Annotated in this window: 41 protein-coding genes and 1 pseudogene; 21 read left to right on the plus strand and 21 right to left on the minus strand. The window is 46.9% G+C overall.

What is annotated here, in order from left to right:
- Nucleotides 1–120: 120 nt before the first annotated feature.
- Complete coding sequence (asnS, locus tag NE536_RS11525; protein WP_105252305.1) at nucleotides 121–1,521, plus strand: asparagine--tRNA ligase; 1,401 nt, start codon at nucleotides 121–123, stop codon at nucleotides 1,519–1,521.
- Nucleotides 1,522–1,646: 125 nt separating this feature from the next.
- Here asnS and NE536_RS11530 read toward each other — a convergent pair whose 3' ends face one another.
- From NE536_RS11530 to NE536_RS11575, 10 genes are all read right to left on the minus strand, one after another.
- Nucleotides 1,647–2,036 carry a DUF1801 domain-containing protein gene (locus NE536_RS11530; RefSeq protein ID WP_261272770.1) on the minus strand — a complete coding sequence of 130 codons (390 nt, stop codon included), beginning with the start codon at nucleotides 2,034–2,036 and terminating at the stop codon, nucleotides 1,647–1,649.
- 183 nt (nucleotides 2,037–2,219) lie between these two features.
- The gene (locus tag NE536_RS11535; RefSeq protein ID WP_028760143.1) at nucleotides 2,220–2,807 is read right to left on the minus strand and encodes a cytochrome c3 family protein; all 588 of its coding nucleotides are present in this window, start codon (nucleotides 2,805–2,807) and stop codon (nucleotides 2,220–2,222) included.
- A gap of 8 nt (nucleotides 2,808–2,815) precedes the next feature.
- Nucleotides 2,816–3,301, minus strand: a complete 486-nt coding sequence (locus NE536_RS11540) for a nitrate reductase cytochrome c-type subunit (RefSeq protein WP_261272771.1) — start codon at nucleotides 3,299–3,301, stop codon at nucleotides 2,816–2,818.
- A gap of 10 nt (nucleotides 3,302–3,311) precedes the next feature.
- Nucleotides 3,312–5,801: a nitrate reductase catalytic subunit NapA gene (gene napA / locus NE536_RS11545; RefSeq protein WP_261272790.1), complete on the minus strand. Its 2,490-nt coding sequence runs from the start codon at nucleotides 5,799–5,801 to the stop codon at nucleotides 3,312–3,314.
- Nucleotides 5,802–5,803: 2 nt separating this feature from the next.
- A complete protein-coding gene (locus NE536_RS11550; protein ID WP_028760146.1) occupies nucleotides 5,804–6,061 on the minus strand; it encodes a chaperone NapD in 258 nt (85 codons plus the stop codon).
- 43 nt (nucleotides 6,062–6,104) lie between these two features.
- A complete protein-coding gene (locus tag NE536_RS11555; RefSeq protein WP_028760147.1) occupies nucleotides 6,105–6,263 on the minus strand; it encodes a nitrate reductase in 159 nt (52 codons plus the stop codon).
- A gap of 605 nt (nucleotides 6,264–6,868) precedes the next feature.
- A complete protein-coding gene (hrpA, locus tag NE536_RS11560; protein WP_425347533.1) occupies nucleotides 6,869–10,744 on the minus strand; it encodes an ATP-dependent RNA helicase HrpA in 3,876 nt (1,291 codons plus the stop codon).
- A 122-nt stretch (nucleotides 10,745–10,866) separates the two neighbouring features.
- Nucleotides 10,867–11,283, minus strand: coding sequence for a CBS domain-containing protein (locus tag NE536_RS11565; protein WP_006081403.1), 417 nt, complete (start codon nucleotides 11,281–11,283; stop codon nucleotides 10,867–10,869).
- A gap of 171 nt (nucleotides 11,284–11,454) precedes the next feature.
- Entirely contained in the window at nucleotides 11,455–12,744 is a 1,290-nt protein-coding gene (locus NE536_RS11570; RefSeq protein WP_261272773.1) for a DUF2254 domain-containing protein, read from the minus strand.
- A 353-nt stretch (nucleotides 12,745–13,097) separates the two neighbouring features.
- Complete coding sequence (locus NE536_RS11575) at nucleotides 13,098–14,129, minus strand: isoaspartyl peptidase/L-asparaginase family protein (RefSeq protein ID WP_261272774.1); 1,032 nt, start codon at nucleotides 14,127–14,129, stop codon at nucleotides 13,098–13,100.
- 120 nt (nucleotides 14,130–14,249) lie between these two features.
- Here NE536_RS11575 and NE536_RS11580 point away from each other — a divergent pair, with 120 nt between their 5' ends.
- From NE536_RS11580 to NE536_RS11590, 3 genes and pseudogenes are all read left to right on the plus strand, one after another.
- On the plus strand, nucleotides 14,250–16,103 hold the full coding sequence (locus NE536_RS11580; protein ID WP_261272775.1) for an autotransporter assembly complex protein TamA: 1,854 nt from the start codon (nucleotides 14,250–14,252) through the stop codon (nucleotides 16,101–16,103).
- Entirely contained in the window at nucleotides 16,100–20,125 is a 4,026-nt protein-coding gene (gene tamB, locus NE536_RS11585; protein ID WP_261272776.1) for an autotransporter assembly complex protein TamB, read from the plus strand. Before NE536_RS11580 ends, tamB begins: the two co-directional genes overlap by 4 nt.
- A 58-nt stretch (nucleotides 20,126–20,183) precedes the next feature.
- A pseudogene (locus tag NE536_RS11590) lies at nucleotides 20,184–20,459 on the plus strand (IS4 family transposase); the annotation flags it as partial.
- 76 nt (nucleotides 20,460–20,535) lie between these two features.
- Here NE536_RS11590 and NE536_RS11595 read toward each other — a convergent pair.
- Nucleotides 20,536–21,288, minus strand: coding sequence for a Nif3-like dinuclear metal center hexameric protein (locus NE536_RS11595; RefSeq protein ID WP_261272777.1), 753 nt, complete (start codon nucleotides 21,286–21,288; stop codon nucleotides 20,536–20,538).
- A gap of 70 nt (nucleotides 21,289–21,358) precedes the next feature.
- On the minus strand, nucleotides 21,359–21,829 hold the full coding sequence (locus NE536_RS11600; RefSeq protein ID WP_261272778.1) for an outer membrane lipoprotein: 471 nt from the start codon (nucleotides 21,827–21,829) through the stop codon (nucleotides 21,359–21,361).
- Nucleotides 21,830–21,883: 54 nt separating this feature from the next.
- Here NE536_RS11600 and aat point away from each other — a divergent pair, with 54 nt between their 5' ends.
- The 3 genes from aat to infA all read left to right on the plus strand — a co-directional run bounded on the left by aat (nucleotide 21,884) and on the right by infA (nucleotide 23,595).
- Complete coding sequence (gene aat, locus NE536_RS11605) at nucleotides 21,884–22,597, plus strand: leucyl/phenylalanyl-tRNA--protein transferase (RefSeq protein WP_261272779.1); 714 nt, start codon at nucleotides 21,884–21,886, stop codon at nucleotides 22,595–22,597.
- Complete coding sequence (locus NE536_RS11610; RefSeq protein ID WP_006081933.1) at nucleotides 22,584–23,294, plus strand: arginyltransferase; 711 nt, start codon at nucleotides 22,584–22,586, stop codon at nucleotides 23,292–23,294. Before aat ends, NE536_RS11610 begins: the two co-directional genes overlap by 14 nt.
- Nucleotides 23,295–23,376: 82 nt before the next feature.
- On the plus strand, nucleotides 23,377–23,595 hold the full coding sequence (gene infA, locus NE536_RS11615; protein ID WP_006081934.1) for a translation initiation factor IF-1: 219 nt from the start codon (nucleotides 23,377–23,379) through the stop codon (nucleotides 23,593–23,595).
- Nucleotides 23,596–23,711: 116 nt separating this feature from the next.
- Here the strand turns inward: infA and clpA are convergent, their stop codons facing one another.
- Nucleotides 23,712–25,979: an ATP-dependent Clp protease ATP-binding subunit ClpA gene (clpA, locus tag NE536_RS11620; protein ID WP_261272780.1), complete on the minus strand. Its 2,268-nt coding sequence runs from the start codon at nucleotides 25,977–25,979 to the stop codon at nucleotides 23,712–23,714.
- 43 nt (nucleotides 25,980–26,022) lie between these two features.
- The gene (gene clpS, locus NE536_RS11625) at nucleotides 26,023–26,331 is read right to left on the minus strand and encodes an ATP-dependent Clp protease adapter ClpS (protein ID WP_006081936.1); all 309 of its coding nucleotides are present in this window, start codon (nucleotides 26,329–26,331) and stop codon (nucleotides 26,023–26,025) included.
- Between the two features lie 194 nt (nucleotides 26,332–26,525).
- Here clpS and cspD point away from each other — a divergent pair, with 194 nt between their 5' ends.
- Nucleotides 26,526–26,732, plus strand: coding sequence for a cold shock domain-containing protein CspD (gene cspD / locus NE536_RS11630; RefSeq protein ID WP_006081937.1), 207 nt, complete (start codon nucleotides 26,526–26,528; stop codon nucleotides 26,730–26,732).
- A 322-nt stretch (nucleotides 26,733–27,054) separates the two neighbouring features.
- On the opposite strand, the gene NE536_RS11635 is transcribed toward cspD, so the two are convergent.
- On the minus strand, nucleotides 27,055–29,280 hold the full coding sequence (locus tag NE536_RS11635; protein WP_261272781.1) for an NADP-dependent isocitrate dehydrogenase: 2,226 nt from the start codon (nucleotides 29,278–29,280) through the stop codon (nucleotides 27,055–27,057).
- Between the two features lie 343 nt (nucleotides 29,281–29,623).
- Between NE536_RS11635 and NE536_RS11640 the strand changes: the two genes are divergently transcribed.
- The 6 genes from NE536_RS11640 (at nucleotide 29,624) to NE536_RS11665 (ending at nucleotide 35,665) form a co-directional block, all read left to right on the plus strand.
- Nucleotides 29,624–30,409 (plus strand): rRNA large subunit pseudouridine synthase E, encoded by a 786-nt coding sequence (locus NE536_RS11640; protein WP_261272782.1) that lies wholly within the window; start codon nucleotides 29,624–29,626, stop codon nucleotides 30,407–30,409.
- Between the two features lie 67 nt (nucleotides 30,410–30,476).
- Nucleotides 30,477–30,971, plus strand: coding sequence for an NUDIX hydrolase (locus NE536_RS11645; protein ID WP_261272783.1), 495 nt, complete (start codon nucleotides 30,477–30,479; stop codon nucleotides 30,969–30,971).
- Nucleotides 30,972–31,251: 280 nt separating this feature from the next.
- Nucleotides 31,252–32,370, plus strand: coding sequence for a tRNA 2-thiouridine(34) synthase MnmA (gene mnmA, locus NE536_RS11650; RefSeq protein WP_259510505.1), 1,119 nt, complete (start codon nucleotides 31,252–31,254; stop codon nucleotides 32,368–32,370).
- A 3-nt stretch (nucleotides 32,371–32,373) separates the two neighbouring features.
- Nucleotides 32,374–32,991, plus strand: a complete 618-nt coding sequence (gene hflD, locus NE536_RS11655) for a high frequency lysogenization protein HflD (RefSeq protein WP_006081942.1) — start codon at nucleotides 32,374–32,376, stop codon at nucleotides 32,989–32,991.
- Nucleotides 32,992–33,020: 29 nt separating this feature from the next.
- On the plus strand, nucleotides 33,021–34,391 hold the full coding sequence (purB, locus tag NE536_RS11660; protein WP_012089398.1) for an adenylosuccinate lyase: 1,371 nt from the start codon (nucleotides 33,021–33,023) through the stop codon (nucleotides 34,389–34,391).
- Nucleotides 34,392–34,525: 134 nt separating this feature from the next.
- Nucleotides 34,526–35,665 (plus strand): ribosomal protein uL16 3-hydroxylase, encoded by a 1,140-nt coding sequence (locus tag NE536_RS11665; RefSeq protein WP_261272784.1) that lies wholly within the window; start codon nucleotides 34,526–34,528, stop codon nucleotides 35,663–35,665.
- Nucleotides 35,666–35,816: 151 nt separating this feature from the next.
- Here the strand turns inward: NE536_RS11665 and NE536_RS11670 are convergent, their stop codons facing one another.
- Nucleotides 35,817–36,266, minus strand: coding sequence for a DUF4826 family protein (locus NE536_RS11670; protein ID WP_115334463.1), 450 nt, complete (start codon nucleotides 36,264–36,266; stop codon nucleotides 35,817–35,819).
- Nucleotides 36,267–36,546: 280 nt separating this feature from the next.
- Here NE536_RS11670 and NE536_RS11675 point away from each other — a divergent pair, with 280 nt between their 5' ends.
- Both NE536_RS11675 and NE536_RS11680 read left to right on the plus strand, forming a co-directional pair.
- On the plus strand, nucleotides 36,547–37,581 hold the full coding sequence (locus tag NE536_RS11675) for a Glu/Leu/Phe/Val dehydrogenase dimerization domain-containing protein (protein WP_041408595.1): 1,035 nt from the start codon (nucleotides 36,547–36,549) through the stop codon (nucleotides 37,579–37,581).
- Between the two features lie 192 nt (nucleotides 37,582–37,773).
- Nucleotides 37,774–38,118: a hypothetical protein gene (locus NE536_RS11680; protein WP_006081947.1), complete on the plus strand. Its 345-nt coding sequence runs from the start codon at nucleotides 37,774–37,776 to the stop codon at nucleotides 38,116–38,118.
- Nucleotides 38,119–38,256: 138 nt separating this feature from the next.
- Here the strand turns inward: NE536_RS11680 and NE536_RS11685 are convergent, their stop codons facing one another.
- The 4 genes from NE536_RS11685 to ppsA form a co-directional block, all read right to left on the minus strand.
- Nucleotides 38,257–38,673 (minus strand): MarR family winged helix-turn-helix transcriptional regulator, encoded by a 417-nt coding sequence (locus NE536_RS11685; protein WP_006081948.1) that lies wholly within the window; start codon nucleotides 38,671–38,673, stop codon nucleotides 38,257–38,259.
- Between the two features lie 145 nt (nucleotides 38,674–38,818).
- On the minus strand, nucleotides 38,819–39,292 hold the full coding sequence (locus tag NE536_RS11690; RefSeq protein WP_261272785.1) for a DUF1285 domain-containing protein: 474 nt from the start codon (nucleotides 39,290–39,292) through the stop codon (nucleotides 38,819–38,821).
- Between the two features lie 118 nt (nucleotides 39,293–39,410).
- Nucleotides 39,411–42,452, minus strand: coding sequence for a D-2-hydroxyglutarate dehydrogenase YdiJ (gene ydiJ, locus NE536_RS11695; protein WP_261272786.1), 3,042 nt, complete (start codon nucleotides 42,450–42,452; stop codon nucleotides 39,411–39,413).
- A 98-nt stretch (nucleotides 42,453–42,550) separates the two neighbouring features.
- Nucleotides 42,551–44,920 (minus strand): phosphoenolpyruvate synthase, encoded by a 2,370-nt coding sequence (ppsA, locus tag NE536_RS11700; RefSeq protein ID WP_261272787.1) that lies wholly within the window; start codon nucleotides 44,918–44,920, stop codon nucleotides 42,551–42,553.
- A gap of 124 nt (nucleotides 44,921–45,044) precedes the next feature.
- Here ppsA and ppsR point away from each other — a divergent pair, with 124 nt between their 5' ends.
- The 4 genes from ppsR to NE536_RS11720 all read left to right on the plus strand — a co-directional run bounded on the left by ppsR (nucleotide 45,045) and on the right by NE536_RS11720 (nucleotide 48,651).
- Nucleotides 45,045–45,857: a posphoenolpyruvate synthetase regulatory kinase/phosphorylase PpsR gene (ppsR, locus tag NE536_RS11705; RefSeq protein ID WP_106650736.1), complete on the plus strand. Its 813-nt coding sequence runs from the start codon at nucleotides 45,045–45,047 to the stop codon at nucleotides 45,855–45,857.
- 182 nt (nucleotides 45,858–46,039) lie between these two features.
- Nucleotides 46,040–47,104, plus strand: a complete 1,065-nt coding sequence (locus NE536_RS11710) for a 3-deoxy-7-phosphoheptulonate synthase (RefSeq protein WP_006086250.1) — start codon at nucleotides 46,040–46,042, stop codon at nucleotides 47,102–47,104.
- A gap of 200 nt (nucleotides 47,105–47,304) precedes the next feature.
- On the plus strand, nucleotides 47,305–47,769 hold the full coding sequence (locus tag NE536_RS11715; protein ID WP_220777958.1) for an acyl-CoA thioesterase: 465 nt from the start codon (nucleotides 47,305–47,307) through the stop codon (nucleotides 47,767–47,769).
- Between the two features lie 219 nt (nucleotides 47,770–47,988).
- The gene (locus NE536_RS11720; protein WP_106650737.1) at nucleotides 47,989–48,651 is read left to right on the plus strand and encodes a response regulator transcription factor; all 663 of its coding nucleotides are present in this window, start codon (nucleotides 47,989–47,991) and stop codon (nucleotides 48,649–48,651) included.
- A 64-nt stretch (nucleotides 48,652–48,715) separates the two neighbouring features.
- Here the strand turns inward: NE536_RS11720 and cysB are convergent, their stop codons facing one another.
- A complete protein-coding gene (gene cysB, locus NE536_RS11725) occupies nucleotides 48,716–49,699 on the minus strand; it encodes an HTH-type transcriptional regulator CysB (protein WP_261272788.1) in 984 nt (327 codons plus the stop codon).
- A gap of 228 nt (nucleotides 49,700–49,927) precedes the next feature.
- Here cysB and zomB point away from each other — a divergent pair, with 228 nt between their 5' ends.
- Complete coding sequence (zomB, locus tag NE536_RS11730) at nucleotides 49,928–50,707, plus strand: flagellar motor control protein ZomB (RefSeq protein WP_261272789.1); 780 nt, start codon at nucleotides 49,928–49,930, stop codon at nucleotides 50,705–50,707.
- Nucleotides 50,708–50,972 lie beyond the last annotated feature (265 nt).

Below are 50,972 nucleotides of genomic sequence, written 5' to 3' on the forward strand. Positions count from 1 at the left end.
GCCCAATATCGATATTATTAACCTCAGGATACCTTTTTCAGCTTGAGAAAAGCCACCAGCAAGGTAATATAAACCTCCAAAATTTTCATATAAAACGTTTCGTTGGAGAATTAAGCAACAATGAGCATCGCATCTGTCGCATCTGTATTTAAAGGTGAGCACGCCGTCGGTTCTAAAGTCACAGTGCGTGGCTGGGTCAGAACCCGTCGTGACTCTAAAGCCGGCATCTCTTTTTTAGCTGTTTACGACGGCTCTTGCTTTAATCCTATCCAAGGCGTCGTGCCCAATAGCTTAGATAATTACGACAACGAAGTGTTAAAGCTGACTGCGGGTTGTTCTGTTGTGATGACAGGCGACGTGGTGGAATCTCCAGGCGCAGGCCAAGCATTTGAACTGCAAGTGACTGAACTTGAAGTCGCTGGCTGGGTTGATGATCCAGACACTTACCCAATGGCCGCTAAGCGTCACTCAATTGAACATTTACGCGAATTAGCGCACTTACGCCCACGCACTAACATTATTGGTGCCGTTGCTCGCGTACGTAACTGTCTATCTCAAGCGATTCACCGCTTCTACCATGAAGAAGGCTTTATTTGGGTATCGACCCCACTTATCACAGCATCAGATTGCGAAGGCGCCGGTGAGATGTTCCGCGTATCGACCTTAGATATGGAAAACCTGCCGCGTACTGAAGCAGGTAAAGTCGATTACGATAAAGATTTCTTCGGTAAAGAAGCTTTCCTGACCGTATCAGGCCAGTTGAATGCTGAAACCTACGCCTGTGCACTGTCAAAGGTGTATACCTTTGGCCCGACTTTCCGTGCTGAAAACTCAAACACTAGCCGCCACTTAGCGGAATTCTGGATGGTTGAGCCTGAAGTCGCATTCGCTAACTTAAACGACATCGCAGGCCTTGCCGAAGCTATGTTGAAATACGCGTTCAATGCCGTATTGACTGAGCGTATGGACGATTTAACCTTCTTCGCCCAGCACGTTGATAAGACTGTGATCGACCGTCTGCAATCTTTCGTTTCAAGCGATTTTGCTCAAGTGGATTACACGGATGCGGTTGAAATTCTGCAAAACTGTGGCAGAACCTTCGAGTTCCCAGTGTCTTGGGGTATCGATTTATCTTCTGAGCATGAGCGTTACTTAGCCGAAGAACACTTCAAAGCCCCTGTGGTAGTGAAGAACTATCCAAAAGATATCAAGGCCTTCTACATGCGCTTAAACGATGACGGTAAAACCGTTGCCGCAATGGACGTGTTAGCCCCTGGTATCGGTGAGATCATCGGTGGCTCTCAACGTGAAGAGCGTTTAGACGTGCTAGATATGCGTCTAGCCGAAATGGATCTGAACCAGGAAGATTACTGGTGGTACCGTGATATGCGCCGTTATGGCACAGTGCCACATGCAGGTTTTGGTCTAGGGTTTGAGCGTTTAGTGTCTTACGTGACGGGCGTAAACAACATTCGTGATGTTATCCCTTTCCCACGTGCACCGCGCACTGCGAACTTCTAATCTCCTTTAACTTGGGACTGCATAGCTAAGACATCTCTATTAAGCCTTAGCAAAACGAAAGGAGCTGAATATTCAGCTCCTTTTTTGTTTGTCCGTTTTAGTCACATCATGCGGCTAAACAACCATTAATCCGCCAGACTCAACGCCTGCGCAATATATTCCGCGACTCGCTTGGCAGCAATATCATCGATTGACACCAACTTAATATGACGACGAAATTTGCCACTGCCTTCAAGTACCTTATGTGGATCGCTAAGATTCGCGCCTAAGCTAAACTCCAATGAAACATGCTGTTTATAGGCAAACACACCACCAAAACTGGCTTTGGTGCTAAAGAGTATACCGCCGTACTTAACGGCTTCAGTAATGGCCCGCGACGATGTGGTAGCGGCGGTTTTGACCTCCTGCCTCACCCCCTGCACTATTTCAAACAGACTCGGGCTGGTACATAAAATATCTTCTAACAGTTTTTCAAGTTGCGGCGGATCTTCCATCATGATCTCTTTACCTCTCATACAAGCAAGACTATCCCAGCCCGATTGTAGCGCGCTAATCGGACTGAATAACACCCTATTGAAGCATCCCTAAAAAATAGTGACGTGCAAATAAAAAGGCCAAGCGTGGAGAACGCTTGGCCTTTTGCTGGAGTTGTCCAACTTAGCAAGGCTAAGTCACACGGATAAACACTGCGCCCTAGATTAAAACCCCTTCACACCGGCCATGTCAGGGAGATGATGAGCAATCCCCTTGTGGCAGTCGATACAGGTCTTTTCGCCGCTTGCCAGTGACGTTGAGTGCATCTGCGCCGCTCTGGGTGATTGGCGAGTAAAGTCCATGTAAGTGAAGTTATGGCAGTTACGACACTCGAGCGAATCATTGGCCTTTAACCTTGCCCACTCATGTTCTGCCAGTTCACGGCGCTTATCTTCAAACTTCTCACGGGTATTAATCGTCCCAAAAACCTTACCCCACACTTCCTTAGATGCCTGCATCTTACGGGCAATTTTATCGGTCCAGTTATGCGGTACGTGGCAATCAGGACACGTCGCCCGCACGCCACTGCGGTTAGTGAAATGAATCGTCGTCTGTAACTCTTGATAGACGTTATTTTCCATCTCATGGCAACCAATACAGAAAGCTTCTTGGTTGGTCACTTCTAGGGCAGTGTTAAACCCGCCCCAGAAAATCACCCCAGCCACAAAACCACCTAAGGTCAAAAAACCTAAACTGTAATGCACACTCGGACGATTGAGTACCTGCCAGATTTTTTTCAGTTTATCTAACATGCTAACTCCTAGTGTTTTTTCTGCTCAGTGTTGGCTTTGATCAGATGTTCCATATCCACAAAGTCGTTTTCGACCAGTAACTTGGCATCTAACTGCGGCACATGACACTGAGTGCAGAAATAGCGGCGCGGCGATAACTCGGCTAAGAAGTTATTGTCCCTGTCCATAAAATGCGTGACGCTGACCATAGGCGCTTGCGAATCCCCAATGCGGCTACGAGCATGGCAAGCCATACACTTGTTCACTTTAAGATCGAGCTGATAACCGTCGATCTTGTGCGGGATCACAGGCGGCTGCATGGGGTAGCTGCGCACTTCCTTCACATCGGTATTACGCACGTTTTGCATCGCCGGCGGCGTCGGTTCTACATCAATTGGCGCTTGTCGCAGGGTCGCTATTTTTTCGTCGGGAATACTGGCGGCAGAGACTGCCGTCATCATCAATGAACCGAATGCCAGTAAACCGATCGCTGAAACTAATTGTAGAGTTTTCATCGTGTTCTCCTTAAACCTTAACGATCTTCACCGCACATTTTTTAAAGTCAGTTTGTTTTGACAAGGGATCTGTCGCATCTAAAGTGACTTTATTAATGAGCTGGCTAGCATCGAACCAAGGCACAAACACTAAGCCCACAGGCGGTTTGTTACGGCCACGGGTTTCAACTCGGGTCTTAATTTCACCACGGCGTGACACCACACGAATTTCATCGCCACGGCGCAGACCACGCTTCTTGGCATCTTCTGGATGCATAAAACACACGGCATCAGGGAAAGCGCGATAAAGCTCAGGCACACGTTGGGTCATAGAACCGGAGTGCCAATGTTCCAGCACTCGGCCCGTCGATAACCAGATATCGTATTCTTCGTCTGGTGACTCGGCGGCGGGCTCATAGGGCAGCGCAAAAATCACCGCACGGCCATCGGGATGACCATAAAACTCAAAGCCTGCCCCCGCTTTCACATAAGGATCGCTCCCCTCGCGGAAACGCCACTTGGTTTCCTTACCATCGACCACAGGCCAACGCAGACCATGGGCCTCGTGATAGGCATCAAACGGCGCTAAGTCATGACCATGACCACGGCCAAAGGAGGCGTACTCTTCAAACAGACCTTTTTGCACATAGAAGCCAAAATGTTTCGCTTCATCGTTCAGATACTTAGGATCGGCATCCGCAAGTGGGAACTTATCAACATTACCGTTCTGATACAGGACTTCGAATAGGGTTTTCCCTTTAAACTCAGGGTTCGCCGCTAATACATCCTTAGGCCAGACTTCGTCTGTAGTGAAACGCTTCGCAAACTCCATCAATTGCCACAGATCCGAATGGGACTCACCCGGTGCCTGCACCATTTGATGCCAAAACTGAGTGCAGCGCTCGGCGTTACCGTAGGCGCCCTCTTTTTCCACCCACATAGCGGTGGGCAAAATCAAATCGGCAGCTTGAGTCGTAACCGTCGGATAGGCATCGGACACCACGATAAAGTTGGCAGGGTTACGGTAACCCGGTAAACCTTCTTCATTGATGTTTGGGCCCGCCTGCATATTGTTGTTCACTTGCACCCAGTAGCAATTCAAGTCACCATCTTTTAGACGACGGTTTTGCTCGACGGCGTGATAACCGGGTTTAGGTGGAATAATGCCGCTTGGGATCTTCCAAATGTCTTCGGCATGCTTTCTGTGCTCAGGATTGGTCACGACCATATCGGCGGGTAAACGATGGGAAAACGTCCCCACTTCACGGGCCGTGCCACAGGCTGATGGTTGACCCGTCAAAGAGAATGGACTGTTACCTGGGGTTGAAATTTTACCCATCAAGAGATGAATGTTATAAATCAGGTTGTTACACCACACACCTCGGGTATGTTGGTTAAAACCCATGGTCCAAAATGAGGTCACTTTGATGTCGGGATCGGCATACAGCTTGGCCAGCGCAATCAGTTTATCCTCAGGTACACCCGACAACTTACTGACTTTTTCGACGCTATAATCCGCCACGAAGGCTTTAAAGGTCTCAAAATCAATTGGGGTTGAATCCCCCGCCGTTTTAACATTTTTCGCTTTTTTCTCAAGGGGATGTGTCGGACGTAAACCATAGCCAATATCTGTTGTGCCCTGACGGAAGTTAACGTGTTTTTTCACGAAGTCCCAGTTCACTTTATCATTCTGAATGATGTAGTTAGCTATGTAGTTCAAAATGGCTAAATCAGTTTGCGGGGTGAACACGATCGGCAAGTCAGCCAAATCGAAGGATCTGTGTTCAAAAGTCGACAACACGGCCACTTTTACATGGCTGGCACTGAGACGTCTGTCAGTCACTCGACTCCAGAGGATCGGGTGCATCTCCGCCATATTCGAGCCCCAAAGGACGAAGGCATCGGCGGCTTCCATATCGTCATAGCAACCCATAGGTTCATCGATACCGAAGGTGCGCATAAACCCGACCACGGCTGACGCCATGCAGTGACGCGCATTCGGGTCGATATTATTCGATCCAAAACCCGCTTTCATCAACTTAACGGCAGCATAACCTTCCCACACAGTCCATTGGCCCGAGCCAAACATGCCCACAGCAGTTGGCCCTTTGGCTTTAATGGTTTCTTTCCATTTTTGCGCCATGATGTCGAAGGCACTGTCCCAACTGATGGGCGAAAACTCACCGTGCTTGTCGTATTTGCCATCTGTCATCCGCAGCATAGGCGTGGTTAAGCGATCGCTGCCATACATGATTTTCGACAGGAAATAGCCCTTGATACAGTTGAGCCCACGGTTCACTTCACTGTTGGCATCGCCATGGGTCGCAACCACTTTACCGTCGCGAGTTGCGACAATCACAGAGCAGCCCGTGCCGCAAAAACGGCATGGGGCTTTATTCCACTCTAATTTGGTTTGTTCTGAGCTGGTAATTAAGTTGCTTGCGCCTGCGGGCAAGGCTAAACCAGCGGCGCCTGCCGCGGCAATCACCGCATTGGCCTTAATAAAGTCACGTCTGTTCATATTCATTCTTCACCCTCTTCGAGCACTTCACTCTGGTGGTAAACCATAGTGGCTGATAACACGCCCGGAATGGCATTGATCGCTTCGATACTGTCCATCAAGGCGCGTTGCGTCTCGCCTTCGATCACGACGACCAATTTCACTTCGTTGTTGACGGAAAGTTCGGCATTTTCAATGGTCATTATCTGTTGTCTAACATCTGCCATTTTCTGCGGTAAGACCTGCACCACTAAACTGGTGATATGGAGTTCTTTGCTCATCCGACATTCCACTCTTATTTTTAACTATTTGATGATGTTACGTTTAACCAGCGCCCGGTGGACCCGTCAAAATTTGGCTGAACCAAATAGCAAAGCCCAGACCACTGACCAGTAGTACGGACAATAACGGTGCGAGAAACACGGTTAAAAAGATAAAGATTTTCAGTTCTAAGGATTTTTCTTCTGCGGTGCTAGCACTCATGCATCCTCCAAGAGGTGTGTTCCTGCCACTTTGAATGCGCTGCAAAAAATCGCCAGCGGCAGGTTTTATGTATATCTATTGCATCTTTGGATTACGAAGCGATCATACCTTTTAGTTGTTAACAAAATGTATACCTCCAAATTGGTAAAGCGGATGATGCTTGATCCAGATCATCAATTTGATGTGAGTATTCGTCAGATCTCAGTTTTTAAACGTTTTTTGCTATTACAAATTAGATTATTGAATTTATTTTATGATTAATAAGCGACTGAAATGGATAAATCACTACGAGAAAACAACAGAAAACCCGCAAAAAAAACCTGAGTATTTATAAAGGAGTAGGCAGTAGAAAGGTGTAAAAACATGCGAGATAACGACTTGATCCCAAAAGAAAGATATTCGGCATAAAAGCATCGCTGCCACCCAGAAAAAGCGCTGATTCCATGGCGCACCACTGGAGGTATATCGCGTGAGAAGCGTAAGTATAGGGAAAATAAAAAACCGAGAAAATGGTTAGTTTTCTCGGTTTGTTTAGTCATTTCTTGATCGCGTTATTGTTACATCAATCGGACAAAGGCGCTCAGCTCGACCTTTAAATCAGTCTATTAAACCTGTTGAATATGATTCAAAATGCGCTTTTCAGATATCGGATATGCCGTGCCTAACACCTGTGCAAAACAAGAGACACGGTACTCTTCAATCATCCAGCGCGCCTCGATTAACGCAGGTGGTGTCGGCATAGCACGTGGCACTTTCGCCAGTTGTGCGTTCAATGCTTCCTGTACCTTGTTAATGCTCTGCATATGCAAACGGTCACGGGTCGGATCAACGGGCAACTTCTCGACACGGATTTCAATCGCTTTTAAGTAACGCGCCACATCGGCTAACCGATTCCAACCACAAGATTCGACAAACCCTTTAAACACTAACTTGTCTAATTGGCTTTGAATATCACTCATAGCAAAGGCAATATCTAAGCTAATTTTACCCTTAAGACGCTTTTTAATGCTCTGATACAAGGTCAAAATCTGCTCAACCTTCAATGCAATTTGCTCGGCGGTCGGGTTGAGTTCTTGGCGAACCCAGTCCTTTGCCTGCTCAAATTGGGCTTGATTACGCACATCGAGGGCTTTTTCATCCAATAATTGCTGCACAGCGGCGGCAATTATGTCATCAATCAAGATTTGTACTTGACCGAAGGGATTGAAATACATCGCCAATTTCGCCTTATTCGGCAAAGCTTGCTGTAAGTGTTTCACTGGTGATGGAATGTTTAGCAGCAATAAGCGTCGCAGACCTTGGCGATGGGCATCTAAGGCCTCAAATTCATCATCAAATAATTTGATCGCAACACTGTCTTTTTTATCGATCAGCGCCGGAAACGCCCGCACTTGGTAATTGCCTTTTTGCTGCTGATACTGCTGCGGCAAATCGCCAAAGGACCACTCAGTTAACGCTTCTTGCTCTATACCTTTATCCGCCACCTGACGAATGGCCTTAGCCACCACGCCCTGCAACTCGGCTTTTAAAGTATCGAGCACCCGACCTTCAGCGACTAAGTTGTTTTTATCGTCTTCGATTTTAAAGTTCATCTGCAAATGCGCAGGCAGTTGCGTTAAATCAAAATCATCCGGCGATATGCGCGTGCCACTCATGCGCAATAATTGTTTACACATGGCCTCGAGCAAACTGGCGCTAAAAGGCACCATGGCCTGCACACAAGCGCGGGCATAGTCAGGTGCGGGCACAAAGTTACGCCGTAAACTCTTAGGCAAAGATTTGATCAGCGCGATGCACTTTTCTTCCCTCAGCCCAGCCACTAGCCAATCAAAATCGCTATCGTCGATTTGATTAAGTAGCGCCACCGGAATGTGCACCGACACACCATCATCCGCCGCCGCGGGTTCAAAGTGATAACTTAGCTGCAGGCGCAAATTGCCCTTGTGCCACGTATCGGGGAAATCCAAGGTCGAAATATGGTCGGCATTGCGCTGCATTAACAGCGCTTTGCTGAAATCGAGTAAATCCGGTTGCTCGCGCTTGGCCTTCTTCCACCAGCCAAAAAACAGCTGGGCATTGTAAATCCCCTCGGGGATCCGCGGCTCGTAAAAATCCACCAACACTTGCTCGTCCACCAAAATATCGCGGCGACGGGATTTATGTTCGAGTGATTCAATGTCTTCGAGCAGCTTTTGGTTAGCGACAAAAAACGCTTCTTGGGTCTGTAACTGCCCTTCAGCCAAAGCGCTGCGGATAAAAATCTCACGCGCTTCTACGGGATCGATGGGGCCGTATTGCACTTTACGACGGTGAACAACCGTCAAGCCGTAGAGCACTTGATTCTCAAGGGCGATAACACTGCCAGGTTTTGCCTCAAAATGGGGCTCCACATAGCTTTTCTTGATCAAATGCGCCGCTAAGGGCTCTAGCCATTCGGGTTCGATTTTGGCGCAGCAGCGAGCGAATAAGCGTGAGGTTTCGGTAAGCTCAGCCGCCATGATCCACTTAGGGCCTTTTTTGGCCAGTGGCGAACCTGGGAATACAAAGAATTTACGATTACGCGCACCTAAGTACTCGTTATTGTTATCTTTAAAACCCACATGGCTCAATAAGCCCGATAAGAGCGCGCGGTGCAAGCTGTCATAATTGGCTGGCGTATCGTTTAGGCGCCACTTTAAATCGTGTACGGCTTGCTTAAGCTGGGCGTATAAATCCTGCCACTCGCGAACGCGCAAATAGGCTAAATATTCATCGCGGCACTTTTTACGGAACTGGCTAGCAGATAACTCTTTTTGTTGATCTTTTAAATGCTGCCACAGGTTTATCCAGCTGACGAAATCGGAACTGGGATCGGCAAAACGCCGATGGGCTTCATCACTGGCTTGCTTCTTCTCCATCGGACGTTCGCGGGGATCTTGAATCGATAAGCCCGCGGCAATCACTAGCACTTCGTTCAAACAACCTAACTGCTGACTCTCGACCACCATACGCGCCAAACGCGGATCCACAGGAATTTGCGCCAAGTTGCGCCCAAGTGGCGTCAGCACTAGCTTGCCATATTTGCTCTCAACCGCTTGTAATTCTTCGAGCAACAGGAAACCATCGCGGATATGGCGTGGATCGGGTGGCTCGATAAAGGGGAAACCGGCGATATCACCCAAACCGATGGCGAGCATCTGCAAAATGACCGAAGCCAAGTTAGTGCGCAAAATTTCAGGATCGGTAAACGCCGGACGATTATTAAAATCCGCCTCATCGTACAAACGAATACAAATACCCGGCCCTACACGTCCACAACGGCCTTGACGCTGATTGGCGCTCGCCTGCGAGATAGGTTCAATCGGTAAGCGTTGCACCTTAGTCCGATAGCTATAGCGGCTAATGCGCGCCGTACCTGGGTCAATAACGTAACGAATGCCCGGCACAGTCAGCGAGGTTTCCGCCACGTTCGTCGCGAGTACAATCCGCCGACCTCTGTGACTACTGAAGACTTTAGACTGCTCGCCATAGGATAAACGCGCGTACAACGGCAAAATTTCGGTATCACGGTAATTACGCCGACTCAATTGCTCGGCCGTATCGCGAATTTCCCGCTCGCCGTTCATAAAGATCAGAATGTCGCCCAGCCCTTCGGCCACCAGTTCATCGACGGCGGCAAAAATACCTTCGATTTGATCTAAATCGGCATCGCTATCTTGCACTAAGGGTCGGTAACGGGTTTCGACCGGAAAGGTACGGCCCGACACTTCGATAATAGGTGCATTGTTGAAATGCTTAGAAAAACGCTCAACGTCTATGGTCGCCGACGTGATAATAACTTTGAGATCGGGGCGTCTTTTGAGAATTTGTTTGAGGTAGCCCAGAATAAAATCGATGTTGAGGCTGCGCTCGTGGGCCTCATCTATGATGATGGTATCGTATTGATCGAGATTGCGATCGGAGGTTAATTCCGCCAGTAAAATACCGTCGGTCATCAACTTGATATAAGAGTCACTCTTAAGCGCATCGGCAAAACGCACTTTAAAGCCAACCACTTCACCGAGCGGACTTTGTAATTCTTCGGCGACTCTGCTCGCCACACTGCGGGCTGCTAAACGTCGTGGCTGGGTGTGGCCTATCATGCCACGGCAACCTAAGCCCAGTTCCAAACAGATTTTAGGTAACTGAGTCGTTTTACCCGAGCCCGTTTCACCGGCGATGATCACCACTTGATTGCCCGCAATCGCGCGTGCAATATCATCGCGCATCAAGGAAACGGGCAGGTTTTCAGGATAGTGGATTTTAGGCCGAGCGTTACGGCGCTGCTCAACCTTCTCAAACGCCGCCTGCGCTTGCTCGCTCAGCTGAGCTAAGACTTGGGTCTTTTTATCTGAGTCGGCTTCTTTATTGAGCTTAAATAAACGACGACGGATCCGCGACGCGTCGCTCTGATAACAAAGATTAAGAAAGGCGTTCGATAGCGGATGTTTGTCTGAGTTCAAATCCAAATTCCATTGCTAGCATCAAAAACGGCGATCCTAGCAAGGAAAGTGGCGTAATGGTATTGCTAATTTACTCTGCACTCAGTATATGGCGTATCAGTTTCACACTGGCTCGACTTAGATTAAACCGGTGACAGATAACATTGCTGCATATAGATATTCATCGCTTTGAGCACATTAGTACGATTTATCGTGCCTATCACTTTACCGTGTTCAACCACAGGGTAAACCTTAGGTTTAGGCCCGAGCATTTGTTCAGCAAGTTGCAAAATACTGTCATCAGGCCCGACAAACAGCACTTCAGTGCGCATACAGTCCTTCACCACTGATGTCATATCGCAGTGATAGCTACTCTTGATCATCACAGCCAGACAATCCTGCTGGGATAAAAAGCCCACCAAATCGCCCGCATCATCAACCACTGCAGCACCCATTTTATTATTATCTAACAGCTTTTCGACCGCGGTCGCCAGCGACATATTCGCGCGCAGTAACACGGGCTGACGATCCATATGGTCACGAATCTTAATTAAGTCCATAGTCTTCCCCTCGAATTAACCCTACGTTTGAAGTCTAGTCAAAATATCGGCAAGGATGTGCGATTTATATCGATTGCGCTTATCGAATGTGTAAACCGAATGTCAAAAACACTGACAGAATAAAAGAAGCAACAAACGGATACACGGCACGACGAAATAATAAATGTCTCGTTAAGTGTTAGACGAAGCTGCTGACTCGGCAAACTTGGCGGCGTCTTGTACGGCTTGCAAGTCCTCTTCGATATCAAGCACCCTTTGTGAACGCTTTAGTGCCAACCGACCGTGGTACTCGGCCGCCGCACGTATTTCCCCGTCACCGCTGGATGCTAACGATTCAAGCGCTTTTTGTAGCCGTACAGCGACTTCCACCACTCCCGCGCCATCTCTGGCTATCGCGGTAAACGCATCATCAAACATGTCCTGTACACAAACGTGAGGGACTTCAATGCGATCGCACTCTGGCGCGGGTTTATCATCAACTGCTGCAGGTGCACCCCATAGGGTAAACAGCCGTACCAGTGTGCCTATAATGCAAATGGCCGTACCAGGGTCATTGACCGCAGGTGATAAGGCGCGGCCAGCGATTTCCGACAGTACCACCAATCCAAATCTCGGATCGTCGTCAAAAAGACGGGTATCACCAATCTGGAATGACTCGGCAACACAGGTGCAATCAATCTCAGTCTGCTCCGCACCATCGGCGCTAATGTATGCCAATGGTCGATTGGGCGTGGCGAACGTGCCCGGCAAGGCTGCAATCACGACTCGTAACTCGTTTTTCTCTGCCCAGCGCTGCATCGCGGCAATATTAATGTACTGAACATAACCGACGTTAGCCGCGTACACGGCTCGTCCACGCGCTTGGGGACGTACAGAAACGCCGCTAAGATGTGGGGTATTGCGTCGCCGTGTCAGAGCATCGGCCGCCGCCTTTTCAACTTTCTCAATTGTGGTTGCCATGCGGCCAAGACGGGCAATGCGATCAACCCAACGTACAAAGGTAAAGATCACCATGCCAAAAATAAACGTGGTCAGCAGGAAGAGGATAAACAGACCCGCCGTTTGAAAGTAATCATTTTTAACCGCAGTGAGTGCCACAATACTGAAGATAAATGCCCCAACAAAGGTCGATAGCGCATTTTGAGAGGCATCATCGGCGACAACTAAAATAAATGAACGTGGTGTTGCCGTGTTAGCCGCCGAAGCATAGGCCGAGACCATAGAACCCACGGAAAAAGTGGCGATAACCAGCATGCTGGAAGCCATGACGGATAACAGCGCCTCGATGGAGGCCGATGACACCTTAGGTGCAATCTCAACAAGCTCAGTACCATCAGCCAATTTTGCGGCAAAGGCGACTGCAATCGATAATAAGCAAACAAGCAGTGGTTTCACCCAAAGTCGATGGCTAAACCGATTGAGGAAAACCCTGACGCGGTCGGTTAACACGGTAGAAATCATGTAAATATCCTTTACGCTGAGTGCAACCTCATGCAAACGCGATGAGTTCGCGGGACACAAACTGCAGCTTTGACGGTGAGTTAAGTGCGGCTTTGCGTATGACTATTGTACCGCTAATGAAATCAAACAACGGGCGACACCCCACATACCATTAACTATTCGTAATAGCCCAAACTTATCAGCTTCTTACTCACTCTTAAAGCAAAAAACCGCTAGCAAAAAGCGAGTGCCACTTTCGCAGCACTCGCTTTTAAAGGTTTATAAGTGATGTTTCTATGTGATATTTCTAAGCAATCTTCTAAACAATCTTGTAAGCAATGTCCGTTTCGAACCAACTGCTTTTACAATTCAAGTTATTGGTCTTGCCAGATCAGCACTTGGGCGGGTTCACCATTGCTACGGGTAGCGCGGTACATGCCTTCAGTGTTAAATGGCGTGGCGATATTACCGCGCTGATCGACGGCAATCACACCGCCCGAACCACCTGCGGTGATAAGGCGTTGATTGATCACTTCATCGGCGGCTTGAATAATGGATTTCTGCTGGTATTTCACTTTGGCACAAATGTCCCCCGCCACTTGGTAACGAATAAAGAACTCACCATGGCCGGTTGCCGATACGGCGCACACCCCGTTTTCAGCATAGGTGCCCGCACCAATCACAGGGGAATCACCAATGCGGCCAAAGCGTTTTGCTGTCATGCCGCCAGTTGAGGTACCAGCAGCTAAGTTGCCATTTTTGTCTAAGGCGACGGCGCCTACGGTACCAAATTTGTAATCGAGATCTTTCATCTCAACACCCGCGACTTGCTCTGATTTAGCCGCAGCTTGCAGTTTTTGCCTAGCATCGAGTAATTGTTGATAACGCTCGTCAGTATCAAAATGACTGTTTGGCACTAAGCTAAAGCCTTGAGTCAGTGCAAATTCTTCTGCACCTGCGCCCGAGAGCATCACATGTTCAGACTTATTCATCACGGCTAAAGCGAGATCAATGGGATTGGCGATATGGCGTACTCCAGCGACAGCGCCTGCATTCATGGTTTTGCCATCCATAATGGAGGCATCTAATTCATGTCCGCCGTCATAGGTGTACACCGCGCCGATACCTGCATTAAACAGGGCACTATTTTCGAGAATATTAATGGCGGTTTGAACTGCCACTAAGCTGTCACCGCCCTCCTCTAAGACTTTTGAGCCTTTATCGACCGCTTCCTTTAACTTATCTTTGTAGGCTTGGCGTTGTTCAGGGGTGAGATTAGCCTTAGAAATCGTACCAGCGCCGCCGTGGATCGCAATAGCGAACGGTTTGTCATTGGCCAAGGTGTTGTGTGACATAAAAAGTAGACCCGAGATAATTAAACTAAAGGTGGCTAATTTTGTTTTCATTCTTTACATCCCCTTAAAAAGTAGCGTCCTTTGTACCCATTTCATCGTGTAATTTCAATCATCTCCTTGCCTGTTGGTTTTATTCTGGCGACAATGATGCCACATCACAGGGACTATAAAGTGCAGCCATTTTTGCAAATCACCTCACATTATTTTCGTTTTTGCTTATTTCTGAGTCTGATTTCAGTCACATCCGTCGCTGCGGCGGCAGATGAATTTATTAAATTGTCTGTCTCAGGCGTGAATGAAGCTCTGCAACGTAACATAGTTGCGCACTTAGGCACCTTACCCGAGTCCGAGGTGCAGCGCCGTGCCTTTCTGTTTAATGTCGAAGACAATGTCAGCACAGCCTTAGAATCCATGGGTTACTACCATGGTGAAGTGGAAGAAAAACTGACGGAACATGATAAGGGCCCTTGGGAACTGAAACTGGAGATCACTGCTGGCGAACCGACCATAGTGCAATGGGTCGATATTAACTTCAGTGGTGAAATGCTTGATGATCGCGCCTTCGATCAATGGCTGGCTAAGGTCAACTTAAAGCCTGGCGATGTGCTAAACCACGGTGTATATAGCGACGTCAAATCGCAGCTGGTCACCTTAGCTTTAGCCCGAGGTTACTTCGATGGTGAATTTACGGAATCACAGATTAAAGTTAACCGCGACATTAATACCGCGCAGGTAAGTTTACATTTTGACTCTGGTAAACGTTATAAATTTGGCCAAGTCAGCTTCGAAGGCCATAGTTTAGAACCTGAAATCTTAGAAGATCTTATCCCTTTTAAGGCAGGTGCTTCATATTCAACCCGCCGTGTGAGCGCGCTGAATCGCCAGTTATTAGATACGGGCTATTTCGCCAATATCAAAGTGATCCCGCAAATCGACGGCGTCGAAGACAGTCATATTCCGGTGCTGGTCGAATTAACCCCTAAGGCAAGCCACGCTATTGAGCTCGGTTTTGGTGGTGATATTGGTAAGACAGACCAAGCTTTCGACCCAAGGGTGCGCGTCACTTGGCGCACGCCACAAATCAATAAATACGGCCATTCACAGGAAACCAGCCTCGAATGGTCACCGGATAGACCAAAGTTATTAACCACTTATACTATCCCCTTGACACATCCCTTAGATGATCAATTAAAAATCCGCGTCGGTTTACTGCGGGATAAATACGGTGTGACCCAAGTGTATGACGCCGAGAATCGCGATTTTAGTAACACAGGTCAGCTTGAATCGACTAAATACCTTATTGGACTATTGCGCCAACAAAGACTCGAAAATCAGTGGCTAATGAATTATTCACTTGAGGCTATTCGCGAAGAATACACCCAGTCTGATGTCGATTATATGCCGTCGTTTTATCTGGCTGGGATCAACTTTTCGCGAACAACGCGGGGGGATAATTCACTCGATCCTAAGTCTGGTTTCAGGCAGATTTACAGCCTAGATTATGCCGATCCCAATTTAGGCTCAGAAACCCGCTTAGCGCGCCTTCAAGCCAAATTTAAGTGGATTGATACCTTCTTCGACAATCACAGGATTGTTGCGCGTATCGATTTAGCCGCCAACTTAGCCAACGAGAATGATCTGGCTTCTATCCCGCCTTCGCTGCGCTATTTTGCCGGTGGTGATCAAAGTGTACGGGGTTATGGTTATCAAGAATTGGGGCCCTATTTAGATTATGTCGCAGATGATGGCAAAACCAATCGCGAGGTCATAGGTGGCCGCTATTTAATGGTCGGCAGTTTAGAATATCAATATTATGTAACCCCCACTTGGCGGGTCGGTACTTTTATCGATGCGGGTAACGCCTTCGATAATAATCAATTTGAACCTGTTGTCTCTGTCGGTGGCGGTATCCATTGGATCTCCCCCATCGGCCCAATCAAACTGGATTTAGGGGTTGGATTGAAAGAAACCGATACCATTGAAAGATCATGGCGTATTCACCTGACCATGGGGACCGATCTATGAACCAGCCCCCAGAGCATAATAAGCCAACAGAGCAAGACGCAATAGACAGCCCTATCACCGAAGTCACTGAAGCCATTGCGACCTCTGTCACTCAATCTGTGTCATTCATTCAAAAACTGTGGCGACAGTTCAAACTCTGGACTCGGATTATCATCTATGTGCCATTAGGGCTTTTAGTATTAATCGCCCTATTACTCGGCACTGAGTTTGGCTCGCGCATCACAGTAGGCTTAGCCGATCAGTTTGTGCCCGATCTTGATCTCACTTACACCTCAGGCTCCATTAATAAAGACTTAGCCCTGTCCCATGCGTCTTGGTCTATGGCTGGCATCAAGGTGCAACTTGAGGATCTGCATTTACTCTGGCAACCCGCCTGTTTACTACAAAAACGTTTATGTGTTAATGGCTTATCTGCAGCCAAAGTCGATGTCACTATTGATACCTTAGCCCTGTCTGCCGACACAAACGAAACCCCGATAGCGCCGCTCGATGAAGAGCCCAGCGAGCTGCAATTACCCTTTGATATTGAGTTAGATTCTGCTGAACTCAACGCTGTGAATATCCAAGTGGATGAGATGCAATTTACGGCCAATCGCCTTAACGCAGAGGCAAATTGGTTTGCCGAAGGCTTGTCGGTTAAGCAGCTTTCCAGTGAAGGATTGTTCGTGCTGATCCCCACATCAACCGATGCCGCACAAACGAACCAAGCAGCGACAACGACGGCTTCTAACGCCGACATAGCCGCGAGTACGACACCTAACGCAACGGCCAGCACAACAACCAATGCAACACCTGATCCATCGGCCAACTCGCCGGCAAAAGACAAGCCCGTAAAAGACAATAATGCTGAATGGGCCCTAGCGCACTTGCCACAAGTGTTTATGCCTTTTCCTGTGACGGTTAATGCACTGACATTAGATAACACCACGCTGCAAATCGGCGATCGTAAAGATGTCTTTAGTCATGCCGAGCTGCAAGGTCGTTTCCGCGAGTATCAATTGACCTTAGATCATCTTGCCATCAGCCATACAGATGGCAGTGCGGACATCATAGGTAGCTTAACGCTCGATAAAGATTATCCACTCGATTTAGAAGCCAACCTCACCCTTAACCAATTAGCCGAATTACCCGAACTGACTCACCAAGCCTTAGATGTAAAGCTGAGCCAAAGCTTAGGGCAACTACAAGTCAACGCTGTCGCCAAGGGCGATGCCGACTTCAAGCTAGATGGGCAGATAACGCTTCGCGATCCTAAGCTGCCCTACAAGGTAAAACTTGAACAGACACGGCTGCAGTGGCCGCTAAAAAGCCCTCAGTACTCAGTCAGTGATGTGGCACTGGAAAGTCAAGGCGATCTCAATCGTCAAGAGGCAAGCCTTAAAGGCCAGCTGACGACGCCGTTTCACAAAGTACTCGCCATAGACACTAGCCTTCAGCATCAAGATGCGAAGTTAACCATTAATAATCTTGATGCAACGGGCGCGATTGGTCAGGTCAAGCTCACGGGCGAACTCGATTATCAAAAAGCCATTCGCTGGAACGCCAATATCTGGCTCAATGACGTCAAAATGCAGGAAATACAACTACCACAAACGGATACGGCGCAAACAGCAACAGGTCTACCGGACAGTTTGATTTCAGGAAAATTACACACTCAAGGCTCATTTGCTGATCCTCGCTGGCAAGTCTCCCTGAACGACACAGAACTCACGGGCACTCTGCAAGGTTATCCCTTCGATATCACAGGGGATATCAATGTGAATGATTCCCTGTATGTCAGTGCTAAGGGGTTGAACGCCAAAGTACTGGGCTCAACTCTGACACTCAAAGGCGAAGCTAACGCCAATTGGGATCTACAGGGTGAGCTGCAAGTGCCCGACTTCGGTCTGTGGTTGCCTAAGGCCAGCGGCCAATTGCAAGCGCAAATTAATGTCACAGGGGATGAGAAGCACCCACAAGTTGAACTCACCGCCCAACTCGCTGAACTGTTTTATCAAAATATTAAGCTGCGAGAATCCAACTTAAAGGCCTATTACAAGCCGCTAGAACAACATGAATTTGCTATCTCGCTGAAATCGAAAGCCTTACAGATTGCGGATCAGAATGTAGATACTGTGACGCTCGGGGCGAAAGGCACGATTGACGCTCAAAAGCTGACCCTGAATGCCACTGGCGATCTTGGCCTCGATACCACAGTGAGCAGTCAATACGATGTGAAAAAGTCACGGCTACGGCTCGATGTTGAACGTTTAAATCTCAATACCCCCGTTGGCCTATGGCAGCTCGACAACGTCATTAATCTCGCTTGGGACCAAAACAAAAATCAGGGCAGCATCACACCGTTTTGTCTCATGAATCCGAACAGCCGTATTTGTCTAAACAGTGAGACGGCCATAGGCAAAAAAGGCAGCGCGCAGGTGAGCTATTCGGGTAATCCAGGGCAATTACTCGTACCGATATTGCCAACGAATATGCGCTGGGATGGCCCCGCCTCATTGTTAGCCAATTTTGCTTGGGCAGCGGGTCGTAAACCGACAGCCGATGTAGACTTTGATTTTGCTCCTGGCAGTATCATGCTCAAACGGGATAAGAATCGTGAAGTCACCATTAATTACCAACATTTGTCATTGCTGGCGACCTTAGATGCTAAACGGCTGGCAACAGTATTAAATTTTGAATCTGAAGGCGTGGCCAGTTGGCAGAGTGAAATCAACGTCAATGTCACCCCAGACCGCTCGCTCTCTGGTTATGCCAATATCAAGCAAATCAACTTACAACCACTGGGAGAATTTTTCCCACAACTCAATACGGTACAAGGCTTACTCACCAGTCAGCTTAACTTTGCGGGCAGTCTAGAGGCACCAGAAGTATCGGGAAGCATGGCCTTAACGGAGGGCGCCTTAGCCCTGACAGCAAACCCAACACTCATAGACAAAATTGACCTGTCTATGTCGTTCGCGGGTCAACAAGCCCAGCTCAAAGGCCGCTGGATGATGGGTAATGGTTTGGGCAGGGTAAATGGTCAACTGCAATGGCCCCAAGGTCAATTTAGTGGCGAATTAGCCCTCGAAGGCGATAAGCTCGCCGTGATCCAACCGCCACTGGCTATCCTCGATGTTTCACCCGATATCAACTTAAGCTTCAATAGTAAGCAACTGGCAGTAAAAGGAAAAATTGCAGTCCCTTCTGGTAATATTAAAATTGTGCCATTAGCAGAAGGCGGTATCGCCACCTCAGAAGACGTGGTCTTTGACGATTCCATTGCCGCTATGCAACCTAAAACCAGCCCCTATGCCGTCGTGGCCGATCTGAATATCAGTGTAGGCAACGAGCTCAGGATTGATGGCATGGGTCTCAAAGGTAAGCTGCAAGGAACCTTAAAGCTGCAACAACAAGCGTTCCGCCCGCCTTTGCTCTTCGGTAATATCAAGGTCAATCAGGGCAGTTACAAATTTATGGGCCAAACCCTAAAAATCCGTACCGGCGAAGTGCAGTTTGTGGGGCCAACGTCAGTGCCAAACTTAAATATTGAGGCAATACGCGAGATTAAGAGTGAAGACTTAGTCGCGGGTGTGCGCGTTACTGGCACTCCCGCCCGCCCTGTGGTGACACTGTTCTCCAACCCCGCAAAAGAGCAGGCTGAAATCTTGTCTTACATTATTAAAGGCAGTGGTTTTAACAGTGCCAACAATGAGCAAAATAACTCGTTGATGATGGGCGCGGCCTTAGGTTTAGGCTCGCAGGTGGGCGGCGGCGCAATAAATAATATAGGTAATACCGCGACCGGATTAATAGAAGAGTTTGGTTTCTCTAACGTGCAACTCGACACCAACGATGAAGGCCGTGTGGCGATCAGTGGCTTTATCGGCGAGAACTTGATGGTGAAATACGGGGTAGGCGTGTTTAACCCTGGCTATGAGATGACGGTCAGATATTACCTGCTCTCACAGCTTTATCTCGAAACCGTATCGGGTACTTTAGGGCAATCTCTTGATATCTATTACAACTTTAATATCAAGTAGCAAGGCTAGCGGGCTCGTAAACGATTGGACTATAAGGTTGTTCGAACGTAAGGCAAGCATTAGATATAAGATGTTGCTGATGGCTAAAAGCTTGCCATCGGTCCACCCCAATCAACTGAGTTTTCGGGATGCGGCGAGTTATATCATCTTCAAGTTGACACAACTGCCATCACAAACACCGGGGAATGTCCCGAGAGACGTATTGGATATAGAACGCAATGCACGGCAATTTAAGTTGGATGGTAAACGGGAAAGGGCTTATCCACGAGTCCTTAAAATGAGCAAACACAAGTTTCCGCTTAGACCAAAGAAAATACCGTCCACTCTTAAGTGAACGGCATTAGAGCCATGCTCGCCTTTCGTTTAGGATAAACGGTTAGATAGTCATCATAAGCCGCTTAATTAATGGATTAGACCGGATTAGTGATATCCACAAAATGGTGCACTAAATCAAACTCGCGGGCGAGATGACGGCCTAAGGCTTGAATCCCAAAACGTTCGGTCGCATGGTGCCCCGCCGCAAAATAATGTATGCCCTGCTCCACCGCACTGTGAAAAGTGCGTTCGGAGACTTCGCCACTGATAAACGCATCCACACCTAAATTAGCCGCAATATCGATATAATCCTGCGCGCCGCCAGTACACCAAGCTAAATGTTGGATCTTGGCATCGCCATCACCTATATGCAGTGGGGCTCTGCCTAACGCATCCTCAAGGGTGTGAGAAAAATCGCTAGCACTAACCGCAAGATCAAGTTTTCCACGCCACAGCAGCCCCTGAGCCACCTCTTCGATGGCTTCTGCGTCGACGATCCCAAGCTGCCTGCCCAACGTCGCGTTATTACCCAGCATTGGGTGGGCATCTAAGGGTAAATGATAGCCAAATAAATTTATATCATGCTTGAGCAGTGCCTTAATCCGGCGTTGTTTCATGCCAGTGATCACTTCAGGCTCATTCTTCCAAAAAAAGCCGTGATGGACCAAAATCGCATCGGCGTTTAATCGAATCGCTTCATCGATCAAGGCCTGACACGCAGTCACGCCCGTCACTATGGTGCGGATCTCATCCTTGCCTTCTATTTGCAGCCCATTGGGAGCGTAATCTTTAAACGCCGATACATGTAAAAAATCGGCTAAATATTGGGTTAATTCTGTCCGTGTCATTGCATTACCGTCCTTTACTCAAGATGTTCATTTACTGAAAATGGCGACTTAATCAAAATAAGACAATCGCTTACATCGCGATATCAACACGCACACCACCTTGCAGGTAGACGACACGTACTCTGTCACCCGCATTGAGTACCATGCCAGCATCATAGTCTTGGATCACCATAACTTGGGTGCCATCTTCTTGATTGATCATCAATTCAACCAGCTTCAATGACTGCACGCTCGTGCCACTGCCATAACGATTACCAATACTGCCACCAATCAAAGCGCCTAAAATGGTTGCTACATCACGGCCAGAACCGCCACCAAACTGATTACCAATCACCCCACCCGCTAAGGCGCCACCAAAGGTTTTCCAACCTCGATTACGGTCTTCAATCAGCTGGGTTTCAGTGATATTACGTACCGAAGTGATATCGCCATAGAGCACTTTCTCGACAGGCACGGCTTGATTACGGTCATAACCCGCACTCGCGGGGCTGAGGATAAACGCAAAAATAAACATAAAGCTTGCTAGAGTAGGTTTCCACATATCTGAATTTCCGCTAACTTAATAATAAGGTCTATAACTAAATCATACTCAATTGTGAAGTCACTGTCTTTTCTGAATCACGAATTTGAAGCTTTTCCTTCACCCGAACTCGCCTTAACTGATCCTAATGGGTTATTGGCTATCGGCGGCGACTTACGTCCTGAGCGCTTACTCTCGGCTTACTACAACGGTATTTTTCCTTGGTTTAACTCAGATGATCCTATTTTGTGGTGGTCGCCCGATCCCCGCGCCGTGTTTATTCCCGGTGACGTACACATCAGCACAAGTTTGCGGAAATACTTAAAAAAACAACCTTGGCGGATCACAATCGATCACGCTTTCACCGATGTGATGGCGGGATGTGCGCAGCCAAGAGAAAAACAGAGCGGCACTTGGATCACCCAAGAAATTCAAATGGCCTATCGCGAACTGCATCACACAGGTCACGCCCATTCCATTGAAGTCTGGGAAGGCGAACGTTTAATCGGTGGGCTTTACGGCTTAGCAATCGGCCAAGTGTTTTGCGGCGAATCCATGTTTCACCGTAAAACCAATGCGTCAAAGGCCGCCGTTGCAGCGCTGCAACAGCATTTACTCAAAATGGGATTCAAACTCATCGATGCACAAGTGATGAATCCTCACCTAGAAAGTTTGGGAGCCAAAGCCATTAAACGCATTGATTTTATAACGTTACTGAGCGAACTGAGAAACAATCCCGTGGACCCAACGACTTGGACCACTAAAGAGGTCATCCTTGAACTCGAGTAAAGCATCGATCGCTATCGGTATCAGTCAAATATTTCCCTGCAGCTACCTCGATGGCCAGCAGGAGCAGCTACTTGTCATCCAAGAAGATACGCTCGATCCCATTTTATTTGAGCGTTTACTCGCGGTGGGTTTTCGCCGCAGTGGCGGCTCCATCTATAAACCCCGTTGCCCAAGGTGCAGCGCGTGCCAGCCTATTCGTGTGCCAGCGCATGAGTTTGTGCCATCGAAACGCCAAAAACGGACCTTAGCCAAAAACCAAGATCTGACCTGGCGAATTACATCGGAACAAACCGCCGAACAATATGCCCTGTATGAACATTACATTCGTGAGCGACATTTTGATGGCCCTATGTTCCCCCCGAGTGAAGATCAATATAATCACTTTCTTTTTTGCCATTGGTTGCCGCCGACGTTTATCGAAGTCTATAACGGCGATAAATTATTAGCCGTCGCGGTCACAGATACCTTACCCAATAGTCTGTCGGCGATTTACAGCTATTTTGACCCCGACGAAGAACAGCGTTCCCTCGGCGCCCTGTTAATTTTAATTCAGTGCCGATTGGCAAAACTGATGGACAAAGAATTTGTTTATCTCGGATATCAAATAGATGAAAACCGTAAGATGTCCTACAAGCGTTTATATCGCCCATATCAAATTCTCACACCGACGGGCTGGGAGTATTCCCAAGTTTGCTAAGTACTTCCCCTTTACAGCAGGGTGAATTTGGGGCATGATACGCCCGTTTTTTATATTCGAAGGCTAATGGGATAATTAATTAATGGCGAAAGAAGACAACATTGAAATGCAAGGCACTATCCTTGAAACCTTGCCAAACACAATGTTTCGTGTAGAGCTTGAAAATGGTCATGTGGTGATAGCCCACATTTCAGGCAAAATGCGCAAAAACTACATCCGGATCCTTACTGGCGATAAAGTTACCGTCCAGCTGACTCCTTATGATCTGACCAAAGGTCGCATTGTCTTCCGCGCACGCTGATATAGCCTCTTAGATTTAAAAACCCGGCAAGGCCGGGTTTTTTTGTTTGCGAAAGATGAAAAAAATGGCTGCAATTGCAGCCATTTTTATGTCTAAAACTAATGGATAATCAAGCGTTAAGCTTTTGTTGTCGCTTTTTCGTGACGTTCGGTACGAATGACAAGCTCGCCCTCCTTCACATCCACATGCGCCACACCGCCTGACTCTAAGACACCAAATAAGATCTCGTCTGCCAATGGACGTTTGATCAATTCGGTCACCACCCGAGCCATTGGACGCGCGCCCATGTTCTTGTCGTAGCCTTTCTCGGCCAACAAGGTTCTGGCTTCGTCGCTGACATCCAAAGTAACGTGTTTTGCATCCAATTGAGCCTGCAATTCCACCAAGAATTTATCGACCACTTTGGCGATAATCGTCATATCCAAATGGTTGAACCAAATGATGGAATCGAGACGATTTCGAAATTCTGGCGAAAATACCCGATTAATTTCAGATAACGCATCTTGAGTGTGATCTTGTTGGGTAAAGCCAATCGACTTACGAATAGTCTCCTGAACACCCGCGTTCGTTGTCATCACCAAAGTCACGTGTCTGAAGTCAGCCTTACGACCATTATTATCGGTCAAAGTACCGTGATCCATCACCTGCAACAGCAAGTTATAGACATCGCGGTGGGCCTTCTCGATTTCATCCAATAGCACCACACAGTGCGGATTTTTAATCACAGCATCGGTGAGCAAGCCACCTTGGTCATAACCCACATATCCAGGAGGCGCACCAATCAAGCGTGACACTGTATGGCTTTCCATGTACTCAGACATATCAAAGCGCACCAGTTTCATCCCCAAACAGTTGGCCAGTTGGTTAGTGACTTCGGTTTTACCCACACCGGTGGGACCCGCGAATAAGAAGCTACCCACAGGTTTCCTGTCTGTGCCTAAGCCACTGCGCGATAAGCGAATGGCCGAACTCAGACTCTCAATGGCCTTATCTTGGCCAAAGACCACCATCTTAAGGTTACGCTCAAGGTTACGCAGTAAGTCCTTATCAGTAGCGGATACCGACTTCTCAGGGATACGTGCCATTTTCGCCACAATCGACTCAATCTCGGCCTGGCCTATGGTCTTTTTACGTTTGCTCATAGGCAGCATCACCATACGCGCACCCGCTTCATCAATCACATCGATGGCTTTATCGGGTAAATGCCTGTCGTTGATGTGCTTGGCCGACAATACTGCAGCGCAGCTGATCGCGGCCTGAGTATAACGAACCCCATGATATTCTTCGTATTTAGACTTAAGCCCCATCAAAATCTTAGTGGTTTCTTCCACTGAAGGCTCATTGATATCCACCTTTTGGAAACGACGTGCAAGTGCGCGGTCTTTCTCAAAAATACTTTGATATTCTTGGAAAGTTGTCGAGCCCATGCAGCGCAAGTTACCGCTAGATAGTAAAGGTTTCAGCAGATTAGAGGCATCCATTACGCCGCCTGAGGCCGCGCCCGCACCGATAATGGTATGGATCTCATCGATGAATAGGATGGCATGCTTATCAGCCGCCAGTTCTTTTAACAGGTTCTTAAAGCGCTTTTCAAAGTCGCCGCGATACTTAGTTCCCGCCAGCAGTGAACCTAAATCCAAGGAATACACTGTGGCTTCAAGCATCACATCGGGCACTTGTTTATTGACGATGCGATACGCCAACCCTTCGGCAATCGCCGTTTTACCTACACCCGCCTCACCCACTAACAGTGGATTATTTTTACGGCGACGGCACAGGGTTTGAATCGCGCGCTCGATTTCTTGATCGCGACCAATCAGTGGGTCGATGATCCCTTGCTTAGCAAGTTGATTTAAGTTGGACGCAAATTGCGACAACATACTGCGCTCTTCGCTGCCTTCGCCCTGATCTTCAACACGTTCTTGATCTTGATGTGACTCAGCATCATCATTTTTGGCGAAACCATGGGAAATAAAATTCACTACATCGAGGCGACTAATGTCGCAGCGGCGCAGTAAATACACGGCTTGGGATTCTTGCTCACTGAAAATGGCGACTAACACGTTAGCGCCGTTCACTTCATTGCGACCCGATGACTGCACATGGAATACTGCCCGTTGCAGCACTCGCTGGAACCCAAGCGTCGGCTGAGTTTCTTTGTCATCATCAATATCGGCAATGATTGGGGTTGTTTGTTGGATAAAGCTTGCCACTTCATCTCTGAGTTTATCTAGATTCGCTCCACAGGCGATTAACGCTTCTTGAGCCGCAGGATTGTCGATCAGAGCTAATAACAGATGTTCCACTGTCATATACTCGTGACGCGCGTCTCTGGCTTGCTGAAACGCCAGATTTAAGGTGACTTCCAGGTCTTTGTTCAGCATAAGCACCCCCAAAATTAACAACAGACTACAGAGTAAAGCGGTTTTACGCTTTCTCTAACGAACACAGTAACGGATGTTGGTTTTGTCTTGCAAATTGATTTACTTGTATCACCTTAGTTTCTGCAATCCCAAACGGGAAAATACCGCAAATACCTTTTCCTTGGTGATGGATAGTCAACATGATATCAGTCGCTTCCTGCTCGTTCTTGCGAAAGAAAACCTGCAAAACTTCAATCACAAAATCCATTGGGGTGTAATCATCATTATTGAGTACCACCTTGTACATCGAAGGCGGCATTAACTCTGATTCGACACGTTCTTCAACGTGTTCAATATTTCCTATCTTTGCCATTTTTTAATACTAGCCTCTCGTGTTGGCCTCTTCCAATTGATCCGTTCAAATTAATCAGTTGTTACCCCTTTGTTAATTTTAGCTTGACTTCCGCTTTTACTCCTTACATTCTGTTGTGCAGACGGTGAAAGAATACCCGTCTATACAGGTTTTACTATCTTACTGGTAAGTAGACAACAGAAGGAAGTGGAAGTATGGCAAGCGGAACTGTTAAATGGTTCAACAACGCCAAAGGATTCGGGTTTATTTGCCCTGATCAAGGTGGTGAGGACGTTTTTGCACACTATTCTACCATTGAAATGGAAGGCTATCGAACTCTAAAAGCAGGCCAACCCGTTCAATTTGAAGTAGAAGCCGGTCCAAAAGGGATGCACGCTTCAGCCATTTCACCAACAAAATAACGTTTGGTGAGGCCAATGATCTAAAAGGCAGGGACTTGTCCCTGCCTTTTTATTGCTGCGTGTTTTATCAATCCTCGGCACTTAATGCTCCATCGCTCATCATCATTACGCATGAATTTAATTCAAGATCAATCGCAGTCCCTCACCCATAGCATCCCCACAAAAAAATTTCATCACCAGTCTCGACAGTAAATTTAGGGCATAAAAAAGGGATCTGCCATGTAGATCCCTTTTTAAAATCAGTCTAATGACTTACAACTTTACATCAACTTTGATGGCCCACACTGATGCGCACCCCATCCAAAAGCTAACACTCACGAGATTAAGCAATCAACAGCTTGTTTAACGTCTCGCTTGGGCGCATGGCTTTTTCAGCCTTAACCGCATCTAAACGGTAGTAACCGCCTAAATCAACTGGTGCACCTTGTGCCGTCGCTAATTCAGCCACAATCACTTGCTCATTTGCGGCCAACGCATGCGCTAACGGAATGAAGTGAGCTTGTAACTGCTCATCGCCCGTTTGCGCGGCTAAGGCTTGTGCCCAGTACATGGCTAAGTAGAAATGGCTGCCACGGTTATCTAACTCACCGACTCTTCTTGATGGCGATTTGTTGCTATCTAAGAATTGGCCAATGGCTTGATCTAAGGTATCAGCTAACACTTGGGCTTTTGGATTACCGACAGTTTGGCTTAAATGCTCAAGAGACGCCGCCAGAGCCAAGAATTCACCGAGTGAATCCCAACGTAAGTGACCTTCTTTCTCAACCTGTTGCACGTGCTTAGGTGCACTACCGCCCGCGCCAGTTTCAAATAGACCACCACCGTTCATTAACGGAACGATTGACAGCATTTTGGCACTGGTGCCTAGCTCAAGGATGGGGAACAAGTCAGTCAGGTAGTCACGTAAAACGTTACCCGTAACTGAAATGGTATCTTTGCCTTCTTTGATGCGAGCCAAAGACAAACGCGTTGCGTCTTCTGGAGACATGATGCTGATATCTAAGCCATCAGTGTCATGCTCTGGCAGATACTGCTGCACTTTTGCAATGATTTGCGCATCGTGGGCACGTTTGCTATCTAACCAGAATACCGCTGGAGTATTGCTTAAACGGGCACGGCGCACGGCCAGTTTGACCCAATCACGGATAGGTGCGTCTTTAACTTGGCACATTCTCCAGATATCGCCCGCTTCCACATTGTGGCTCATCAATACCTTACCGCTGGCATCGACAACGTTAACCACACCGTCAGCTGGCATTTCAAAGGTTTTATCGTGGCTGCCGTACTCTTCGGCTTTTTGCGCCATCAAGCCCACGTTTGGCACGCTGCCCATGGTTTTAGGATCAAAAGCGCCGTGCTCTTTACAGAAGGCAATCGTTTCTTGGTAGATACCGGCATAGCAACGATCTGGGATCATAGCTTTAGTGTCATGCAGTTGACCATCTGGCCCCCACATTTGGCCAGATGAACGAATCGCAGCAGGCATAGACGCATCGATAATGATGTCGCTTGGCACGTGTAAGTTGGTGATACCTTTGTCAGAATCAACCATAGCCAATGCGGGACGTGCAGCGTAAACGGCGGCGATATCGGCTTCAACTTCGGCGCGGCTATCGGCAGGTAATGTCGCGATCTTGGCATAAACATCACCAAAACCATTGTTAACATCTACGCCTAATTCAGCGAAAAGCGCCGCATGTTTGTCAAATACTGGCTTGAAGAATACCTTCACAGCGTGACCAAACATAATAGGATCAGACACTTTCATCATAGTGGCTTTCAGATGCAGCGATAACAGCACATCTTCTGCTTTGGCGTTTTCGATTTCACGCTCATAGAAGCTCACTAAGGCTTTTTTACTCAATACCGCAGCATCGATAATTTCGCCAGCCAGCAGCTTAAGACCGGACTTGAGCACCACTTCTTGGCCATCTTTTTGCGTCAGCACGATATTCACGCTGCCCGCATCAGATAAAGTCACTGACTGCTCGCTGCCGTAGAAATCGCCGTCGGTCATGTGAGCAACGTGAGACTTAGAATCTGTAGCCCATTTACCCATTGAATGCGGGTTTTTCTTGGCGAAGTTTTTCACCGATAATGGCGCGCGGCGATCTGAGTTACCTTCACGCAGTACTGGGTTTACCGCACTGCCTTTGATCTTGTCGTAACGTGTTTTGATTGACTTTTCAGCGTCGGTTTTTGGCTCATCCGGATAATTAGGGATGTCGTAACCTTTTTGCTGCAGTTCAAGGATACAGGCTTTTAATTGTGGAATTGAAGCACTGATATTCGGTAACTTGATGATGTTCGCTTCTGGCTGATTCGCTAACTCGCCAAGCTCAGTCAGATGATCGCCAATCTTTTGTGCTTCGGTCAGCTTCTCAGGGAAACTGGCAATAATACGGCCCGATAACGAGATATCACGGGTTTCAACCGCAACGCCCGCGGCGTCGGTAAAGGTTCTGATAATAGGTAAGAGTGAGAGGGTGGCCAGTGCTGGCGCTTCGTCTGTTTCAGTGTAAATAATTGTTGATGAGTTATCTTTCATGTTACATCCTACATTATTGTAAAATTTAATATTTTTTATAATAATTTTATAGCATGGCGAACAAATCTGAGCACAGTGAAAATATCAATCAAGGCAATCGAATCCACCTTAATCTTCCACATTCTCAATGCCCTTCTGCCTTTGCGCGCAAGCTAAAATTTGTTACAACGACTCATTAAAACCTAATAAACATTTAGGCACAGATCACATTTTCTGGCCGACATCATAGAGCATTCGCAATAATATTCAAATTCCACTAACGGCGAATGCCAAGTACACTATGACCACATTAACGACTCAATCAAGTCAGGTAAGCGTGTCTCAACCTCCTGTTAGCAAAAGTATGAACAAGAACAAGTTTCCACCTAAAAGTGCCAATTCCAGTACCAGTTCCCCAGCCAAGAGCACGATTAAACCCGCTAAGCCCGCGAGCAGAGGCCCTGTCAACCGCGCTACCGCCGTAGATAGCAAAGTGGCGCCAGCACGTAATGCCAATGGCAGTTTAAAGAAAGAACCCTTTAAAAATCCTAATCGACGCGCAATTGCGGCGGCAAAACCGGTGCAGAGCCAAACGCTCGCACCGATTATCGTGCTGTTTAATAAGCCTTTTGATGTACTTTGCCAGTTTACCGATGAACAAGGTCGTAAAACCCTAAAAGACTATATTCCCATTGCTGACGTGTATGCCGCAGGCCGCTTAGACAGAGACAGTGAGGGCTTGTTGCTGCTGACCAATGACGGTCAATTACAGGCAAGACTGACAGAACCAAAAAAGAAAACATTTAAAACCTATTGGGTGCAAGTAGAAGGCGTGCCGACGGAAGATGCACTGACAAAACTGCGCCAAGGTGTTGAATTAAATGATGGTATGACGCTGCCTGCTAAAGTCAAAATCATGGACTCACCCGATATTGGGCCGCGTAATCCGCCAGTGAGAGAACGCAAAAATATCCCGACGACTTGGCTAGAAATCCAAATTCATGAAGGCCGTAACCGCCAAGTCAGACGCATGACAGCGCATATTGGTTTCCCGACCTTAAGATTAATCCGTTATAAAATAGGCCAATGGAGTCTAGATAATTTGCCATCGGGTGAGCATAAATGCATTCGCCTCGGTGATGAAGTCTAACTTTCAGCCAAGTTTCTGCGCTCAACGCCACTAATAAGTGGCACCATGTCCACTCAAAGGAGGCACTATGAGTCAACGATATAAACCCAATGTGACCGTCGCTTGTATTATTCATGCGACTTCACAGGATAAGTATCTGATGGTGGAAGAGTGGATTGATGGCGAGCAGCGCTTTAATCAGCCAGCGGGTCACTTAGAAGCGAATGAAAGCTTAATCCAAGCCTGTGAGCGTGAAGTGTTTGAGGAAACGGGGTTATCATTTAACCCCCAAGGACTCGTCGGCATCTATCAATTTAGCGCCAGTGAAGACTTAGCCTTTGTGCGCTTTACCTTCTTCGTACAGTTAGATGATACGCCCTCACCTGCACCGCAGGACAAGGCTATCCACAGTGCGCACTGGCTGAGTTTTGCACAGATAGAAGCCAAGTCATCTTTACTGCGCAGCCCCTTAGTGCTCGATTGCCTAAAAGACTATCTTAATAACGCACAACAGGGCCAAACTTATCCCCTCTCCTTACTCAATAGTGACCGCCTCGCGATAGCCCAAGCGAGTAAGGCGTGATAGAATACCGCCCCGCATAAACTGCTTGTTAAACTTATGCATGTGCTAGTGCCTATCGGCCTCTACGTGGCTAAATAGTAGACTGCACAGTAGGCCGTAAATACGAGTCTACTGACCGCTCGCACTACACCCAGATTTTTAAATTAGCTTTTAAGTTAGCTTGGATTTAACGCTAGCCCATATTTTTTAAGCTAGGTTAGGCACTTTTGTTACGCGCTCAATGTCGCGGCTTAACTTCAACAACCTAGCCAACACACATACTCAATGGTTTTTAGGATCTATGACATCAATCGAACCCACTCACACAGGAAAAAAAGTCATTGTCGGCATGTCCGGCGGTGTAGATTCATCTGTTTCAGCCTATTTGCTTATGCAGCAAGGCTATCAGGTTGAAGGCCTTTTCATGAAGAACTGGGAAGAAGATGACAACAACGAGTACTGCGCTGCCGCAGAAGATTTAAAAGATGCCCAAGCCGTATGCGACAAGCTCGGGATCAAGCTACACACAGTTAACTTTGCAGCCGAATATTGGGACAATGTCTTTGAGTATTTCCTCGCCGAATACAAAGCGGGGCGCACGCCAAATCCCGATATCATGTGCAACAAAGAAATCAAATTTAAGGCATTTTTAGAATTTGCCGACGAAATCCTCGACGCCGATTACATCGCCATGGGCCACTATGTGCGCCGCCGCGACAATAGCGATGGCAGCACACAAATGCTCCGTGGCGTCGATGGCAATAAAGATCAAAGTTATTTCCTCTACACCCTTAGCCACGAGCAAGTGGCCCGAAGTCTGTTTCCTGTCGGTGAATTGGAAAAACATCAAGTACGTGAAATCGCAAAAGAAATGGGCCTAATCACCCATGATAAAAAAGACAGCACCGGCATCTGCTTTATCGGTGAGCGCAAGTTCACTGAATTCCTAGGCACTTATTTACCTGCGCAGCCTGGCAATATCGAAACCCCAGAAGGCGAAATCATAGGCACACACCAAGGGCTGATGTACCACACCTTAGGCCAGCGTAAAGGCTTAGGCATTGGCGGTATGAAAAACAGCAATGACGATCCTTGGTATGTCGTCGATAAAGATCTTGAGCGTAACGTGTTGATCGTAGGTCAAGGCGGACACCATCCTCGTTTGATGTCGACCGGCATGACAGTTAACCAACTGCATTGGGTGGATAGAACCGGACCTGTCGATGGCTGTCATATCGCTGTAAAAACCCGTTATCGCCAACAAGATGTGCCTTGTACTTTGACCTACACAGATGAACACACCTTGCGCGTGGTCTTCGATGAGCCTGTTGCGGCGGTGACGCCTGGGCAGTCTGCGGTATTTTATGATGGTGAAGTCTGCCTAGGTGGCGGCATCATAGATCAATTGATCCGAGGGTAAATCGTGAACGAGCAACTAGTTAATCGGACAATGGCGTTTGCAGGCATACTGCAAGCCATTGCCCAAGTTCAACATTTAGCCCGCCATGGCGAATTAGATAATGCCGAGCTCGCGGCGAGCTTAAACACCATTCTTGTCACCAATCCTGACAATACTGCCGATGTATACCAAGACAAAATCGTATTGCAAAAAGGCTATAAGCTGATCCTGAATCAGCTCGGTGACAGCAGTCAAAAAGATGTTGAAATCACCCGCTATTTAGTTGGCGTGTTGGCGTTAGAGCGAAAATTAGTTCGCTCAAACAGTGGTTTAGGCATGTTGGCCGAGCGCATTAATCAAGTGAATCGCCAGCTACATCATTTTGCGATCACAGATGAACAAGTGATTGCCAATCTTGCCAGCATTTACAGTGACATCATCAGTAATTTAGGGCCAAAAATCCAAATCTCTGGTAATCCTGTGTGTTTGCAACGCCCTATCGTACAACAAAAAATTCGCGCTCTGCTGCTGGCAGCCATGCGCAGCGCTGTACTGTGGCGCCAACTAGGCGGTAAGCGTCGACACTTAGTCTTCGCCCGCAAAGCCATAGTCGATACAGCCAAGAAAAGTCTTACCCTATAATAAAATTAGCGTTCATCAAGGAGCTTCACATGGATCTTTCCGCACTAACTGCTATCTCTCCGGTAGACGGTCGTTATGGTAGTAAAACCGCTTCATTGAGAGGGATTTTCAGCGAGTTCGGTCTTACCAAGTACCGTGTTCAGGTTGAAATCAATTGGCTAAAACTGTTAGCAGACTGCCCAGACATTAGCGAAGTGCCAACATTGAGCGCGTCAGCAATCGCTGTGCTCGATGGCATTAAAGACAATTTCAACGAACAAGATGCGCTGCGTGTTAAGGCTATCGAAAGCACCACTAACCACGATGTGAAAGCGGTTGAATACTTCATCAAAGAAAAAATCGCGGGCAATAGCGAATTAGCCGCTGTGGGTGAGTTTGTTCACTTTGCCTGTACTTCCGAAGATATCAACAACTTAAGCCACGGTTTAATGTTGACTGAAGCCCGTGAGCAAGTATTACTGCCATATTGCAACGAGTTGCTGACTGCGATTAAAAAGCTGGCGATTGAATATCGCTCTGTGCCATTAATGTCACGCACCCATGGCCAACCTGCTTCACCTTCGACACTCGGTAAAGAGATGGCGAACGTGGCGATGCGTCTTGAGCGTCAAATCAAACAAATTGCCAATGTTGAAATCATGGGCAAACTGAACGGTGCCGTAGGTAACTACAATGCTCACCTGTCAGCCTACCCTGAAGTTAATTGGCATGAACTGTCTGAGCGTTTTGTGACTAGCCTTGGCCTGCACTGGAACGCCTACACGACGCAAATCGAACCACACGATTACATTGCCGAACTGTTTGATGCGGTTGCCCGTTTCAACACTGTGCTGATTGACTTTGACCGTGACATTTGGGGTTACATTGCCCTAGGTCACTTCAAACAACGCACTATCGCCGGTGAAATCGGTTCATCGACTATGCCGCACAAAGTTAACCCAATCGATTTTGAAAACTCTGAGGGTAACTTAGGTATCGCTAACGCGCTGATGCAACATTTAGCGTCTAAGCTGCCGTTATCAAGATGGCAACGTGACTTAACTGACTCAACTGTGCTGCGTAACTTAGGCGTAGGTATTGCCCATGCGTTGATCGCGTATCAAGCGACCTTAAAAGGCATCAGCAAGTTAGAAGTTAACGAAGCGCACCTGCGTGATGAGTTAGATCACAACTGGGAAGTGTTAGCAGAACCCGTACAAACGGTAATGCGTCGTTATGGTATTGAAAAGCCATACGAAAAGTTAAAAGAACTGACGCGCGGTAAACGTATCGACGCGCAGCAACTGTCAGTGTTTATTGACGGACTTGAATTACCAGACTCAGTGAAAGCTGAGCTGAAGAAAATGACGCCCGCCAATTACATTGGTCGCGCCGAAACGTTTGTCGACGAACTGAAGTAAGCTTTTAACTGAACTTAGTTTTTAACTGAAATTAGTTATTAGCCGAAATTGGCGATGGACAATACTCTTTCATAAACAGAAATAAGGATTAAGGCGACTCACATCTCCGCGATGTGGTCGCCTTTTTTAACACTATGTATACACTCAATCTCGATATCGCCCAGTTTCTTAGTGAATACTGGCAAAAGAAACCCCTGCTGATCAAAAAAGCGTTTCCGCTGTTTGAAGATCCGATCAGCGCCGATGAACTAGCAGGCCTTGCCTGTGAAGAAGAAATCTCTTCGCGTATCGTCGTCACTAAAGACGATAACTGGGAAGTGGTTCAAGGCCCGTTTGAAGATTACGACAGCTATGGCGAAACCCATTGGCAGTTATTAGTGCAAGCAGTCAATCATTGGTATCCCGATTCGCAGCCATTAGTTGAAGCGCTACGCTTTTTACCTGACTGGCGTTTCGATGACTTGATGGCCTCATTTGCAACGCCAAGTGGTGGTGTGGGCCCGCACGTTGATAACTACGATGTGTTTATCATTCAAGGTGAAGGTGAACGTCGCTGGACTGTGGGCGACAATACCCCGCAACAACGCCGTGGTGGCAATCCCAACTCGCCGCTGGTTGAAGACTTCATCCCAATTATCGATGTGGTGTTAGAAAAAGGCGACATGCTTTATATTCCACCTGGTTTCCCGCATTGCGGCGAAACCCTAACAGTGGCAATGAGTTACTCAATTGGTTTTCGTGCACCAAGCCAGCAAGAACTGATCAGTGAAGTCGCCGATTACCTGCTCGACAATAACTTAGGTCAGCAGCGTTTCACGTCGCAAACTGAACCGAGTTCAGCGGGTATCGTCAGCCAAGATCATCAAGTGGGCATAATGTCACTCTTGAGTCAGCTGAGCCAAGATCCCAATAGCTACCAAATCGTGTTAGGTAAGTTGCTTAGTCAAAACCGTTTCGAGCTTGATTTGTGTGAAGGCGAAGAAGCTTACAGCATTGAAGATTTGCAAGATGCCTTTGCCCAAGACGCTGGCATCAGCCGTATCGGCGGTTTGAAAGTATTGCGCCTTGAAAATGACGCCACGCCGCGATTATTCATCAATGGTGATGTGCACGAATTGCTAAATACACCGGTAGACGTTATCGCACAGTTGAGCGATAACGTGAGCTTAAGCGCCGATGAAGCGACTGAAATATGTCAGCATGAAGAAGTTCAAGCCTTACTGTTGAAACTCATCAATCAAGGTTTCTTCTACTTAAGCGACAGCGAAGAATAAGCCCTATCGACTTTGCTCGATGACCTTGTTCTCAACAGAGGAAATCTGCATATAAGTCAGCATAAATAAGGCACTCAATTGAGTGCCTTATTGTGATGTCAGTTATCAGTATCAATCAACGCAAGATACTGTTGTATCAACTCATTTGAGTTTAAGCATTCCACAGTTTATCGTCATTGTGCATACGATATAAACTCTCGGCGCGCGATACCAGTAATTGCGCAAACTTAGCTTGAGTGGCATCACGGGTTGCACCTGAACGTACCAAGTTTTCCGCCTGCATTTGCCACATCATAGAGAAATGACGTACCGCATCACGGGCCGTTGCCGCCACTTTCACATCGACGAAATCCGAGGGTAAATCGCCCGACATCACCCAATAGGTTTTGTTGCTGGGACGCTTGGATTCCATTTTCCAAATCGCCATGTAAGGCGCAAGATAACGACTGTCATCGGCCAAGACTTTGCTTGGGATCACGCCTTTTTCAGCGAGGAAACGATTGGCTTTTTGGAATTGAGTTCTGACCCACTCTTGACGCAGCTTTTCCACTTCTTCAGCTGATAAATTCTGTTGAGTTTGGTCGACAGCTTGTTCAGTCATACTTCCGTCCTATCTTATTGTTATAACGCGAACCTAATTCTTGGGATCAGTGCGCGCTTCATTCTATTTGTTACATTAAATTCAGTACAATCCATTTCCAACCGCAAAGCTTACGTTTACGTAAAGTGGAAAGCTAAATTGCCACAAATAATGTATTTATTCGGTCATTATGCATGGTTGAGAGTATCGCTAAATGCTATGGTTCTGCAATAAATATAACAAGCAGTCGATGGGGACTCACCTCGTCGGCTTTTTCATTGTGTATAGCGGAGAAATTCACGTGGCTGTATTTAATCATGTATCCTTTGACGAACATGAACAGGTCGTATTCTGTCATGATAAAGAAAGTGGCTTAAAGGCCATTGTCGCCATCCATAACACCAACCTTGGCCCTGCTGTGGGTGGTTGCCGGATGTGGAATTACCAATCGGATGATGAAGCCCTGACTGACGTATTACGCCTCTCTCGTGGCATGACTTACAAAAACGCCCTTGCCGGTTTAACCATGGGCGGCGGCAAATCAGTGATCATCGCCGATCCAAAAAGACAAGACCGCGAAGCCCTATTCCGCGCTTTTGGCCGTTTCATTAATAGCCTTGGCGGCCGCTATTATTCCGCTGAAGACGTGGGTACAACCACAGCAGATATCATGATTGCCCATGAAGAAACCCCTTATATGGCAGGTCTTGAAGGCAAGAGTGGCGATCCATCACCGTTCACCGCCCTTGGCACTTATTTAGGCATCAAAGCTGCGGTTAAACATAGACTCGGTTTAGACAGCCTAAAAGGCCTTAAAATCGCCGTTCAAGGTGTAGGTCACGTTGGCTATTACCTGTGCAAACACTTGCATAACGAAGGTGCTGAACTGATTGTTACCGACATTCATCAAGCCTCGTTAGACAGAGTCGCTACCGACTTTGGTGCCATTGTTGTCGCGCCTCAAGAAATCTACGCGCAAGATGTGGATGTGTATGCTCCATGTGCCCTTGGCGCAACTTTAAACGATGCGACCTTACCGCAACTGAAAGCCAAAATTGTTGCTGGCTGTGCCAACAACCAATTAGCTGAAGTACGCCACGGCGAACAACTGAAAGAAATGGGCATTCTGTACGCGCCAGACTATGTGATCAACGCAGGCGGCATTATCAACGTGTCGTTCGAAAAAGATTACGATGCGGCGAAATCGACCGCTAAAGTAGAAGAAATTTACAACACCCTGTTAAAAATATTCAGCCAAGCTGATGCGCAGAACCGTACAACCGGCGCTGTGGCTGATGAAATGGCCAAAGCCATTATCGAAGCCGCAAAAAAGTAATTTTTCTGCCCGCGTAACATCCGCAAAAGCGACCTCTGGTCGCTTTTTTGTTATCTAAAATTTAATCTAGCGCTAAGCTCATGGTTTAGCCGCGCTTTTAATTTCGACACAGAATATTCATTAAATCACGCTGGAAAACGTCATATTTGTCTGCTTGAATTAGCCTCTCAGGTCCCAGCACAGGATAGCGCTATGATCCGTTTCAAGTATGATCTCAACCAAGATGTAGTTGAACTGCAAGCCAGTAATTGGAGCGGTTTAGAGCGGGTCTTTGTCAACGGCCAGATGGTGTCGCACAAGCTAAATTTTAAGCCTCAGAGCGAACATACCATCCAACTTAAAGACGGCGCACCTTGCAAGTTTGAACTGCTTATCGATCCCCAAACCGATGAGTTGATGTGCCGAATTTATAAGCAGCACACACTCGTCGCCAGCCTAAAACAAGGCAAAGAAAATTTGTTAGCCAGCCGCCGTTATTTACAACACTCAGTAATAGCCGTCAGCTTACTGTGCGTCTTTGCACTTTACTTGAATTGATTGCACAAGTTTAATCCCGCGAAGTAACGGATGAATGACGGAATTAAACTGGAGAAAATGAATTTAGACAACCACATACAGATAGCAACGAAAACGGCTAAACCGCAGTCTCCCTCCATACCAAATGAATCCGTATCATTAAGCCAAGCGATTGATCTTATTTAACAGTAAGACGAACTGCTGCTGCTCCTCATCACTGAGGTTAGACAGGAATTTTTCGTTAACCCGCTCAGCTTCGCAAATCAGATCTTGCTCTAACGCTTTAGCTTCATCGGTCAAAAAAATTTGAAAGGCGCGCCGATTATCGGCTTCTTGATGGCGTGTAATAAGACCTTGTACCTGTAACTGATCGAGTAAACGAGTCATAGTGTAATTTGCCACATCGCAACGCTTAGACAATTCAGTTTGGCTGATGCCCTCCTCTTGCCACAAAGCAAACAGCACAGGCCACAGTTTTATATCGAGTTGATATCGCTTAAGATGCAGATCAAGCTCATTTTGCAGCTCGATATTTAAGTGGGAAACAAGATAGCCTAAGCTTTCATGACGATTCAAACAGCACCTCCTACAACAAAGGTTTTCAAGCGTTTTCACTTACCCTGTGCGCAATCATAGGAACCCAGAGTCAGTTTTAATACTACCACTTAACCCGCAATAAACTAGCTAACACCACAGCTAATTATGCGATTAACCTACGAACTCACTGCTCATTTAGATCAGATAAATTGAATTCATTCACAAAATTATAGTAACAAGCACGACCTAATTTCCCCCATAACCCGCGCTCAAGTGGCAAATAAACACTGTCATCGGTGAGCTTCATCTGCTTTATATCCACATTGTGGTGCAGAGTGTCAATACTGGTGCTCACATTGAGCAGAGAATGGGGTTGCGCTCGCTCGAAATCGACAATCAGCAGCGGCGCATCTTCAACCTGCACTCGTACCTTCTCCACTGGGGTAATTAAAAAATACTCATCATCGATGCAATGCAAAATACTGGCGAACAACTTAGCAAACTTTGCTGGTAGCGATGTACCCAAATACGTCCAATCACCCAAGGCGTTAATGTCAAATAGTGGGATGTCACTGCACAATGGCGTTGTTGTCGTTAATGCGCTATCGGCGGCGAATTGTTTGAGTGTGTGCTCAATACTGTCTGTCATCTTTTCCATCTGCGGCCTCCATCATCCATAAAAAAACCAGCCTTGCGGCTGGCTTTAGTGTGACATTCAACACTGGGATATGCTAGTGAGGATAATAACAAGCTCACTAGTTAAGCGATAAACACCACTAGATATTTGCTAACTCAAGCAAGGCCTCCAGTGGATGTTTTGGCTTGTAACCAGCAAAACGTTTCACTTGAGTACGGCAAGAATAGCCCGACACTAACACTTGCGGCTGTTCAATCTTAGCGAGAGTTTGCTGCCAAGACATCTCAAACAAGGCCTTAGAGCGCTCTAAGTTTTCCGCCTCATGGCCGTAGGTTCCGGCCATACCACAACAACCTAAATTGACTGCGGTTAACTTAGCACCAAAATGGGCGAAGATTTTAGTCCACTCGTTGGCAGTATTTGGCTTGGCCGTCGATTCAGTGCAATGACTAAACCAGGTATATTGCTTATCTTGTGGCGCTTTCGCGGGTAAATCCTTGATGACATTCAGTAGCCATTCGTTAGCTAACTTGACCTCAAAAGTACCGCGATTAGCCCCTAAGACTTCGCGGTATTCGTCGCGATAACATAAGACTAAGGCAGGATCGATGCCGACCATCGGCATGCCCAGTTTATGAACTTGATTCAAAAAATCTGCACTCGACTGCGCCGTTTTAGCGAACTTATCTAAAAATCCCTTGATATGCGTTGGCTTACCATTGGGTTTATAAGGCAACAACACGGGTTTTAACCCAAGTTTTTCAATCAACTGGATAAAGCGCAGCACAAGGCCAGAGTCATAGAAACTGTTAAAGGGATCTTGTACCACCAACACAAACTGTGAGCGCGCCTCTTCTGGAATTGCCTGTAGTGCCGCTAAGTCATAACCGCGGCTTGCATGACCATCGAGTCTTTGCTTCAAGGTCGGCACAGATAACGCAGGCGCATCCACATAACCAATCGCCTTTTTAATCACCCATTGGCTCAATGGATTTTGCGCGGCAAAGTTAGTGAGACGCGGTGCCGCGGCCATTAATGGCAAACTATCTTCGATACCTGCAACAAGATAGTCCTTAGCCGGTCTTAAATAACGTTGATAGTAGATATTAAAGAACTGCGCCCTAAACTTAGGCACATCCACTTTGACTGGACATTGTCCAGAGCAGGCTTTGCATGCCAAACAGCCCTTAAGCGATTCCATCACCTCGTGGGAGTAATCATAATCACGTTTGGCATTGATGGTATTTTGAATGCGCTGCAATATACCAAAAGGTTTCGCTTTTGCGAGGGCATTAACATCAACCCCTTCAGCCTCAAGTAGCCTTAGCCACTCTCTCATGAGTCCTGCACGTCCCTTAGGCGACTGTACTCTATCGCCTGTCACCTTAAACGATGGGCACATGGGCGAATAGCTACTGTAATTAAAACACAAGCCGTTGCCGTTACAATTCATCACATCGGGGAACGCATCACGTACTTCGATGGGAATTTGTCGGTCAAATTTACCGCGCTTAACACTGTCAACATCGTAATAGAGGGCGCCAGTCTGTTTAGGCGCCACCAGCTTGCCGGGGTTTAATCGGTTATCGGGGTCGAACAAGCCTTTGATATCTTGTAGAACGCCGTATAGTTCATCACCAAAGACAGATGGACCGTATTCACCACGCACACCTTTACCGTGTTCGCCCCACATCAGGCCGCCGTATTTAAGCGTCAGTGCCGCGACTTGATCTGAAATGACTCGCAGTAGTTTTTCATCTTCAACATCGCACATATCGAGTGCGGGCCGAACATGCAACACGCCCGCATCCACATGACCGAACATACCGTATTGCAGATTATGACCATCGAGTACTGCGCGAAACTCCATAATATAGTCGGCGAGTTTTTCGGGCGGCACCGCGGTATCTTCCGCAAAGGCGATAGGTTTGCGACGTCCTTTAGTGGCGCCGAGTAAACCAACGGCTTTTTTGCGCATGCCGTAGATTTTTTCGATGCTTGGCTTGTCTTGCGTCACTTGGTAACCCAATACGCCGCACTCACCTTTGCTGATCTGCTCAGTCAACACAGCTTCCAAACTTGCCAGCTTTTGCTCAACTTCGACCGTGTCACCGGCAAATTCGACCATATTGAGGCCATCAATAACTTTACCAGGCACTTCTTGGATCAGATCAGATACCGAGTGCCAGACAATATCTTCACGGGCTAAATTCAGCACTTTTGAATCGACAGTTTCGACCACAGTCGCCCGCGCGGCGACTAAGGATGGCGCATGACGCAATGCCGATTGGAACGAATCGTACTTAATGTTCACCATAGCGCGCTCGGTCGGCAGCGGGGTGAGATTGAGTTTAGCTTCGGTTAACACCGCAAGCGTGCCCTCTGAGCCCGTTAAAATCCGAGATAAATCGAATTGTGTCAGGCTGTCGTTCCACACGTGTTTTAAGTCATAGCCAGTGAGGAAACGGTTAAGTTTAGGAAATTGGTTTTCAATCTGAGTACGCTTTTCGCGGCATACCGCCGCCACAGCAGAAATCAGTTTCTGCCCCAGCGGATTATCACTGACGTTATCTGGGTTACACAGTAGTCCCGCATCTAGGGGATGCGTATCCAGCACACTGCCATCAATCAACACACTGCGTAGCGCCAGCACGTGATCTGAGGTCTTACCATAAACCAGTGAGCCCGCACCCGAGGCATCGGTATTAATCATGCCGCCAATTGTGGCGCGGTTTGAGGTGGATAAATCGGGACTAAAAAAGAATCCATGGGGACGCAATACATCGTTGAGCGCATCTTTAACGACACCAGCTTCAACTCGCACCCAACCTTGCTCAGCATTCACTTCGAGCACGCGGTTCATGTAACGCGACACATCTAAAATCAAACCATGGGTGAGGGATTGTCCGTTGGTGCCCGTACCACCGCCCCGCGCACTAAAGGTCACGCTGCGAAATGTGTCGCTGGCGGCCAGCGTCAATGCAATTTGGATATCCTGCTGATTTTTAGGATATAACACGGCTTGAGGTAAAAATTGATATACCGAGTTGTCGGTGGCTTGCACTAAACGTGCGCTGTAACGTTTGTCTATATCACCGGAATACTCACTTTGCTCCAGTGCATCAAGGTATGCCAAATACACTGGCTCTAATGTTTGTTGATGTGATAGCAGGGGTAACATAGATGGCTTCTGTCAATTATCGTTATGGCGCCATTATAAACAAAAAAAAGCCGCTAAAAAGCGGCTTTTTTAACAAGTTTATAAAATGACTATCTAGATCAAGCGTGCGCTTCGGCTAAATACAACCAAGTATCAATCACAGTATCAGGGTTTAATGACACTGTATCTATGCCTTGTTCTACCAACCAAGCGGCAAAATCAGCGTGATCTGAAGGTCCTTGACCACAGATACCTATGTAAGCGCCCTTCGCTTTAGCCGCTTTAATGGCTAATGAAAGTAGCATTTTAACGGCTTCATCACGCTCATCGAATAAGTGGCTGATGATACCGGAGTCACGGTCAAGTCCGAGTGTCAGCTGAGTTAAATCGTTTGAGCCGATAGAGAAGCCATCGAAATGCTCAAGGAATTGGTCTGCTAACAGGGCGTTTGAAGGCACTTCACACATCATAATGACGCGTAAACCGTCTTTGCCGCGCTCTAAACCTTGCTCTTTCAGCAGGCCGACCACTTGCTCAGCTTCTTTCACTGTGCGAACGAATGGGATCATGACTTCAACGTTTTTCAGCCCCATGTCATTACGAACGCGTTTGATCGCTTCACACTCAAGCGCAAAACAGTCACGGAAGGATTCAGAGATATAACGGCTTGCACCGCGGAAGCCCAGCATTGGGTTCTCTTCTTCTGGCTCGTATCTGTCTCCGCCAACCAAGTTTGCGTATTCGTTAGACTTAAAGTCTGACATACGGACGATCACTTTCTTCGGATAGAAAGCTGAACCTATGGTCGCAATACCTTCAACCAGACGGGCAATATAGAACTCAACTGGAGATTCATAACCTGCGATCATCTCGTTGATTTCAGTTTGCAGCACAGCGTCTTGTTGATTGAACTCAAGCAGTGCCTTTGGATGAATACCGATCATACGGTTGATGATGAATTCTAAACGCGCTAGACCCACACCTTCGTTTGGCAAACGGGCAAAATCAAATGCACGATCAGGGTTACCCACGTTCATCATAATTTTCATTGGCAATGCAGGCAGAGAGTCAACACGGTTTGAAATCACTTCAAACTCTTGTTTACCTTCGTAGATAAAGCCAGTGTCACCTTCGGCGCAAGAAACAGTCACGATTTGACCATTCTTGATACGGTCAGTTACGTCACCACAACCTACGACTGCTGGCACACCCAATTCGCGGGCGATAATCGCCGCGTGACAGGTACGACCGCCACGGTTTGTGACGATAGCACTTGCGCGCTTCATGATAGGTTCCCAATCGGGATCTGTCATGTCAGTCACTAACACGTCGCCAGGTTGGATTTGATCCATATCGGCGATTGAGGTTAATACTTTGGCTACACCAGTACCCACTTTATGACCGATAGCGCGACCTTCACAGATCACAGCGCCACGGCTCTTTAAGTGATAACGCTCAATTAATTGCACATCTTCACGGCTACGAACCGTTTCTGGACGTGCTTGAACGATATACAGCTTGCCGTCGTTACCGTCTTTCGCCCATTCGATGTCCATTGGACGACCGTAATGTTTTTCGATAACCATAGCTTGCTTAGCTAATTCTTCGACTTCAGCGTCATTGATTGAGAATTGGCGACGCTTGTCAGCACTCACGTCTTCAATTTTCACTTGTTTGCCGTGAGCAGCATCATCTGAATACACCATTTGGATGAGCTTGCTACCGATATTACGGCGCACAACAGCCTTATGACCTAAGGCTAAAATCGGTTTGTGAACATAAAATTCATCAGGGTTTACCGCGCCTTGAACAACCATTTCACCCAGACCAAAAGATGAAGTAATAAACACGACATCGTTATTGCCAGATTCAGTGTCCATAGTGAACATCACACCTGAAGCCGCTTTATCTGAACGAACCATGCGTTGCACGCCAGCAGACAAGGCTACACCGTGGTGCTCATAACCTTGGTGGACACGGTAGGAAATAGCGCGATCGTTAAAGAGTGAAGCGTATACGTGCTTGATCGCCACGAGTACAGATTCAAATCCTTTAACGTTTAAGAAAGTTTCTTGCTGACCCGCAAAAGATGCATCTGGCATATCTTCTGCTGTTGCAGAAGAACGTACCGCGAATGACGCTTCGCTAGTTTCAGCGGCAAGTTTATCGTAAGCTTCACGAATAGCTTGCTCTAATGCTGGTTGAAATGGGGTGTCGATAACCCACTGCCTGATCTGTGCACCTACTTTAGCCAGCGCATTGACATCATCTACATCCAGTGTGGCGAGAATGTCATAAATCTTCTGGTTAACTCCGCTTTGTTCAAGGAACTCGTTGAACGCATGGGAAGTTGTCGCAAATCCGCCAGGTACTTGAACACCGGCATTGGCCAGATTGCTGATCATCTCGCCTAGAGAAGCATTTTTACCGCCAACCAAGTTGACGTCACCCATGCCTAATTCTTGATACCAGAGTACGTATTGCTGCACAGTTCTATCTCCGCAAGTTTATTTCAGTGGCCCCTTCACACGAGGGCAGCGGCATTTTACACTCCTGCCGAACACGCGTAAATCTATAATTTTATTTGTAATTTTATTACTACAAGAGGTCAGTATGGCACCAAAAGTATTCTATATCTCCGACGGGACAGCGATCACAGCTGAAGTTTTTGGTCATGCGGTTCTCTCGCAATTTCCATTAGAATTTGAGTCACTTACAATTCCATTCGTTGAAACTCTCACGAAAGCGGAGCAAGTTAAGCGACAAATTAATGATTGTTTTATTACAACAGGTGAGCGGCCGTTAGTATTCCATTCCATCGTCAAACCAGAAATTCGCGACATTATTTATTCGAGTGAAGGCTTAGATTATGATTTTTTGAATACTTTCGTGGCACCACTCGAACAACATTTAGGGGTTTCAGCTTCTCCGGTGCTACATCGCACCCATGGAAAAGCCAATCACGGCTATGAAGCGCGAATTGATGCCATTAATTTCGCCATGGATAATGATGACGGCCAGACCATGAAACACATGGATCAAGCCGATCTAGTTCTACTTGGGGTCTCACGCTGTGGCAAAACGCCCTCTAGCCTGTATTTATCGATGCAGTTTGGAATCAAAGCAGCAAACTACCCTTTCACCGAAGATGATATGGATAACCTCAAGTTACCTGAAGCGTTGAAACGCAATAAGAAAAAGCTGTTTGGCTTGACGATTGACCCCGTGCGTTTACATGAAATCCGTCAGAGTCGAATGGAGAATAGCCGCTACTCGTCACTCAAGCAGTGCCGCTTAGAAGTCAAAGAAGTCGAAATGCTATTTAAACGTGAACGCATTCCTTATATAGATACAACGAATCATTCCGTGGAAGAAATTGCCACCAAAATCTTGGATGTCACGGGCCTAGAACGCCACATGTTCTAAGCTTGCAGAGTGAAACGCAGCCAGAAAAACCGAGTGAATTTAGCTTAAATGAATCTAACTTAAATCAAATTCATTGCACAGTTGCCGACAATTAACACAATTGGCGCTGTGCAACTCGGTTCGATTCGTTATAATCCGAGGCAATCTGGCGAAAAGCGCCGCACGCAAGCTCGGTATTTTGAATGACCATAAAAACAGACGAACTACGCACTTCCTTATTAGCAAAAGTCATCTCACCTGCGCAACTGGCATCTGAGTTCCCATTAACTCAAGATGCGGCCGATTATCTGGTTCAGCAACGTCGTGAAGTCGAAGCCATTATTATGGGTGAAGACCAGCGTCTTTTGGTGATCATAGGCCCCTGCTCAATCCACGATACCAAAGCGGCATTAGATTATGCGCAGCGCTTAGCCGCATTACATCAAGAATTGAAAGATGATTTGTGCATCTTAATGCGGGTCTATTTTGAGAAACCTCGCACAATTGTCGGTTGGAAAGGATTAATTTCAGATCCCGATCTCGATGGCAGTTTCGAGCCAAACAAAGGCTTACGCATTGCTCGCGAGCTACTGCAACAAATCACTGAATTAAAATTACCTATTGCCACCGAATTTTTAGATATGGTGAACGGCCAGTACATCGCCGATCTCATCACTTGGGGCGCAATTGGCGCGCGCACCACTGAAAGCCAAGTTCACCGTGAAATGGCTTCGGCACTGTCTTGCCCTGTTGGTTTTAAAAACGGTACCGATGGCAATATCAACATAGCCGTCGATGCAGTGCGCGCCGCACAAGTTCCGCATATTTTCTATTCACCGGATAAAGATGGCGCGATGGCGGTTTATCGCACCCACGGTAATCCGTTTGGTCATATCATTCTGCGCGGCGGCAAAACGCCTAATTACCACGCCGAAGATATCGAAAAAGCACGGCAACAACTTGCCTCTGTTGGGGTCACTCAACGTATGGTGGTTGATTTCAGCCACGGTAACAGTGAGAAAAACCACCTTAAGCAGCTTAACGTCGCCGATGAAATCATGGCGCAAATGCGGGCAGGCAGCACTGCCATCGCCGGTATTATGGCTGAAAGCTTCTTACAGGAAGGCAACCAGAAAGTCGTTGCAGACCAACCACTCTGTTATGGCCAAAGCATCACCGATGCCTGCTTACATTGGGATGACTCAGAAGTCCTGCTGCGTAAACTGGCAGCCGCTTCCCGCGAGCGAAAAGCACTGTTAGCGAAATAAGCCTGACGCTCGAAAAAAATGTCCGAAGCGATATACGTTTTCCAATAAAAAACCGATCTTAGATCGGTTTTTTAATTAAGAGCGGTTTAATAATCTTCAGCCACATTCTTAATGAGCGTTAAAGCCAGTGCATTTCTATCTTTAAGAATTAAAAATCTCTATAATTCTGCCTTATTTGCTGCATTACCTTAGGTTGCTGTATGTCGCTTACGCCCATTTCTCCAAACACCGAAAATACCTCCCGAACCGAACCTCCTGAAGCACAATTCCCAGAAGCGATTCAAACGCGAATCGATTCCTCAGAAGCGCGGGTTATCAAGGCGGTATTTCCATCCATCACCAATCATCACAATACCTTATTTGGTGGTGAAGCTTTAGCGTGGATGGATGAAACAGCCTTTATCGCTGCGACTCGTTTTTGCCGTAAAACCTTAGTAACTGTGAGTTCCGATAGAATCGATTTTAAAAAACCGATCCCCGCAGGCACATTAGCCGAACTGATCGCGCGGGTGATCCATGTCGGTAACACCTCATTGAAAGTTGAAGTGAATATCTATGTCGAAGACATGTATCAAGACCATCGAGAGCATGCCATACGTGGTGTGTTTACCTTTGTTGCAGTTGACGAACAACGAAATCCCACCCAAGTGTGGACATACGAGTAGTTTGTAGACGATTGAAAGACACTGAACCGCCCGTCATCTCGGGCTTTTGATCGCGACTTTACAATTTGAATATGTTTTTTATAACACCGACCAAAGTCTAACAACCAGAAACATATCAAAATTTTGTCCTGATTCATGAATAAAGCAATAGGATCCTTGATTACTTTTCTGTTACATTGAGTTCAATCTTCACGCGCACCGAACATAATCATAAAAGCCATGAAGCTAGAAAACTTAAATATTATTATCGCAGACGATCACCCATTGTTCAGAAATGCACTACGTCAAGCGCTGACCACAGCGTTTGAACATGCACAATGGTTTGAAGCCGACAGTGCTGATGCACTGCAATCTGTATTGGATGTCCGTAGCGTCGACTACGATCTTGTACTGTTGGATCTGCAGATGCCAGGTTCACACGGCTACTCCACCCTTATCCATCTTCGCTCACATTATCCCGAACTACCCGTTGTAGTGATATCAGCCCACGAGGATATCAATACCATTAGCCGTGCAATTCATTATGGCAGCAGTGGTTTTATCCCCAAATCGGCCTCGATGGAAACCCTCAAAGAGGCGCTAAGTGCAGTGTTATTCGGGGATATTTGGTTACCTAAAGGCACTGAGATTATTGATATCGATGACGATGCCGTTGATAAAATGGCCAGTAAATTATCCGATCTCACGCCGCAGCAATATAAAGTGCTGCAGATGTTTGCCGAAGGTTTGTTAAATAAGCAAATTGCCTACGATCTTGGCGTTTCAGAAGCGACCATTAAGGCGCACGCGACTGCCATTTTTAGAAAACTGGGCGTTCGCAACCGTACCCAAGCTGTTATAGCACTTGCTCAACTTGAAATGGATAAAGTCGATTTATCTTAATCGCTCATGCCACAAAAATGCCTCTTATATTAGCGGCATTTTTATGTCGGCAACTCGTCGCCAATTAACGCATTGGCAAATTTTTATCAGCAAACATTTCATCGATAAGCTGCTGGTCCCGTAAGGCGACGGCTTTCTCCACTACGTCACGGGTTAAATGCGGCGCAAAGTGCTGAATAAAATCATACATATAACTACGCAAGAAGCTGCCCTTCCTGAAGCCAATTTTAGTCGTACTGTGAGCAAACAAATGGCCAGCATCAATCGCCACTAAATCTTTATCAATATTAGGGTCAATCGCCATTGAGGCGATAACGCCCACACCTAATCCCAAACGGACATAGGTTTTCAGTACATCGGCGCTGGTCGCACTAAAAACGACACGCGGCTCTAAATTGGCACGATTAAAGGCTTTCTCAATTTCAGAGGCTCGGTCAAAACCGAACACATAGGTCACTAAGGGGAAGCGCGCTAACTCTTCGATGCTAATCGGATTATTTAAGCTACGAGTCGCAAGGGGATGATCTTTAGGCACCACGATGGAGCGATTCCAGTGATAACATGGCAGCATAATCAAGTCGGAATACAAATGCATTGCTTCGGTCGCAATGGCGAAATCCGCATCACCACGCGCTGCCTGTTCGCTGATCTGTGCTGGCGTCCCTTGGTGCATGTGTAAATTCACTTTAGGGTAACGATCAATAAACTGGCGGATGATTGTTGGTAACGCATAGCGCGCCTGAGTGTCTGTTGTGGAAATATTTAACTCGCCTTGATCGGGCTTAGTATATTCCTCAGAAACTTTTTTAATGCTTTCAACTTTACCCAATATATCATTGGCAATGCTGATCACTTGCAAACCCGCAGGTGTGACATGGGTTAAGTGCTTACCGCTACGACCAAATATTTGGATACCCAACTCATCTTCAAGCATGCGAACTTGTTTGCTGATCCCTGGTTGAGAGGTATACAAGTTTTCAGCGGTTGCCGACACATTGAGGTTATGTTTTACGACCTCAGTAATATACCTGAGTTGTTGCAGTTTCATCTTAATTCCTTGTCTCAAACACGCAAAATGCCATTAACAACTGAGCCCTCAAAGCACTCTCAGCTATAATCAATCGTTATAGTATATAGTAAAATTTAAAGCAAATAGGAATATAGAGCACAAGTCTGCAGATTCATACGACAGAAATGATAACCTAGGCTAAGATAACTATGCTAGTTTATTGATTTATTGTAGCATTAGCTCAATTGGATAAATAATGGAACATCTATGTCATTCACCTTGGTTCTGATCCTCATCGGTGCGCTTTTACTGCTTGTTATCGGAATTAACGTATTACAACAACAAAAAGAACGCGCGGAAGCAGAGCGTCGCATTGAATTTGCCCGTCAAAGAGCAATTATCGATGAAACCGAAGCTGTGTTATCTAACACAGGGATGATGCCTTGTAGCACGAATATTGTGTTGGTTTTGTACCGCCGTGTGCAAGATGCCTTGCAAGCTGCGACAGCAATTAGTAATACCCAGCAACAGTCTGATTATCAGCGCCGCCTAGCCGATATTAATAATCAAATAACAACCCTACAGTCTGGTCAATCTCAATCACCACCGATTGAGAATTTCAGACTACCCGATAACGACAAACAAATTTTAGCGCTAGTTCAAACCTTGAAAAAGCTCAAGGCAATACTCAGAGCCGAGCATAATAAAGGTAAAGTCGACCCGAGCATTTTTGCTCAGGAAGAAAATCGTATCGACAGTTTACAGCTGAGGATCAATGTTGACTCCATGCTTTCCCGAGCCAGAGCAGCCAGTTTTATGAAGCAATATGGTTCATCAAAACAAATGGTGACTAAAGCCCTATCGACATTACACGCCATTAAGGCACAAACACCGAATGACCCTTTCATTGGTCGTAAAGTGGATGAGGCTAAACAATTACTTGATGAGATTATGGGCGCGCAGAAACAATCTGAACCCAGTGCACCAAGACCTAAAAATGAAGAAGATGATATCGACATGCTGTTTCAACCGAAAAAGAAATGGTGATCAGTTTCTATTTGCTGACTTTTACGTTGAATTAGCGGCACGCTTTCCACTCGTTCTTCAGCGTTATCGGGCGTGGTGAGTGAGTAAGAATCAAGCGAACAACATTTTTGGCTCATCATCTACAGCAACAAATCAGTCTCTAAAGAAATCGAAACAAAAAAGCCAAGTCATCATTGACTTGGCTTTTTTATTCTCTTTGTCCCGTCCTGAAATACGTTGACATAAAGAGGACTTCTTTATGACAACATCAATTAACTCAAGCCGT

It is taken from the genome of Shewanella septentrionalis, from assembly GCF_025370265.1.
Classification (GTDB): Bacteria; Pseudomonadota; Gammaproteobacteria; order Enterobacterales; family Shewanellaceae; genus Shewanella; species Shewanella hafniensis.

Bases quoted from the DNA above. Each gene is read 5' to 3' on its own strand.
- asnS (WP_105252305.1), top strand. From the start codon at position 121: ATGAGCATCGCATCTGTCGCATCTGTATTTAAAGGTGAGCACGCCGTC.
- NE536_RS11530 (WP_261272770.1), bottom strand. From the start codon at position 2,036: ATGAGAGGTAAAGAGATCATGATGGAAGATCCGCCGCAACTTGAAAAA.
- NE536_RS11535 (WP_028760143.1), bottom strand. From the start codon at position 2,807: ATGTTAGATAAACTGAAAAAAATCTGGCAGGTACTCAATCGTCCGAGT.
- NE536_RS11540 (WP_261272771.1), bottom strand. From the start codon at position 3,301: ATGAAAACTCTACAATTAGTTTCAGCGATCGGTTTACTGGCATTCGGT.
- napA (WP_261272790.1), bottom strand. From the start codon at position 5,801: ATGAACAGACGTGACTTTATTAAGGCCAATGCGGTGATTGCCGCGGCA.
- NE536_RS11550 (WP_028760146.1), bottom strand. From the start codon at position 6,061: ATGAGCAAAGAACTCCATATCACCAGTTTAGTGGTGCAGGTCTTACCG.
- NE536_RS11555 (WP_028760147.1), bottom strand. From the start codon at position 6,263: ATGAGTGCTAGCACCGCAGAAGAAAAATCCTTAGAACTGAAAATCTTT.
- NE536_RS11565 (WP_006081403.1), bottom strand. From the start codon at position 11,283: ATGGACTTAATTAAGATTCGTGACCATATGGATCGTCAGCCCGTGTTA.
- NE536_RS11570 (WP_261272773.1), bottom strand. From the start codon at position 12,744: ATGATTTCTACCGTGTTAACCGACCGCGTCAGGGTTTTCCTCAATCGG.
- NE536_RS11575 (WP_261272774.1), bottom strand. From the start codon at position 14,129: ATGAAAACAAAATTAGCCACCTTTAGTTTAATTATCTCGGGTCTACTT.
- tamB (WP_261272776.1), top strand. From the start codon at position 16,100: ATGAACCAGCCCCCAGAGCATAATAAGCCAACAGAGCAAGACGCAATA.
- NE536_RS11595 (WP_261272777.1), bottom strand. From the start codon at position 21,288: ATGACACGGACAGAATTAACCCAATATTTAGCCGATTTTTTACATGTA.
- NE536_RS11600 (WP_261272778.1), bottom strand. From the start codon at position 21,829: ATGTGGAAACCTACTCTAGCAAGCTTTATGTTTATTTTTGCGTTTATC.
- infA (WP_006081934.1), top strand. From the start codon at position 23,377: ATGGCGAAAGAAGACAACATTGAAATGCAAGGCACTATCCTTGAAACC.
- clpA (WP_261272780.1), bottom strand. From the start codon at position 25,979: ATGCTGAACAAAGACCTGGAAGTCACCTTAAATCTGGCGTTTCAGCAA.
- clpS (WP_006081936.1), bottom strand. From the start codon at position 26,331: ATGGCAAAGATAGGAAATATTGAACACGTTGAAGAACGTGTCGAATCA.
- cspD (WP_006081937.1), top strand. From the start codon at position 26,526: ATGGCAAGCGGAACTGTTAAATGGTTCAACAACGCCAAAGGATTCGGG.
- NE536_RS11635 (WP_261272781.1), bottom strand. From the start codon at position 29,280: ATGAAAGATAACTCATCAACAATTATTTACACTGAAACAGACGAAGCG.
- NE536_RS11640 (WP_261272782.1), top strand. From the start codon at position 29,624: ATGAACAAGAACAAGTTTCCACCTAAAAGTGCCAATTCCAGTACCAGT.
- NE536_RS11645 (WP_261272783.1), top strand. From the start codon at position 30,477: ATGAGTCAACGATATAAACCCAATGTGACCGTCGCTTGTATTATTCAT.
- mnmA (WP_259510505.1), top strand. From the start codon at position 31,252: ATGACATCAATCGAACCCACTCACACAGGAAAAAAAGTCATTGTCGGC.
- purB (WP_012089398.1), top strand. From the start codon at position 33,021: ATGGATCTTTCCGCACTAACTGCTATCTCTCCGGTAGACGGTCGTTAT.
- NE536_RS11665 (WP_261272784.1), top strand. From the start codon at position 34,526: ATGTATACACTCAATCTCGATATCGCCCAGTTTCTTAGTGAATACTGG.
- NE536_RS11670 (WP_115334463.1), bottom strand. From the start codon at position 36,266: ATGACTGAACAAGCTGTCGACCAAACTCAACAGAATTTATCAGCTGAA.
- NE536_RS11680 (WP_006081947.1), top strand. From the start codon at position 37,774: ATGATCCGTTTCAAGTATGATCTCAACCAAGATGTAGTTGAACTGCAA.
- NE536_RS11690 (WP_261272785.1), bottom strand. From the start codon at position 39,292: ATGGAAAAGATGACAGACAGTATTGAGCACACACTCAAACAATTCGCC.
- ydiJ (WP_261272786.1), bottom strand. From the start codon at position 42,452: ATGTTACCCCTGCTATCACATCAACAAACATTAGAGCCAGTGTATTTG.
- ppsR (WP_106650736.1), top strand. From the start codon at position 45,045: ATGGCACCAAAAGTATTCTATATCTCCGACGGGACAGCGATCACAGCT.
- NE536_RS11710 (WP_006086250.1), top strand. From the start codon at position 46,040: ATGACCATAAAAACAGACGAACTACGCACTTCCTTATTAGCAAAAGTC.
- NE536_RS11715 (WP_220777958.1), top strand. From the start codon at position 47,305: ATGTCGCTTACGCCCATTTCTCCAAACACCGAAAATACCTCCCGAACC.
- NE536_RS11720 (WP_106650737.1), top strand. From the start codon at position 47,989: ATGAAGCTAGAAAACTTAAATATTATTATCGCAGACGATCACCCATTG.
- cysB (WP_261272788.1), bottom strand. From the start codon at position 49,699: ATGAAACTGCAACAACTCAGGTATATTACTGAGGTCGTAAAACATAAC.
- zomB (WP_261272789.1), top strand. From the start codon at position 49,928: ATGTCATTCACCTTGGTTCTGATCCTCATCGGTGCGCTTTTACTGCTT.